Source organism: Nocardia araoensis NBRC 100135 (assembly GCF_000308435.1).
Lineage (GTDB): Bacteria > Actinomycetota > Actinomycetes > Mycobacteriales > Mycobacteriaceae > Nocardia > Nocardia araoensis.
This window is the reverse complement of sequence record NZ_BAFR01000212.1, coordinates 1-56482: the sequence shown is the minus strand read 5'-3', so window position 1 is coordinate 56482 and position 56482 is coordinate 1. Positions and strand designations below refer to the sequence as shown.

The window sequence follows — 56482 nt, the reverse complement described above, 5'->3', positions numbered from 1 at the left end:
CGCGGCCGCGTACCGGGTGATCGTCTTCTGATCCACCCGCAGGGTGCGCAGCGGCGGCGGCGGAACCTCCTCCGGCTTCGGCTCGGGCTTCGGCCCGCCCGACAGCGAGGTGCGCTGCTGGTGCAGGAACGTGGTGACCTGGTGCCACACCTGCTCCCGTCCCACCTTCACCTCGCTGATCGCGTCCACGAGCAGACCCTTCGGGTGCTCGCGCAGGTTCTCGATGTGCGTGTGGATGTCCAGCGGCTCGCTCACCGAGATCTCCCGGGTGCGCTCGATGACGTTCTGCGCGTGCACCGCGCCCACCGCGACGAACGGGAAGTCCCGCGCCACCACCAGCTGCATGGCCAGCGGGAAGGTGAGGATGAACGGATAGGTCAACGGCAACGCGTCGCCGAACCGCAAACCGGTCGCACGGCAGTAGGCGGCCAAGTGATCCGGGTCGACGCGCAGCCCCTCGAGCCGCACGGCGCGGTCGGGCAGCGTCGGCTTGCGCGCCGACAGCAGCGGCACCGCGCCGAGCGCCGCCTTGACGAACAGGCGGCTGTTCTTCGGCGGCTCGGTGAGGGTGAGCACCTGGGTCTTCTCCCTGCCTGCCGGAGCCTGGGTCATCATGCTCCGATCAGGCTCTGCCCGCAGACCCGCACGACGTTGCCGGTGACCGCGTTCGACGCCGGGCTCGCGAAGTAGGCGATGGTCTCGGCGACGTCGACGGTCTGGCCGCCCTGCAAGAGCGAGCTCATCAGCCGGCCCGCCTCCCGGGTGGCCAGCGGGATGGCGGCGGTCATCGCGGTCTCGATGAAACCGGGCGCGACGGCGTTGATGGTGATGTTCTTCTCCGCCAGCTTCGGGGCCTCGGCGTTCACCATGCCGATGACGCCCGCCTTGGAGGCGCCGTAGTTGGTCTGCCCGCGGTTGCCCGCGATGCCCGCGATCGAGGACACGTCGATCACGCGGCCGCCCTCCTTCAGCGCGCCCCTGGCCACCAAGCCCTCGGTGATCCGGTGCGGCGCGGCCAGGTTGACGTTGATGACCGCGTTCCAGCGGCCCTCGTCCATGTTCGCCAGCAGCTTGTCCCTGGTGATGCCCGCGTTGTGCACGACGATGTCGATGCCGCCGAAACGTTCGGTGGCGAACTCGGCCAGCTTCTCCGCCGCGTCGGGCGCGGTCACGTCCAGCGCGAGCGCGGTGCCGCCCACCTTGTTCGCGGTCTGCGACAGCGCCTCGCCCGCCGCCGGGATGTCGGCCACGATCACCTGGGCGCCGTCACGGGCGAACACCTCGGCGATGGTCGCGCCGATGCCGCGGGCCGCGCCGGTCACCACGGCGACCTTGCCGTCGAGCGGGCGGTCCCAGTCGGCGGGAGCGCTCGCGTCGTCCTTGCCGACGCGGATGACCTGGCCGTCGACGAACGCCGACTTGGCCGAGAGCAGGAAGCGCAGGGTCGACTCCAGGCCGGTCGCCGCGGCGGACGCCTCCGGGTGCAGGTAGACCAGCTGAGCGGTGGAGCCGCGCAGCAGTTCCTTGGCCACCGAGCGGGTGAAGCCCTCCAGCGCGCGCTGCGCGATCTGCTCGTCCACGCTCGAAGCCAGCTCGGGGGTGGTGCCGATCACCACGATGCGCCCCGACGGGGTGAGGCTGCGCATGGCGGGCTGGAAGAACTCGAACAGCTGCGAGAGGTCCTCGATGGTGCCGATGCCGGTGGCGTCGAAAACCAGGGCGCCGTACTTGGTGTCCTGGCTCGGCGCGTCGGCGAAGGTGTAGTCCGACAGCAGGGCGCGCACCGGCTCGGCGACCCGGCCCTTACCGCCGATCAGCACGGGGCCGGACAGCGGCGGCTCGCCCTTGACGTAGCGGCGCAGCTTCTCCGGCTTCGGGAGGCCGAGTTTGCCGGCCAGGAACGCGCCAGGCGCGGAGTGTACGAACGATCCGTAGAGGTTGGGAGCACCCTTGCTCTTGCTGGCTGCCACTATTCCTACCTTTTCTGAGTTCTGTCTCTCGGGTCTGGGGTATCGCCCCGGCGTGGTCTGCGTGCGCACTTTTGCGGGGGTACGTGTCGACATTAAACTTACTCCAGAGTAAGTTTAATGTAAACAACCGCGACGGGGCGCCGAGCAGCGCGGAATGTCCGTGCTCCACCGGGCCGCCGGGACACCCATCCACGAGACCTTGGAGACTCGAGTGACTAGCAAAGCCCGTTCGGCGAAGAGCGCCGCCAAGACCGGCAAGACCTTCCGCCCGGTCGCGATCGTCGGTGGCAACCGGATTCCGTTCGCTCGCTCCGACAAGGCGTACGCGCACGCCTCCAACCAGGACATGTTCACCGCCGCGCTGGACGGACTGGTCAGCCGTTTCGGCCTGCAGGGCGAGCGCCTGGGCATGGTCGCGGGCGGCGCCGTGCTCAAGCGGGTCGGCGAGCACGGCCTGATCCGGGAAAGCGTGCTAGGCAGCAAACTCAGCCCCTACACCCCGGCGCACGATCTGCAGCTGGCCTGCGGCACCGGCCTCCAGGCGATCGTCACCGTCGGCGACGCGATCGCCGCGGGCCGGATCGAAGCCGGTGTCGGCGGCGGCACCGACACCACCTCCGACGCCCCGATCGGCGTGAGCGAGGGCATGCGCGAGTGGATGCTCGACGCCAACCGCGCCAAGACCAACAAGGACCGCCTCAAGCTGGTCGGCCAGCTGCGCCCGAGCATGCTCGGCATCGAGATCCCGCGCAACGCCGAGCCGCGCACCGGGCTGTCCATGGGCGAGCACGCCGCCATCACCGCCAAGGAATTCGGCATCCCGCGCGAGGCGCAGGACGAGCTGGCCTACCTGTCGCACAAGAACATGGCCGCCGCCTACGACCGCGGTTTCTTCGACGACCTGATCACGCCGTTCCTCGGCCTGACCCGCGACGACAACCTGCGGCCGAACTCCTCGATCGAGAAGCTGGCGACGCTGAAGCCGGTCTTCGGGGTCAAAGCGGGCGACGCGACCATGACCGCGGGCAACTCCACCCCGCTGACCGACGGCGCTTCCGCGGTGCTGCTGTCCAGCGAGGAGTGGGCCGCCGAGCGCAAGCTGCCCGTGCTGGCGCACCTGGTGGACAGCGAGGTCGCCGCGGTCGACTACATCCACGGCCCCGACGGCCTGCTGATGGCGCCGACCTACGCGGTGCCGCGCCTGCTCGCTCGCAACGGCCTGACCCTGCAGGACTTCGACTACTACGAGATCCACGAGGCGTTCGCCTCGGTGGTGCTGGCCACCCTGGCCGCGTGGGAGTCCGACGCCTACTGCAAGGAGCGCCTCGGCCTCGACGGCGCGCTCGGCTCGATCGATCGCGGCAAGCTGAACGTCAACGGTTCGTCGCTGGCCGCGGGCCACCCGTTCGCGGCAACCGGCGGCCGCATCGTCGCCTCCACCGCGAAACTGCTGGCCGAGAAGGGTTCCGGCCGCGCGCTGATCTCCATCTGCGCCGCGGGCGGCCAGGGCGTCGTCGCGATTCTCGAGCGCTGACATAGTCGCATCTCACGACGGTGGTCCGATCGGGATTCCGGTCGGACCACCTTCGCGCTACTCGCCGGGCAGCTCGAGGTGCCCGCCGAAGGCTTTGCGCATCGCCGAGAGCACTTTGTCCGCGTACACCGATTCGCCCCGCGAGGAGAATCGCGCGAACAAGGCGGAAGCCAGCACGGGGACGGGCACGCCGGTGTCGATCGCGGCATCGATCGTCCAGCGGCCCTCGCCCGAGTCGGACACCCGGCCGCTGTAGGAATCCAGGTTCGGGTCCGCGTGCAGCGCGGCCGCGGTCAGGTCGAGCAGCCAGGACGCGACCACCGACCCGCGGCGCCACACCTCGGTGATCTCGGGGATGTCCAGGTCGTACTGGTAGTACTCGGGATGCTCCAGCGGTGTCTCCTCCGCGGAGAACTCACCCGTGTGCTCGGCGCCGTAGTTGGCTCGTCGCAGGACGTTCAGCCCTTCGGCGTAGGCGGCCATCGCCCCGTACTCGATGCCGTTGTGCACCATCTTCACGAAGTGGCCCGCCCCTGCCGGCCCGCAGTGCAGGTAACCCATCTCGGCCGTGGACGGCTCGCCTGCGCGCCCCGGCGTCCGCTCCGCCGCGCCAAGGCCCGGCGCGATGGATTTCAGGAGCGGGTCCAGGTGCTTCACCGGCTCGGACTCGCCGCCGATCATCAGGCAGAAGCCGCGGGTGCGGCCGAACACTCCGCCCGAGGTGCCGATGTCGACGTAGTGGATCCCCTTGGGCCGCAACCGCTCGGCGCGCGCGAGGTCCTCGTGGTACCGGCTGTTGCCGCCGTCGATGACGATGTCACCGGGTTCGAGCAGCTCGGCGACCTGCTCGATCACCGCCCCCGTGGCCCCGGCGGGGATCATCACCCACACCACGCGCGGCGTGTCGAGCATGCCGACGAATTCGGTGAGATCGGTGGTGCCGCGGAAGCCGTCCCCAAGTTCCGCTCGCAGGTCATCGATGTTCGAGGAGTGACGTTCGTATCCGACGGCGGTGTGTCCGCCCTCGACGATGCGGCGGACGATGTTCGCGCCCATCCGGCCGAGGCCGATCATTCCGAGCTGCATGCCATCCATCTCCCTCGTGTAGCGAAGTCTTGCGGCGGGGGTTCGTCTCGATTCTCCCGCGTGGGATCGATCACGGTTCGGCTCGCGGGTGTAACGCCGCCCGCGACAGCCCGATAAACCAATCGGCTCCGCGCAGTTGCCTGACCCCCGACCCGGCAACTGCGCGGGCCGCTTTGTGTGGTGTACCCGGTTCTTCGCGCGGGATGTGCGTTATGCCCGAGCTGCGCCGACCGCTGTCGGTGAGGACCACTATCGTTGGTGAGGACGCGCAGCGGTGCGGGTCCACAATTCAATCGAACGGGGAGGACGGTTCGTGACGAGCCAGCCGAGCACCGGAGGACGCGGCCCACAGGCTGGTGGCGAAGTCGGATTGCGCCAGTTGCTCGGGGCGGAGCGCCCCCAGGCACCGGACCGGTCGGTCGCCTGGGTCGGCGACGAACAGCTCACCCAGCCCCTGCAAACTACGCCGCGGCGGCGCGTGCCGCCCCCACCCCCCCGTACGCCCGCGCGTCGCCCGATCTCGACCCCGCCACCGAAACGCCTGGACAGCGCCGTTGTGCGTCGGGTGGGCATCGCGGTGGGCGCCGTGCTGGCAGTCGCCGGTCTCGGCTACGTGGTGGACTTGGTGATGTCCTCGGGGGAGGTCGCGCGCGGCACCGTCGTGGCCGGTGTCGATGTCGGAGGCATGGACAAATCGGCCGCCGATGCCGAGCTGCGCGCCGAGCTGGACCCGCGGGCGGCCCGCGAGCTGCCGCTGCGCATCGGCGACGTGCAGACCCGTGTCGTGCCGAGCGCCGCCGGGCTCGCCGTGGACTGGGACGCCACCTGGTCGCGGATCGGCTCCCAGCCGCTCAACCCCTTCACCCGGCTCGCCTCCTTCTTCACCACCCGTGAAGTGCCGATCGTCAGCGCGATCGACGAACCGGCGCTGGATCGTCAGCTCAGCGAGCTGCGGGTGCACGACCGGCCCTCGGTCGAGGGCACCATCACTTTCGACAAAGCCCAACCCGTCGCGGTGCCGCCGGCTCCTGGACGGGTGCTCGACGTCGCCGCCGCGCGCACGGAACTGGCCGAGCGGTGGTTCACCGGCGCCACCGTGGACCTTCCCGTCGTCCCAGCACCGTTGCAGGTGCGTCCGGAGGCCGTGGACAAGGCCCTGCGCGAGATCGCCCAGCCCGCGGTGCGGGCGCCGATCTCGTTCGCTGGCAAAGGCGGCTCGGGCAGGCTCGATCCGGAGCAGATCGCGTCCGTGCTGGCCTTCGCCCCGGACGGGCAGGGCGGTCTCGCCGCGTCGGTGAATCAGGACGCCGCGATCGGTCTGCTCGGGCCGCAACTGGCCACCACCGAGGTCGAGCCGAAGGACGCGACGTTCGCGGTGGCGGGCGGCAAGGCGTCGGTCGTCCCGGCCGTGGTCGGTGACAAGATCAACTGGCCCAAGACCTTCGAACAGTTCACCGCGTTGCTGACCGCGCCGGGCGAGCGGACCGCGCAGGTGGTCTACGAGCGGGTCGAACCGAAACTGACCACCGAGGCTGCGCAGGGGCTCGGCGTGATCGAACCCGTCGGATCGTTCACCACCGGCGGTTTCAGCGGCCCCTCCGGAATCAATATCCGCACCGTGGCGAAGAAGGTCGACGGCGCGATCGTGAAGCCGGGAGAAACGTTCTCGCTCAACGACTTCACCGGCCCGCGCGGTACCGCGGAGGGATACGTCGAGTCCGGCATCATCGACCACGGCCGTCCGAGCACCGCGGTCGGCGGCGGCATCAGCCAGTTCGCCACCACGCTCTACAACGCGGCGTACTTCGCGGGCCTCGAGGACGCGGGCCACACCGAGCACAGCTACTACATCTCCCGCTACCCCGCCGCCCGCGAGGCCACCGTCTTCGACGGCGTGATCGACCTGAAGTTCCGCAACAACACCCAGACCGGCATCTACATCGAAACCTCCGCGACCGCCTCCGAGATCACCGTGCGTCTGTGGGGCACGAAGACGGTCGACGTCGAATCCATCACCGGCGAAAAGACCAAACCGACCGAGCCAACCACCGTCACCTTGCCCAAGGGCAAGGACTGCATCGCCTCCGAGGGCGGCCCCGGCTTCACCATCTCCGACACCCGCGTCATCACCGACCACAAAACCGGCCGCGAAGTGTCCCGCAAGACCCGCACGGTGAAGTACGACCCGATCCCGATCGTCAAGTGCGAGTGAGGGTATAGACCCGAGCGCACGGTTTTCGAATCCGCCCCGCCGCACACCGGAGGGGCGGATTCGCCTTTCTCACAGAGGCGTTCGCATCAGCAGCACGTTGTACTGGGTGTGCTGGGTGACCAGGAAGTAGAGATCGCGACCGGTTTGGTACGGATAGATCATGGGCGCGTACGCGGTGGGCAGGGCGCGGGCGTCGATGAGGACGCGGGGCTCGCTCCACGGCCCTTCGGGAGCCGGTGCCGTGCGCAGCACGACGCTGTTGGCTGGATCCGTGGTCAGCATGACGTACTGGCCCAGATAGTCGTTCCACATCACCGAGAGCTCGGCGACGCCGCCGACGATCGGAGCCGCCGTCTTGGCATCGGTGGGCTTCCACTCCCTGCCGTCCCAGTATTCGTAGGCGTCGATATTCGCGATATCGGATTCCTTGGCGCGGGAGACGAATCCGGGATTGTTGCGCCCCGCTGGGGTGCCGTAGCGGTAGACGTAGCCATTGGCCTTCAAGAACGCGTTCTGCTGGAAGTTCTCGTGGCCGTCGACATTGGCGCGGCGCGTGTGGGTGAGCTGGGCCCAGGTGGTGCCGCCGTCACCGGAGGCGGCGAGGGTGGAGAAGTTGGTGTGCCACTTCCCGTGATCGCCCCATTCGCGTACCGACATCAAGCTCATGTACTGCACGCCGCCCACCGAGATGCCCGCGGTGGGAATCAGGCTGATCTCGATGCCGGGAATCTTGGGGCTCGGCAACGGGTTCGGCACCACGTCGTCGAAGCGGATGCCGTCGGCCGGATCGTGCCCGGAGCTGCGGAACAGCACATTGCTGGTCCAGGCCCAGATGCTGCCCGCGAGGAGATTCGGGATGCCGATGCCCGCGCTGTCGCCGAAGGCGGTGATCATGCGGCCGTTGCCGTCGTCCCACATGATGCCGAGATCGGTGCCGAGCACGTTGACGTTCTGGGTGCGATTCGGGCTGTCCATGCCGGTCACCTGGAACACCGCTCTGGCCGGGCCGGGCAGGTCCGGCAGGCCGTGGATGCCGTTGATCGCCGGTATCGGAATGACGTTGTTCGGGTCGGCCCCGGCGGGCGTGGCGGCGGCCAGCGCCAGGACCGCGGCTAGCGCGCCAGCGCCTGCGAGTGCGGACAGCGATCGAGTCATCCGGCAATTCCCTTCCTCTGGGACGCAGTCTGCTCGGGTCATTCTGCCCGCTCGCCGCGGCGATGTCGCCTACATCGAGGGGTGGACTCAGCGCGTTCGGCCGATCGTCACCAGCCGGTAGAGCCACCACGGGCGTTCCGGGAGTTCGGGGCTGTAGACCCGCATGCTCATCGATCGGATCCGTCTTGTCGTCGGGTCGCGCACCTGCAAGTGGCGGCGAGGGAGATCCGCCGGGCGCACTTCGGTGGTCCACATGCGATCCCAGTCGGGGGAGCGGCGGCAGCGTTCGGCGATCTCCTCGACGCGCTCGCGCGGCGCGAGCGGAGACAGGATGCGGAAGGCGTCGACGAGCAGGTGCGCTTCCACGGGCCAGTCCACCATCACCCGCCGGGCCGCGGCGTCGAGAAACATCCACTCCAGCACGTTCCCTCGGGCGACCGCACCCGGAAACGCGCGTTCGTACGCGGAGTTGACGTCCACCAGATCCTGGGTGGGCATCCGCTGGTAGCAGGCCGGGTCCGGGAGGCTGTGCAGGTCGGCCAGGTCGTCCGGAGTCGGCACATCGGGGCCGGGTCCGTAGGCGGCCGCGAAGAAATCGGGCAGGCTCAGCACGACGATGTGTTTGCGGTACCAGATCGGCACCTCGAGCGCGTCGAACAATCGCTCCAACAGTGCGTGATCGGGCGCCACGGCACCTGTCTCGATCTGCTCGAGCACCGCTTCCGTGAGGCAGGCGCGCTCGGCGAGGTGGGCGGGCGTCAGCCCCGCGGCGAGGCGTCGTTCGCGCAGATAAGCGCCGATGCCAGTTGCGTTGCGCGTCACCTCGGGCACCTCTGCCGACAATTCTCGTGCCGAACTGTGAGAAGCGGGAGGCTCTTGTCGCTCCCCGGGAGCACGCAATCTACCGGAGAGGATCGGCGTCGAGCGGTGATCGAACGTCACGAATCGACAAATGTAGACGACAACGGCCCGGAGAAGATCTCCGGGCCGTTGTGCCGTTGCGGTGGGGCGAGCGTCAGAACGCGGCTTCGTCCAGCTCCATGATGTCGTTGTCCAAGTTGGACAGCACCGCGCGGGTGGCGGTCAGCTCCGGCAGGATGTTGCGGGCGAAGAACTGCGCGACCGCGATCTTGCCGTTGTAGAACGCCTCGTCGGCGCCGGTCGCGCCGTTGTCGAGGGCCGCGATGGCGACCTCGGCCTGACGCAGCAGCTGCCAGCCGATGAGCAGGTCACCGACCGAGAGCAGGAAGCGCACCGAACCCAGGCCGACCTTGTACAGCTCGCTCGGCTGCTCCTGGGCGCCCATCAGGTGGCCGGTGAGCGTGGCGGCCATGGCCTGCACGTCCTCCAGCGCGGTGGCCAGCAGCTTGCGCTCGCCCTTCAGCCGGCCGTTGCCTGCCTCGGCGTCGATGAACTTCTGCACCTGACCGGCCACGTGCGCCAGCGCGACACCGCGGTCACGGGCGATCTTGCGGAAGAAGAAGTCCTGCGCCTGGATGGCGGTGGTGCCCTCGTACAGCGAGTCGATCTTCGCGTCCCGGATGTACTGCTCGATCGGGTAGTCCTGCAGGAAGCCCGAACCACCCAGCGTCTGCAGCGACTCGGTCAGGTACTGGTAGGCCCGCTCCGAACCCACGCCCTTGACGATCGGCAGCAGCAGGTCGTTGACCCGCGCGGCCAGGTCGGCGTCCGCACCCGAAACCAGCTGGGCCACATCGGCGTTCTGGTGAGCGGCGGTGTACAGGTACACCGCGCGCAGGCCCTCGGCGTACGCCTTCTGGGTGGCCAGCGAGCGACGCACGTCCGGGTGGTGGGTGATGGTCACGCGCGGCGCGGCCTTGTCGGTCATCTTGGTCAGGTCGGCGCCCTGGACCCGCTCCTTGGCGTAGTCCCGCGCGTTCAGGTAACCGGTCGACAGGGTCGCGATGGCCTTGGTGCCCACCATCATGCGGGCGTGCTCGATGACATCGAACATCTGGGCGATGCCGTTGTGCACCTCGCCGACCAGCCAGCCCTTGGCCGGGATGCCGTGGCCGCCGAAGGTGACCTCACAGGTGGCCGAAACCTTCAAGCCCATCTTGTGCTCGACATTGGTGACGAACACACCGTTGCGCTCGCCCAGCTCACCGGTCTCGTGATCGAAGTGGAACTTCGGTACGAAGAACAGCGACAGGCCCTTGGTGCCCGGTCCGGCGCCCTCGGGACGGGCCAGCACCAGGTGCATGATGTTCGGGAACAGGTCGTCGGAGTCGGCCGAGGTGATGAACCGCTTGACGCCCTCGATGTGCCAGGAGCCGTCCTCCTGCTTGATCGCCTTGGTGCGACCCGCGCCGACGTCGGAACCGGCGTCCGGCTCGGTCAGCACCATGGTGGCGCCCCAGCCCTGGTCGGCGGCGATCTGCGCCCACTTCTTCTGCTCGTCGGTGGCGTTGTTGTAGAAGATGTTCGCGAAGCCGGGGCCAGCGGCGTACATGAAGGCGGCGGGCTGCGCGCCCAGGATCAGCTCGGCGATGGCCCAGTAGGCAGCGCGCGGGATCGGCAGGCCGCCGAGCTCCTCGGCGATGCCCAGCTTGTCCCAGCCGCCGTCCTGCAGGGTGCGGTAGCTCTTCTTGAACGACTCCGGCAGCGTGACCGTGTGGTTCTGGGGGTCGAAGACCGGCGGGTTGCGGTCGGCGTCGGCGAACGACTCACCGAGCGGACCTTCGGCCAGGCGACGCACCTCGTTGAGCATCTCCTTCACCGTGTCGGTGTCGAGATCGCCGTAGGCGCCGCTGTCCAGGATCGACCCGAGGCCGAGAACCTCGAAGAGGTTGAACTCCAGGTCGCGGACGTTGCTCTTGTAGTGACCCATTGTCAGTACTCACTCTCCGTTGAGTTGGTGCGGTCGGTATGGTTGCCGTTCCCGCCCGTTGTTCGCTCCACCGGGTAGTCGTGCCGGTTTTCCGCATGCTACTCGCGGGTAACTTATGAAACATATTACCGGCCGGTAATGACTGCGCAAAGAGATGAGCAGGCAATGTGACGCGTTTTACAGTGTTTGATGGTTGCGCTCCGTCGAGCAAGCTGCCGGTGCGGCTCACACATCAGAGAGCAGACGCAGAGGTAGGGCGGCCGTGGGTACGCACGGCCGATCGAATTCCGCTAGCTGATGGTGGAGTGTGGCGGCGCCGTCAGGGCGCATCCAACACACTCGCGGGAACCCCGTAGGGCAGGAATCGCACTCGACGGCGATCGTCGGTGTTGTCGCGATGCGCGCGCAAGGCCTCGAGCTCGCTCGGGAAGACCTGGTCGACCCTGGCCTCGCCGCTGTCATCGATGCTGTAGATCACCCACACCCCGCTGCCGGTCTCGCCGGTGATCTCGCCCTCGGTTTTCGGTGGACGTGGCCGTTCCGGTTGGACGAACTGGCCGAGCAGCGACGCCAGTGAACCGAAGCTCGCGTGATCGAGGCGATCCAGGTAGACGCCTGCTTTCCCGAGCAGGTCGCGCAGTTCGGTTCCCGCCCCGCGCAGTGCGCGTTCGAAATCTTCCGGATCGATTCCGAAAGGCCCGTTGTCTGGCATCGCATGCTCCTGAGGACGAGTTGGGCGCTACGTCCTCAGTGTCCTCGCGAAACGCGGGCTTCGCCACGCCGATCTCCCCGTCCGCGACGCAGGCACGCTTCCGGGCGATCGCACCGGTGGTTGGCAAAGGTCGCCGACCGTAAGAGGGTCGCGAACGCGCGGCGGGTGAAGTCGCTGCACAATGAACACGATGCTCATCGAGACCAGTGCCGGCCCCGCTGAGGTCGAACTCGAACAGCCGCGCAGGCCCGCGTTCCTGCTGCTGCTCACGCATGGCGCGGGCGGCGGGATCGAGGCCGAGGACCTGCTCGCGGTGCGTGACGCCGCATTGCGACTGGGCGGTGGAGTCGCGCGGGTGGTGCAGCCGTATCGGGTTGCCGGGCGGCGGGCGCCGGGATCGGCGGTCAAGCAGGACGAGGCTTGGCTGGAGATCGTCGCGCGATTGCGCGGGCGTAAGCGCATCCCGCTGATCCAGGGTGGGCGCAGCAACGGGGCGCGGGTGGCTTGCCGTACCGCCGTCGCGGCACGGGTCCGTGGCGTTCTCGCCCTCTCGTTCCCGCTGCATCCGCCGGGGAAGCCGGAGAACTCGCGCCGGGACGAGCTGCTCGCGCCCGGTGACATCGAAGTGGTGGTCGTCAACGGGGCCAACGACCCGTTCGGCATTCCCGATCCCGCCGACGCCGCCGAAGTCCGCGTCGTTCCGGGACAGCCGCACGCCTTCCGCGCCGGGTTCGACGTGATCGCCGAGACCGTGACCCCGTGGCTGGAGCGCTGGTCCTGAACCCCTATTCGGCCGGTCGGGTGGCGATGACCAGCGCGTCGATGGCGTCGCCCATTTCAGTGGGCCGATAGACACGGTCGGCGATGCGCACGCGCACCTCGCTCGCCGCCGCCAAGGGGCCGAGGTCGGCGACGATGTCGTCAGGGGTGAACAGGATGGCCGGATCCTGCGGCCCGCCGCAGCCGTCGGTGATGTTGGTGGTGTCGTGGCCGAGCACGAGCAGGGTGCCTTCCGGAGCCAGCAGCCCGGCCGCCTTGCGGACCAGCGCGCGGCGCTGTTCGGCGGGCAGGTGCACAAAGACCATCAAGACCAGCTCGAACGGGCCGGTGATCCCCGCCTCGTCCAGATGGGTGACATCGGCGCATTGCCAGGTGATGCGACCGCGGACCGAACGGGACAGCCGCGATGCGACGGTGCGGCCTTTGTCGATACCGACTTGGGAATAGTCGACGGCATGCACCTGCCACCCGTGCGTCGCGAGCCACAGGGTGTTGCGACCCTCACCGCACGCCAAGTCGAGTGCGCGCGGGAACTCCGGTGCATCGCCCTCGGGTGTGGCGGCTTGGAGGGGCGCACGGCGTTCCAACCCGTAGACGTGCTCCACCACGGTGTTGTTCGGCGGTGCGCCCCAGACCAATTCCGTTTGCGCGTAGCGCTCGTCCCAGTCGGCCGCATCCATATTTCGAGTCTATTGATCGCGCGGCGCGTGACCGGTCGGGTTGCCCGAGTCAGTCCGATACCTGCGGGAGCCAATGCACCGGCGTGGTCTCGCGGAAGTGGATCAGCACGTCGAACGCCTCGGTGAGCGACGACAACCGGATGTTCGCCGTGGCGTCGGCGGCCGGGTCGTAGACGCCGCTGATCGTGCGCAGTTTCGCCGGGCCGGTCAGCCGATCGCGTACCGGTTCCGGTGCCGCGCTGTGCAGGTCCACGTAGTAGGCGGGCAAGTCGACCGCGCCGAGCGCGGCATCGACCAGGTCCGGCTGCGGGTCGGGCGCCACGGCCGCGCCCAAGTCGCCGTGATGGAAGCCGATGGCGATGGATACGTATCCTTCCCCCAGTTCAGCGCGCAAATGGCTTCCGGCGCCACGGAATTCGGCCGTCCCGAAAACGATCGGAAGGCTGGTGGTGTGCGCGAGGCCGTCCCAATAGACGATCTTGGCGCCGGTCGAGCGCTGCCATTCCAGCACCCTTTCGGCGGCCGGCCGTTCGTCACGGGCGAACCCTTGGCTCGCGACGCTCTGCCAGTGGAAGTCGAGGATCAGGCGGGCGTGGGCGAGCGCCGCCGCGCGCTCGCCGGTGTCCGGCAAATCCGCGAGCAGCGCGAGGGCGTCTTCGGCGTGCTCCGCGAACGGGCGGCCGGGGTGGGTGCCCTGATGACGTTGGACGTGCTCGTCGACCTGGTGCGCGGTGCGGATCGGCGCCAGGTGCGCCTCGATCGCGGCGAACCGATCGGGAGCCGCGTCGCGCACGTAGGCGAGCACCGCGTCGTAGTCGCTCGGCTCGGCCCGGGGCGGTTCGACGCCGAAGATCCGCACCGGGTCGTTCGGATGCGCCACGTTGTACGCGCGGATCCACCGCAGCGTGGCCGCCGATTCCTCGGTGCGCCAAGGGCGCCAGGCGCCGGCGAGCACCGTCTCGGGGTCGCTCGCGCCCGCGGTGACGAACCGGTCCCAGCGTTCGCCGGAACGCGCGCTGTCCTGGATGGCCAGTGCCCGGAAGCCGTGCCGTTCGACCAGCCCGCGCAGCAGCCGCTCGCGCACACCGAAGGTCTGCCGGGAGAACCGCGTCGACTCACCGAGCCCGACCACCGTGGCGGCGGCGAGCCGCGCGATCAAGGCGTCGAGTTCCGTGCCGGGCGAGTCCGGATCGGAGCTTTCGATCGCGACGGCGTTGTCGCGCAACCAGGCGCGAACGTCGACGGTGGTGCTGAGCATGGTGCCTCCCGGAAACGTGAACGATCCAACGCGGTGCAGCCTCATACATGAACCATTGTTGAGGTCAAGTGCCGCGTCGGATCGCCGCGTTCCCGGTCACAGCGTCGTGCGCATCAAAAGGACGTTGTACTGGCTGTGCACGGTCGTGAGGAAGTACAGGTCGCGCCCGGTCTGATACGGGAAGATCGAGGGTGCGTAGGCGGTGGGCAGTTCGCGGGTGTCGATCAGCACCTCGGGCTCGCTCCACGGGCCGGCCGGGGCGGGTGCGCGCCGCATCACCACGGAATTGAATCGGTCGGTGGTCAGCGAAATGTATTGCCCCAGATACTCGTTGTACATCACCGAAAGCTCGCCGACGCCGAACATGATGGGGGCGGCGGCATCCACGTCGTTCTTCCGCCACGCTCGGCCGTCCCAGTATTCGTATTCGGCGAGATTCCCGATGTCGTGCGCGCGCACGCGGGCGACGTGCGCGGTGTGATTGCGCCCGGATCGCGTGCCGTATTCGTAGATGTATCCGCCGTCGGCGAGAAAGGCGTTCATCTGGAAGTTGGCGTTCCCGCCCTCGTTGTTCCGCCGTGTTTCCGGCAGTTCGGCCCACGTCTCGCCGTTGTCCCCCGAGACGGCGAGGCCGGAGAAGTTGGTGCTCCACTGGCCGACGTCGTCCCAGGTCTTCACCGACATCAGGCTCATGTACTGCACGCCGTCGACGGCGATGCCCGCGGTGGGAATCCGGCTGATCTCGAGGAAGGGAATCTTCGGGCTGGCGATCAGATCGCGCGCCTGACCGAACACGTCGCGCACCACGCTGTCGAAATAGATGCCCTCGGCCGGATCGGTGGTGTGGCTGCGTACCAGGATATTGCTGCGCCAGGCCCACATGCTGCCCGCGAGCAGATTCGGGAAACCGACGCCCGCGGTGTCGCCGAACGCCGTGAGCATTTCGCCGTGCCCGTTGTCCCACATGATGCCGAGATCGGTGCCGAGGACGTTGTAGCTCTGAGTGTTGTTCGGGCTGGCCATACCGGTGACCTGGAAGACCGCCTTGGTGCGGCCGAGCAGATTCGGCAGTCCGGTCGAGCCGTTGAGCACCGGGATCGGATTGATGGCGTTCGGGTTCGCGATGGCGGGGGTGGTCGCCGTGAAGAGCAGGGCCGAGGCGCCCGCAAGCGCCGAGAGTAGGAAGGATACGGTTTTGATCACTGCCTGTGAGCCCTCCGGTTTCTTCCCGAGAGCGGTGCGAAACACGGTCGTCCCGCGATACACAGACCCTTCGCAGTGTGCCGCGCACCACTAGTCGACTGGCTGGCAAATCGTGCAAATGGTAGCAGCGTCAACCGGTCGCGCGGAGAGTTCCGAGCAGAATAGCAAATTTACAGCTATCTTCCGGCAGGCCCGCTGAGTGCCTTGCGGAGGATCAGGGGAAGTTGGGTCGCGCGCTCGATGGCGAGGGTTCGCCGGGTGGATGCTGACCACGACTTCTCGAAGAGTCGTTTGGCGGAGGTGACCGCATGCGGCGATCGCGTCGCGAGGCGGTCGGCGAGTTTCTCGGCCTCCGCGACGGGGTCCGGCGTCAGCTCGGTGACCAAGCCGATCCGCGCGGCGTAGTCCGCGTCGACGAGGTCGGCGGTCATCGTGAGCAGAAGGGCTTTGTCGATGCCGATCAGTCTGGACAGCGTTGCCGCGCCGGTCATGTCCGGGACCAGGCCGTGCTTGGCCTCCATGACGGAGAACTCGGCGTCGGGGGCGGCGAAGCGGACGTCCGCGGCGAGCGCGAGCTGAAGTCCGCCGCCGTAGCAGCGCCCGTGCACCGCGGCGATCACCGGCACGGGCAGGCGGCGCCAAGCCCAGCACGCCTCTTGAAAGGCGTTGGTGCCGCGCCAGGGGTGCGGCACGAAGTTCCGAATGATTGCCAGTGGATTGCTGATTGCTGCGGCAATATCCAGCCCGCTGCTGAAGCTGGGTCCGTTGCCGGACAGGATGACCGCTCGAACATCACCGTTTCGGGCCACTAGCTTCGCGCTGGCAACCAGCTCGTGGAGCATGTCGATGGTCAGGCCGTTGTGTTTGTCCGGCCGGTCCAGTGTGACGTACGCGCGGTGGCCGTCGAACCGTACGGCGATGTCGGTGCCCATTCTCGAATCTTACTCACGGGTCAGTTAGGTGGCGCGCGCTATTGCCGCGGTGCGTTGGCTCTGTTCTAATCGGACTCGAGTTACCGTCAATGCTGACGGTTCTGGAGCGGAGGACGCATGCTGCCAGCCGGAATGGACCCGAGGACGCCGGTGCTCGTCGGCGCCGGGCAGGTCGTACACCGACCGGGGGAGCCGGGTCTGCCCGGCCCGGTCGAACTCGCCGCCGAATCGCTGCGCCGCGCCGGCGCCGACAGCGGCGTCGGCGACCGGTTGCTGCGCTCGACCGACCTGATCGCCGCCGTCGCTCCGGTCAGCCGCCCGTACGGCGACCTGGGCGCACTGGTCGCGGCCGATCTGGGCGTCAGCCCGAGAAGGACCGTGCAGTCGGTGCGCTTCGGCGGCGACGCTCCGCAGCGGCTGCTCAACGTCGTCGCGCAGGCGATCGCCGACGGCCGCTCGGATGTCGCCCTGCTCACCGGCGCAGAAGCGGTGTACTCCGGGAACGCGGCCACCCGGTCGGGTACGCCGGTGGACTGGCCGGAGCAGCCGGAGGACGTGACTCCCGACGAGATCGTCGGCTCCGATCGCGGGCCGAACTCCGACATGGAGACAGCCGCCGGCCTGTGGGGCCCGGTGTACTTCTACGCGCTCATGGAGACGGCGTTGCGCCGCAGGCTCGGGGCGAGCGAGGCCGCGCACCGCGAGCGGATCGGCGGACTGTGGTCGCGACTGTCGGAGATCGCGGCGCGCAATCCGTACGCGTGGCAGCCCGCCGCGCAGACCGCCGCCGAACTCGTGACGCCCGCTCCCGCCAACCGGATGGTGTCGACGCCCTATCCGAAGCTGCTGGTCGCGAACCTGACCGTGGATATGGGCGCGGGGCTCATCGTGTGTAGCGCGGCGGCGGCGGACGCCGCCGGTGTGCCGCGGGACCGATGGGTGTTCCCGCATGCGGGCGCCACCGCGACCGACGAGTGGTTCGTCTCCGAGCGAGCGGACATGTCCCGCTCGCCCGCGATCGCCGCGGCGGGGAAGGCGGCGCTCGGCGCGGCGGGGATCGCGATAGACGATGTCGCGCACGTCGACCTGTACTCCTGCTTCCCGGTGGCGGTGCAGATCGCCGCCGAGGAACTCGGCCTTCCGATCGACGATCCGGCCCGGCCGCTGTCGGTCACCGGCGGCCTCACCTTCGCGGGCGGGCCGGGGAACAACTACACGACGCACTCGATCGCGACGTTGTCCGGCATCCTTCGCGCGGACCCCGGCGCGTACGGGCTGGCGACGGCGCTCGGTTGGTACAGCACCAAGCACGGCGTCGGGCTGTACTCGACCGAGCCGCCGCAGCGGCTGTTCCGCGCGATCGAGGCGGAGGTGCCCGCGGCACGGCGGGAACCCGCGCCCGGGTACACCGGTCCGGTCACGGTCGAGGCGTACACCGTCGCCTACCGCAAGGGCTCCGCGCCGGACCGTGCCGACGAGCCGGAAGCCGTTGTGGTGAGCGCACTGACACCGGCGGGCACGCGCATACTGGTCCGGGCGTCGGATGCCGACACCCTCGCGGCGTTCACCGCGGGCGACCCGCTCGGCGCGGACGCCGAGATCGCCGCGGACACGTTCACCCTGCTCACCGAGAGGAGCGCCCGATGAACGACTCGGTCCTGATCGAGCGGCGCGACGCGATCACCGTGCTCACGGTCAACCGTCCCGAGGCGCGCAACGCCGTCAACCTGGCCACCGCGCAGGCCATCGAGGCCGCTGTCGACGAATTCGAAGCCGACGCCGCGGCGCGCGTGCTCGTGCTCACCGGCGCGGGCGGAACCTTCAGCGCCGGAATGGATCTCGTCGCCGCCTCGAAGGGCGAGATGCCGATGACGCAGCGCCGCGGCCCGCTCGGCATCACGGCGAACCCCCCGGCGAAACCGATGATCTCCGCGGTCGAGGGCTTCGCGCTGGCCGGTGGCTTCGAGCTGGCGCTCGCCGGCGACCTCATCGTCGCCGCGCGCGACGCGCAGTTCGGCATTCCCGAGGTCAAGCGCGGTCTGGTGGCCGCGGGCGGCGGCGTGCTGCGCCTGACCCAGCGGCTGCCGCGCAGCACCGCCGCCGAACTCGCCCTCACCGGAGGTCGGATCGGGGCCGAGCGGCTCTACCAGCTCGGCTTGGTCAACCGGGTGACCGATCCGGGTGCGGCGCTGTCGGTGGCGCTCGAACTCGCGGCCGAGATCGTCGCCGCCGCACCGCTCGCCGTGGCCGCCAGCAAGCGCATCATCGACGAGTCGCCGGATTGGCCGGTCGCGGAGGGATTCGCCAAGCAGGGCGAGATCGCACTGCCCGCACTGATTTCCAAGGACGCCGCCGAAGGAGCGCTGGCGTTCGCGCAGAAGCGCGAGCCCCAGTGGCAGGGCCGCTGACGGGCGGGCCGGGACACGTCCGGCAGCCGCAGGCGCAGCGCAGGGAGCGCATGCGCACGCGGTTGCTGGACGCGGCGGTGGAGAGCCTGGTCGAGGTCGGTTACGCGGGCACGACCACGCTCGAGGTGCAGAAGCGGGCGGCGGTGCCGCGCGGGACTTTGCAGCACTATTTCCCCACCAGGGCCGACCTGCTCGCCGGTGCCGTCGAGCACGTGGCCCGCCGCCGATTCGACCAGCTCACAAGCGAGTTCGAGGCGATTCCGGATGATGCGGACCGGCTGGAGACGGCCGTCGAGCTGACCATGCGGATGCTCAGCGGTCCGTCGTTCTGGGCGGCGCTGGAGATGTGGGTGGGCGCGCGGACCGATCCGGAACTGCGGGCGGCGTTCCTGCCGCTGGAGGTTCGACTGTTCGAACTGATGCACACCAGCATTCGCGACAGCTTCCGGCGCGAGTTCCCTGACGATCCCCGGGTGCCGACGATCACCGAGTTCACCATCGAGATCATGACCGGCCTGGCCCTGCGCGTGCTGCTCACCGGAGACTTGTCCCGCAACCGGATCCTTCGGCACCGGTGGGGTAATGCCGTGCGGGTCCTGCTGGGCACGGCACCCGCGGACACATTGCTCGACCCGCCCGCGGAGTGAGACGGACCAGCGCCTATCGCTTGCGGGTGATCGTCTCGAGCAGCACTTGCGCGCACCCGGCCGGGTCGTCGAAGAACGGCGTGTGCCCGCTGCCGTGCAGCGTGACGTGCTCGGCGTCCGGCAGCACGCTGCGCGCCTTGCGGCTCTGGGTCGCGTAGGTGAGCAGGATGTCGCGGCTGCCCCAGGCGATGGTCACCGGAATGTCGGCGAGCGCGCCCATTTCGGGCAGCCGGACGTCGGTGAACGACGCGATCGCCTCGTCGAATCCGGCCGCGTCCGCCGCGCCGATGGCGGTGTCGAGCGCCACCTTCGGGTCCAGCGCCCATGGTTTGCCGAAGACCAGTGAGAGGAAGACGGTCCGGCCCGCGGCCGTACCGAGGACGGACGGCAGGGCGGGGCGCAATCTGCGCGCCAGCGCCCGTGACTTGCCCAGCGACTGCTGGCACCACATGCGACCGGCGGTGTCCCAGAACCCGATCGGGGAGTAGGCGGTCACCGAGCGAGCCAGTCCGCGCGAACCCAACTCCAGCGTGATCAGCCCGCCCATGGAGTTGCCCGCGAGATGCGGTTGTTCGATCCCCTGCGCGGCGAGGAATTCGGCGAGCGCGTCGGTGAGGTTGGGCACCGTGTTGTGCGCAAGCGGCTGCGTGGAACCGCCGAATCCGGGCAGGTCGACGGCGATCACTTCGTACGACGCGGCCAGGGTGTCGATGATCGGCTCCCACACCTGCCAGCGGCTTCCGACCCCGTGTACCAGCACGAGCGGGTCGCCCGCGCCGACGCGGTGATGGTGCAACGTCGTCATGCGCCAACCCTAACAGCAGTCACCTGTCATCAGTTGGTATCACGCGGGCCGTTCGGCCGGTCGCCGCCGAGGGCTGGTGCCGGCCCTCGCGGTGTCGGTAGGATAATTGGTATGGCAACGCGTAAGGTCACCCTTTCGCTGGACGAAGCCGCTTGGTCGTATGCCGAACAAGCGGCCGCCCGAGCGGGAATGTCGCCGTCGGCTTGGATCTCGAAGGCCGCGCGACGGGAGGCCGTGCGCACCGGCGTGGGTCCGGTGCCGGATGTGACCGCCGAGGCCGCCGCGGACGCGGCCGAGCTGGCGGCCGCCGAGGAGGCGATGCGTGCGTCGGGGTGAACTGTGGATCTACAACCCGCATGGTTCGCCCCGTCGTCGAACGGTCGTGCTCATCAGCAGCGACGGCATCAACGAATCGCCGCGCCCCTGGCTGATCGCGGCCGAGGTGATCGAGGACGATCCGCGCGACATCCTCGCGGTTCCGGTGGAGAAATACGGCTGGGTGCATGCCGGGAACATCGGGCGTATCTTCCGCGGTTGGCTGGCCGAGCGGGTGGACGTGGTGGACACCGACACGCTGGAACGGCTCGACACCGCCTTGCGCGCTGCGATGGACCTGTAATGAAGTTGCTGCCCGGTGCCGCGACGTGCTCGCCCGACAGGTGACTTCCTCGTACCGGGTGAGGCGAGTGTGCGGTCCGAGGTGGTTCGGGCACAACGGATCCAGCGGTTCGTCCGACCCTGTTCTCATCGGTGGATCGGCTGTCGAGCACTGGTAATGTGGCACCCCACCTTGTAAGAGCCGCAGATCTCGAGAGGTGCGCCGTGTCGATGGTCCCGCCTGCGGAAACCTTCTGCCGCATCGCCTCTCGGCTCGCGCGAGACATCTGCTCGTCCAGTCGCTCTTATGGCGATCTTCTGCGGGAAGCGGCGTTGCGAGCCCGGGAAAGCGCCAGGGCTCTGGCCGAAGCCGATCGGGCCGGCGGCGAGCGCATCCTGTGGTTTCCCGGTGTCGAGTGGGTACCGGAGGCCGAACGGCGGGCGCGCATCGCGCGCGGCGAAATTCCCAAGCCCAGACTGTGGTTTCGCTCCGATGCCGTGTCCTACGACATACTGCGGGATGTCGAAGGGCTGCCCAGCGGACTGTCGTTCAACTCGAAACCCCCGGATCACGCACAGCACAGCACCTGGGCCAGGGCCCGCGACCTCAGGCTCGAGCGAGAGTACGAGGTGGCGAACGACGACGCCCTTCGAGATTGGGAGGGACAGGGCATGTGGTTCGAGCGCGAGTACACAACGCTCGTGCGTGCGCAGTGGTACCACCCCGATCGACCGAACGATAAGCCGATACATATTCGCGGGCACGGAAACAAGCACAAGTTCACTTGGAACGTCCAGGTGGGTCGAGAGCCCACCGGAGAACCGAAGTACCTGAAGGTGGCCGTCAACGGGCACGTCATGGCGGACTTTCTCGCCACCAACCCCGACTTCTGGTCGCTGTTGCGGTCTCGTGGCGGAGACATCCTGTTCCACAATTGCGGTATCGCCGCCGAGCAAGGCACCGCAGGCAGGCTCGTCGGCGCGCGCCTGCGCGGTCACGGGGTCGATGTGCCGATGTACGGGGGTACCGGCCTAACCGTCACGCATGCCACCGATGAGTCCGGCCTGCCGTTGGCGCGTCCGGACAAGAACGTCCACGGCGGCGTCGCATGGGATCCGGATCCCTCCGGCGCGTCGCTCTATGTGCTGCCGGAAAAGGGCACCGACGGCACTTCCCGGCCCGGCCGATTCGTGGAGTTGTAACCGCGACCGCCGTCCCGGGCCGCTCGTTCTCGGCGCACTCATGTCACTGCGGACTACCGCTGAACGCCGGACGGCATTATGGTGGCCACGCCACCCACAGTGGTCAGTCGAGGAAGAGGAGTCAGGTGCGGATCTGCATGATCGCCGCGGCGCTGATCGCGCTGCCGGTGCTCGCGGCATGCGGCAGCGACAAGGACACGGCGGCGCCAACGGTGACGCAGGCCGATCTCGCCAAGTCACTGCAGGACAAGGGCCTCAAGAACAAGCAATTGGCCGAATGCGCCGCGAAGGTGTTCGTCGACCAGGGCATCTCGCAGGCCGGACTGCGGATCATGATCAGCGACGAGTACGACACCAAGTCTCCCAACCAGGAAACGCTGGGGATGAGCAAGGAGGACGCGGACAAGGCGCGCGCTGCCAGCGGTCGCATCGCGAGCGAGTGCATGTCGGCGGCCCAGACGCGCTGAGTTCCGGCACGCCGGGGCGGTCCACGATTCGCGTAGCGAGGCGATGAGGCAGACCGTACGCTGTCGCTACGTCGACGCGGGTGTCGACCAGAAGCCGAGGATCCGACCGTGTCACAGCCGCCTTTCCCGACATCGCCGAGCCCGGTGGGATCACCCGCGACGCGACCGATCACCCCGTCCGGTCGCTGGTTCGCGCTGGGTGGCGCGCTGATCGGCATCGGCATCCTCGGCGGGATCATCCTCGGCGCGTTCGGCTTCTTGCAGACCTCGGGCCGGATCGACGACTTCCAGCGGGTCAAGGTGCCCGGCTCCGGGGTGGTGAACTTGGCGGAGTCCGGCGGTTACACCGTGTACCTCGAGTACTCCGGGGCGTCGTCCCGGGGCCCCGCCGGCACGGTCAACCTGCGAGTGCTCGATCCGGACGGCAAGCATGCGGAGTTGCGGAAGTACGACGCGACCGTCACCTATTCCTTCGGTAGCCACGAGGGACGGGCCGGGTTCTCGTTCGATGCCGCGAAGCCGGGCGCCTATCGCGTGACCACGGCAGGTAGTTCCGAGGTGACGGTCGCCATCGGACAGGGTCTCGGCTCCTCGTTCGTCGGCACGCTGCTCGGTGCGCTCGCGTTGGGTTTCGGCGGCGTCGTGCTCGGTGTGCTCGTGCTCGTGGTGGTGGCGGTCAAGCGCAGTGCGAGCAGGCGCGGTATTCCGGCGGGATTCGCGGGGCGCCCGGTCGAATACTGAACGTGCGCGGGCGCCGTCACAGCGCGACGGTGAGCTCTATCCGCGCGGCCGATCCGGCTTCGAGCCCCTCGGCGACCCGCACCGCCTTCTTCATCGGCAGGACATAGGTCGCTCGCGACTTGTCCGGAAACAGCGAAGTGGACCATCGGGAGCCGCCGACGACCACATGCACCCGCACCGCGCCGAAGCCGCCGGAACGATGCGCGTACCGTTCCTCGATCTCATCGGCCACGTCCTCGGGTAGCGACACGAAATGCCAAGCGGCATCTCCCTGGTGCTCCCACACTTCCGCCGTGAACGAGTACCGCGAACCAGTCACGCCGCGACTGTAGCGGTGGGCACCGACACCGATACCGCGTCGAGCGCGACGGCGCGGGCGGCAGCGACTATTTCGATCGCGCTGATGGCAAACCGTGAGTGACCGGACGGGTTGCGCGATGGTGGGCTGATGACGACCACCGAGGCGAAATCCACTACCGATTCCGAACTGGATGCGATCTTCGGCCCGATCTTCGACCGGATCGCCCAGGGAGCCGTGACGCGAGAAATCGATCGCACGCTGCCTTACGACGAGGTCGGACTGCTGCGCGCGGCGAAGTTCGGCGCGCTGCGCGTTCCGGTCGAGTTCGGCGGGTACGGCGTCACCGTCCGGCAGCTGTTCCGGCTGCTCATCGAGCTCGCCGCCGCGGAATCGAATCTGCCGCAGGCGTTGCGGGTGCACTTCTCGTTCGTCGAGGATCAACTGCTGGCGGAGCAGGGGCCCGAGCGGGAGCGGTGGCTGCGCGCGGTGGCCGAGGGCACGCTGGTGGGCAACGCGATCACCGAACCCGGTGTCGGCGCGGTGGACCGCTACCGCACCACGCTGACCGAGGACGGCGGGCGGTGGCTGCTCAACGGTGTGAAGTACTACAGCACGGGATCGCTGTACGCAGACTACATCCTGGCCGCCGCCGACCGGAACGGTGAGCGCGTCGGGGTGCTGGTGGACGCGAATGCCGAGGGAGTGCGTCAGCACGACGACTGGGACGGCTTCGGCCAGCGGCTGACGGCCAGCGGAACAACGGAATTCACCGATGTGGTGGTGACCGAGGATCGCATTCTCGGCCCCGGCTACGGCGCGCCTGGCCCGACCTACGCGACCTCCTACCTGCAACTGGTCCAGCTCGCGGTGCTGGCGGGCATCGCCAAGCGCGCCGAGCGCGACGTCCGGGAGTGGGTCGCGGCGCGCACCCGCGGCTACACGCATTCCGCCGCCGACCTGCCGCGGCACGACCCACTGGTGCAGCAGGTGATCGGACGCCTGTCGGCGGCCGCGTTCGCCGCCGAAGCGAGCGTGCTCGCCGTCGCCGACGTGCTCGACGGGGTGCTCGCGGGTGGCGCGAAGGACGAGAGCGCGGTGGTGGCGGCCGAACTCGCGGCGGCTCGGGCCCAGCTCGCCGTCATCGATCTGGTGCTGCCCGCGACCTCGTTGTTGTTCGAAGTGGGCGGCGCTTCGGTCGTTTCCGAACGGCTGCGATTGGATCGGCACTGGCGCAACGCCCGCACCATCTCGGTGCACAACCCGGCGATCCAGAAGGCGCGGGCGATCGGCGACCACCTGCTCAACGGCGCTGATCTGCCGTTCGCGTGGAGCGCGGGCGAACGCACACCGGCTGCCGGAGCCGCACAGTGACCCGCCGGATCCGGTTCAACGCCTTCGACATGAATTGCGTCGCCCATCAGTCCCCGGGCCTGTGGCGACACCCCGAAGACCAGTCGCACCGTTACAAGGAGCTGGGCTACTGGACCGAGCTGGCGAAGCTGCTGGAACGCGGCCGCTTCGACGGCATCTTCATCGCCGACGTCCTGGGTACCTATGACGTCTACGGCGGCAACGACATCGCCGCGCTGCGCCAAGGCGCGCAGATCCCGGTGGCCGACCCGCTGCTGCTGGTCTCCGCCATGGCCGCGGTGACCGAGCATCTCGGGTTCGGCATCACCACCGGCACCGGATTCGAGCACCCGTACCCGTTCGCGCGGCGGCTGTCGACGCTCGACCATCTCACCAACGGCAGGCTCGGCTGGAACGTCGTGACCGGCTATCTGCCTTCCGCCGCGCGCAATTTCGGCGCGGCCGACCAACTCGACCACGACGAGCGCTACAACCAGGCCGACGAGTACCTCGAGGTGCTGTACAAGCTGTGGGAGGGCTCGTGGGAGGACGACGCGGTGGTCCGCGACGCGGCCGCGGGCGTCTACGTGGACCCGGCCAAAGTGCACCACATCGGTCATCACGGCACGCACTACGCCGTGCCGGGCATCCACCTGTCGGAGCCGTCGCCACAACGCACGCCGGTGATCTACCAGGCGGGCGCGTCGCCACGCGGCGTGCGGTTCGCGGCCGAGAACGCCGAGGCCATCTTCATCGCCGGTCCGTCGAAACGCGTGCTCGCGCAGACCGTTTCCCGGATCAGGGACGCGCTGGAGGCGGCAGGCCGCGCCCGTGACGCGGCACGCGTCTACGCACTGGCGACGATCGTCACCGACGCGACCGACGAGGCGGCGCGGCGCAAACACGAGGAGTACCTGTCCTACGCGAGCGTCGAGGGCGGGTTGGTGTTCATGTCCGGCTGGATGGGCATCGACCTGTCCCGCTACGACCTCGACGACCCGATCGGCCAGGTCGAAAGCAACGCGATCCAGTCGGCGGTGGCGGCGTTCCAGGAATTCGATGACGACGGGCGGGAATGGACCGTGCGCGACATCGGCAAGTGGGCGGGCATCGGCGGCATGGGCCCGGTTTTCGTCGGTTCCGGGGAAACGGTCGCCGACCTGCTCCAGGAGTGGGCCGCCGAAACCGATCTGGACGGCTTCAACCTGGCCTACGCGATCACGCCGGGAACGTTCGAAGACATCGTCCGGCACGTGGTCCCGGTATTGACCGCCCGAGGCGCGTACGCCCCGGAGTACACGCCGGGCACGCTGCGCAACGCGTTGTTCGGCGCGGGTGACCGGTTGCCCACCGACCATCGCGGCGCGAGCTACCGGCTGGGCGGCCAGGGATCGACGGCCCTGCCGGATACTGTTTCGCGGCCGGGAGCGACGGTCGAGGCGAACTCGTAATGTGCTCGGACGGCGCCGAAGCCTTCGTGGCCCGGCGCCGTCCGGCTTTCCGGCCGACGAATCAGATCGCCGCGAGAAATATCTCGGCTACCGCTTCCAGCCCCGCGCGATCGATGTCGTCGAAGCGCTCGGGGCGCGGACTGTCGAGATCGAATACTCCGATCAGCGAATCGTCGCGGACCAACGGCACGACTATTTCCGAACGTGTATCGGCATCGCACGCGATGTGTCCCTCGAAGGTGTGCACATCGGGTACGAGTTGGGTGCTTCTGGTCTGTGCAGCCGTGCCGCACACGCCTTTCCCCAACGCGATGCGCACACAGGCGGGTTTGCCCTGAAACGGGCCGACTACGAGTTCTCGCCCGTCGTAGAAATAGAAACCCACCCAATTCACATCCGATAATGCATGGAATACCAGCGCGGACAGATTCGCGGCGTTGGCGATGCGGTCGGTCTCACCCGCGACCAGCGCTTCGGCCTGAGCGGCGAGCTGACGGTACTGTTCCGTGCGGTCTCCGGTGAGTTCGGCGACGACAAACGACATGGGCCGAATGGTACGCGCCGGGAATTCGCTGTCTGCCCATTGATTCTCGGTGATCGCAACACTCGGCGAGCATCGTGCGGCCATCGCATCATTCCTGCATGACTTCGCAGCAATCCGTATCCCGTTCCACTCGTTCGGCCGCGGTTATCGGTGCCGGACAGACCGGCGTCACTGCGGCGCTAGGACTTCTCGACGCCGGTTTCGACGTCAGCCTCTACAGCGAGCGTGATCAGCGCGCTCTGCGTGACGACGTGCCCGCCACCGGCACCGCGCTCGAATTCGGCGAGACCCAGCAGGCCGAGGCCGCGCTCGGCTTGGACAGCTATACCGCGCGTGCGCCCCGGCACACCGGCTTGAGCGTTCGCATCGCGGGCCCCGGTCCCGACCGCCCCGAATTGATCCAATTCGACGGGCATTTCGACGGATACGTCGGCGTCGCGGTGGACACCCGGCTCAAGGCCGACGAGCGGCTCACCGCGTTCCTGGAGCGCGGCGGCCGGTTCGTGGTGGAGCAGGTGACGCCGGAGACGCTCGACGGCATCGCCGCCGCCAACGACCTCACCCTGGTCGCGACCGGTCGCGGCGGTCTGTCGGACCTGTTCCCCGTCGACGCGCAGCGCACCCCCTACGACGCGCCGCAGCGGTCGTTGCTCACCGTCGTAGTCACCGGACTCGGCCACGACGAGAACGTCTTCGCTCATCGCAGCGTGGCGGGCGGCGCGCACAGCGGCTTCTCCATCCTCGCCGATCAGGGCGAGGGGTGGTGGGGCCCGTACCTGCACAAGGATGCGGGGCCGAGCTGGGCATTCCTCGGCTGGGCGCGCCCCGGCAGTGACTGGGAGAAGCGATTCGCCGGCGCCGACTCCGCCGAGTCGGCGCACCGGATCGTGCAGGACCTCTACCGCGACTACATCGAGTGGGATCTGCCGGAGGTGCTGGCCACCAAGACCATTCCCGAGGACCCGCACTCGTGGCTGAAGGGCGCGGTGCGCCCGGTCGTGCGGTCGGGGGTCGGGCGCACCACAGGCGGGCATGTGGTCGCCGCGCTCGGTGACACCGCCATCGCCTACGACCCGATCGCCGGGCAGGGCGCGCAGAGCGGCCTGATCCAGGCCCAGCGGCTGGTCGCGGCGGCCGCCGTGCACGAAGGACCGTTCGACGAGGCGTGGATCGCGCGGCAGTACGCCGCGTTCCTCGCCGCGCGCGCCGACGCGGCGAACAAGGTGACCAGGCTGTTCCTCAGCGATCCCGAGCTGGCCGAGGTCGGCAACGCGTTCTTCGCCGCCGCGGCCGTCGACCCGGCGTTCGCGTCGGCGCTGGTCGGCCTGCTGCACCGCCCGCAGCCGTTCCTGCCCGTCGACTCGCCGGAAGCGGTCAACGAGTTCATCACGCGGGTCACCGGCGAGGACGCCGCCGCGCTACTGGGCCGGTTCGCGCCCGCGGGCAAGTTCGCCAGGTCGGGCTACTCGCCCGCGCTGGCCGACGCCTGATCCGAATCGCGCAGATTCAAAACCTCGTCCCGACCGGGGGCCGGTGCTGGAGTGGAAGGAGCGCCGGACGCATGCGTGGCGTCCGGCCTCCGATCCGACGGCTACCCCCGATAACCATGGAGCAGCTATGACCACGGAGCAGATCGCCGAGCAGATCCGATTCGCCTACTGGGTGCCCAATGTCAGCGGGGGACTGGTCACCAGCGATATCGAACAGCGCACCAGCTGGGATTTCGAATACAACAAGAAGCTCGCGCAGACCGCGGAGAACAACGGCTTCGACTACGCGCTGTCCCAGGTGCGCTACACCGCCTCCTACGGCGCGGAATACCAGCACGAATCGACCTCGTTCAGCCTCGCGCTGCTCGGCGCGACCGAGCGGCTGAAGGTCATCGCGGCCGTGCATCCCGGGCTGTGGCACCCCGCGGTGCTGGCCAAATTCGGCGCCACCGCCGACCACCTTTCCAATGGCCGGTTCGCCATCAACGTCGTGTCCGGCTGGTTCGCGGGCGAGTTCACCGCGCTCGGCGAGCCGTGGCTCGAGCACGACGAGCGCTACCGGCGCAGCGCCGAATTCCTCGAGGTGATCCGCAAGATCTGGACCGAGGACAACGTGAACTACGGCGGCGATTTCTACCGCATCCGGGACTTCACCCTGAAGCCGAAGCCGCTGAACACCCCCGAGCGGCCGAACCCCGAACTGTTCCAAGGCGGCAACTCGACCGCCGCTCGGCGCAACGGCGGCCGCTACGCCGACTGGTACTTCTCCAACGGCAAGGACTTCGACGGCGTCACCGAACAACTCGACGACCTGCGCTCCGTCGCCCGCGCGCACGACCGCGAGGTGAAATTCGGGCTCAACGGCTTCATCATCGCCCGCGACACGGAGGCCGAAGCCCGCGACACCTTGCGCGAGATCATCGAGAAGGCGAACAAGCCCGCGGTGGAGGGCTTCCGCGACGCGGTGCAGCAGGCGGGCGCGTCCACCAAGGACCGCAAGGGCATGTGGGCCGATTCCACGTTCGAGGACCTGGTGCAGTACAACGACGGTTTCCGCACCCAGCTGATCGGCACGCCGGAGCAGGTGGCCGAACGGATCGTCGCCTACAAGCAGCTCGGCGTCGACCTGATCCTCGGCGGCTTCCTGGACTTCCAGGAGGAGATCGAGTACTTCGGCGCGAAGGTGCTCCCGCTGGTGCGCGAGCTGGAAGCCGCGCAGCGGCCCGTCGCGGCGGTGAACTGATGACCGCGGTCGCCGCCGATCGCATCCTGTCGGCGGCACAGGCGTTCGCGGTCGCCCAGCGGCTCGCGGCGGATTTCGCGCCGGGAGCCGCCGAACGCGACCGGGAGCGCGCGCTGCCGTACGCGCAGGTCGATCGGCTGGCGGCCAGCGGTCTGCTCGCGATCACCGTGCCCGCCGCGCACGGCGGCGCGGATCTGCCGCCGAGCGCGGTCGCGGAAGTGACGCGCATTCTCGCCACCGCCGATCCCAATATCGCGCAGATCCCGCACAGCCACTTCGTGTACGTGAACCTGCTCCGGCTCGCGGGTACGGCGCAGCAGCAGGAGCGGTACTTCGGGCGGGTGCTCGACGGCGGGCGCATCGCCAACGCGCAGTCCGAGCGCGGCGGCGCGACCGTCGCCGACATCGCGACCACCTTGCGGCCGGTCGATGATCGGTTCCGGGTGGACGGCGTGAAGTACTACTGCACCGGCTCGCTGTTCGCCGATCTGTTCGCGGTGCTGACCCGGCTGGACGACCCGGAGGGGCGCAGCGGTCTCGAACCCGGTGAGTACATCGTCTACCTGCCCGCCAATACTCCCGGCGTGCGCGTCGTGGACGACTGGAACGGGATCGGGCAGCGCACCACCGGCAGTGGAACGGTGTCGTTCGACGGCGTGCTCGTCGATCGTGACCAGGTGATTCCCCGCTCCGGCGCGGTGCGCGCACCCACCGGCTACGGCGCGTTCGCACAGTTGCTGCACGCCGCCATCGACACCGGTATCGCCAGGGGCGCGCTCAGCGCGGCGACGGAATTCGTGCGCACGAAGAGTCGTCCGTGGTTCGAGGCGGGGGTGGCGAACGCGGTGGACGACCCGCTGTTGATCCAGCGCTTCGGCGAATTGTCCGTCGCGGTGACCGCCGCGGAGGCGACCCTCTCGTCGGCGGGATGGGCGTTGGACGCGGCCATCAGGATCGATCCCAGCGCCGCGAACATCGCCCAGGCGTCGCTGGCCGTGGCGACCGCCAAAGTGCTCGCCGACCGCGCCGCCAACGACGTGTCGGCCGCGCTGTTCGAAGTCGCCGGAACGCGCAGCGCGGCGGCGGATCTCAACCTGCACCACTTCTGGCGCAACGCGCGCACGCACACCCTGCACGATCCGGTGCGCTGGAAGTACCAGCACATCGGCAGGGCACTGCTGCACGACGCCGCGCCACCGCTACACGGTGTGATCTGAAAGGAGACGAAATGACGGTCACTGTCGTCGTCGGAAATCCGAAACCCGCGTCACGCACGCTCACCGCGGCCACCCTGGTCGCGCGGGGATTGCGGCCGGAGGTGGAGCCCACCGTGGTCGACCTGGTCGAGTTCGGCCCCGCCCTGCTCAGCTGGGGTGACGCGGCCGTGGCCGAAGCGGTGCGCACCGTGGCGGGTTCGGAACTCGTCGTCTTCGCCAGCCCTACCTTCAAGGCGACCTACACCGGTCTGCTGAAGCTGTTCCTCGAACAATTCGAGGGCGGGACGGGCCTGGAAGGCGTGCTCGCGGTCCCGGTGATGCTCGGCGCAGGACCGGCCCACGCCCTCGCTCCCGACCTGCTGCTCAAGCCCGTGCTCGTCGAAATCGGGGCCACCGCCGCGTTGCCCGGGCTCTACCTGTCCGATCGCACTTTCGCCGAGGACGGCGTCATCGACCGGTACAGTGGTCGGTGGCGTTCGGTCGCCCAGGCACTGGCCCACAGCTCGAAGGCTGCGAATCATGCATGACCTGTTCGAATTCCCCGCCGACGGAGCCGGTCTGCGTCGCGCGTTCGCCAATTTCCCCAGCGGCGTCGTCGCGGTGTGCGCCGAAATCGACGGAACTCCGCACGGTCTGGCGGTGAGCACGTTCGTTCCCGTCTCCCTCGATCCGCCGCTGGTCTCGTTCTGCGTGCAGAACTCCTCGGCCACCTGGCCCAAGCTCGCCGCCGCCAGCCACCTCGGCCTCAGCCTGCTCGGCACCGACCAGCAGGCCGCTGCCCGCTCGCTGGGCACCCGCGACGGCGATCGCTTCCGTGACATCCAGCTGCACCGCGGTTCCGGTGACGCCGTCTTCATCGACGGCGCGACGGCCTGGATCGAGGGCGTTCAGGAGGCCCACGTCCCGGCAGGCGACCACGCGGTCGTCATCCTGCGCATCCACCGCATCGCCACCCGCACCGACGTGGATCCGCTGGTCTTCCACGGCAGCAAGTTCCGCCGGTTGCACGCCGAACCGGCGAACGGCGCGGCGTGAAGTAGCCGACGCGTTTCCTCCGTAGCTGACGCACGTGCTCGTGGGCCTTCAGAGCCCGGTGTGCGCGTAGCCGCCATATCGGGCGGCGGTCCGGATCCTGAGGCGACTGGCATGCGGTGCTCGTCGCCTCATGGTCCGGAGTTCTCACTGGGGCAGCGCTGTGGGAGACTCTGGTGTCTCTCTACGGAAAGGTCCGGTCATGACGCTCGGCATGGTTCTCGGCGACTTCCCGCGCACTTCGGCGCGGGTCCAGACGAACCTCCGGTGATCCCTGTGCGCTAGCCGCACAGGTCTTTTCGCGACTCCGCGGCGAAGTGCTCGTCGTGCCCATGCACGTTCGATCACGAGGAGTACACGATGTCCGCCGTTTGCTGGACCGAAGACCACAACACCTGCCCGACCGCCCGCTGGTATTCCGAGAACGGCGCGCCGCCGCCCGAATCCCTTGTGGTGGTGGACGACTGGATCACCGCTGACGCGGCTTGCCGAATGGCGCGAGCCGGGACCGGTCTGCTGTGGCGCGGTGATTTCCACAATGCGCGGCAACTGCTGCGTGCGATGGGGCGGCGAATCGATCGGAGGGTTTCGGTCGGCGACGGACCGGCCGAAGCGTTCCAGCGGTATCGCGCGTCGCGTCGTCGGCGCGCGCAGGTGCTCGGCAAGTTGCTCGTGCTCTTGGAAGACGACTATTCGCTGGCGTTGCGGCGCGCTCCCGATGTGCGGCGCGCGTGCACCGAGGCGTACGGCGCGCCGCACGGGCGCATGGTGGTCGCGCTCACCGAGTTGCTCGGCGTGCTCGGTGCGGCGCAGTGGCGGGAGAAGGGCGTTCACGTGCCCGCGCTCGGCGACCGCATCCATCCGCACTACGGCGTGTTCTCCCCGGTCCGCGGCGAGTACGTCGATCTCGTCGCGTCCGCGCCGCTACCCGCGCGGGCCGAGACGGCCTTCGATCTCGGCACGGGCACCGGCGTGCTCGCCGCCATCCTGGACCGTCGTGGCTTCCGTCGAATTACCGCTACGGACAACAGTCTTCGTGCGCTCACCTGCGCCCGCGCCAATCTGGACCGGCTGGGCATGTCATCCGTCGACGTGCGAGGCCCGGCTCTTTTCCCGGATGGCAAGGCCGACCTGGTGGTATGCAATCCGCCCTGGCTCCCCGGCACGCCCACCTCGGCACTGGAAAGCGGCGTCTACGACGAGAACTCGTCCATGCTGCACGCCTTCCTCACCGGCCTCCCCGCCCACCTGAACCCTGGTGGCGAAGGTTGGCTGATCCTCTCCGACCTCCCCGAACACCTCGGCCTGCGCCCCCACGACGAACTCCTCCACCGCATCACAACCGCAGGCCTCCACATCACCGCCCAACTGACCACCCGCCCCACCCACCACCGAGCCCACAACCCGACCTCCCCCCTCCACCACGCCCGCACCCGCGAAACCACCTCTCTCTACCGCCTCGCACCTCGTTGAGTGGCACATGACGGAGAGGTCACTCGCGATTTGCCTCCGTCTTGTGCCACTCAACGGTGTTCTCCTGCCGGGTCGTGGTCAGCGCAGGGTGAGAGGGGTCGCGGAGGCGACGCGGGTCAGTTTTTCCGGGTTGCGGACGAAGTAGAGGCCGGTGATGTGGTCGTCCTCGAGGTGGAAGGCCATGATGCCGTCGAGCACGCCGTCCAGGCTCAGCGCCAGCGCGGGGTGTCCGTTGATCAGGATGGTTTCGCAACTGAGCTCGGCCTGGACCTTGCCGGTGCCGCCGGTGATGTAGCGGGCGACCTTCTCGGCGCCGATGACCGGCTGTAGTGCGGCTCGCTTGATGCCGCCGCCGTCGCTCATCAGGACGACATGCGGGGCGAGCACGTCGAGCAGGCCCTGTGGATCCCCGGATTCGAGCGCGCGCTGGAACGCCTCCACCGACGCGCGGGCCTGGCTGGGCGATACGACCGACCGTGGGCGGCGGGCCTCGACGTGGCGACGGGCGCGGTGCGCGATCTGGCGGACTGTCGGCGGGGTCTTGCCGACCGCGGCCGCGATCTCGTCGTAGCCGAGGTCGAAGACCTCGCGCAACACGAAGACGGCACGTTCGGTGGGCGAGAGCGTCTCGAGGACGAGCATCATCGCCATCGACATGTTCTCGGCGAGCTCGACGTGCTCGGCGACGTCGGGTGTGGTGAGCATCGGCTCGGGCAGCCAGGGGCCGACGTATGACTCTCTGCGGCGCTTCATCGTGCGCAGCCTGTTGAGCGACTGCCGGGTGGTGATCCGGACCAGGTAGGCGCGTTCGTCGCTCACCTGCTCCAGGTCGGCTTTCACCCAGCGCAGCCAGGTCTCCTGTAGAACATCCTCGGCGTCGGCGGCCGAGCCGAGCATCTCGTAGGCGACGGTGAACAACAGGTCGCGGTGGGCGACGAAAGTGTCGGTCGCGTGGTCGCTCATCTTCTCGGCCCTTCTCCTCGGTGGTCGGCTGCGCTCGGTCCGGGCGGTCAGCTCGTGAAAGGCTCGATGGCGAACCGGCCCCACGCGATGAACACCGCCACCGCGAGATACACCGAGTTCAGCACGACGAACTTGTACTCCCCGAGCCGGCCGTGGGTGATCATCGCGCCGACCATGAGCCCGACCCAGCAGACGGCCGTGACCGGCACCATCACCGGGGCGATGTCGAGCACAGCGGGCAGAATCAGACCGGCCGCCGCCAGGATCTGCAAGACGCCCAGGCCCTTGACGAAGCCGTCGCCGGCCGTCGCGGTCCATTCCCCGCCGGGCGACGCGGCAAGCTTCTCCCGCGGAACGAACGCTTTGGTGATGCCGCCGAAGAGGGCGAGCGCGGCCAACAGCGCCGTAGCGATCCACAGTGCGATGTTCATCGGAAACTCCTCCGTTTCTAGCGTGTCGGCATACAGACACCGTGCGAGCGAACACTGTGACAGCCCAGTGAGCTGGATCACTCCACGGATGACGACGTGACAGTCGATCTCGCACCGTCGGAACTGATCTTCCGTAGGACGTGATGGCCCCATCAGAACTGCGGCCAGCGGCATCAGGGGCATGCCGAGGGCAGGCCTGCCGGTTAGCGTGACGGGTGATCCCATCCGCGACGCAGGAGTTGTCAGATGAACCGAATGACGTTAAAAGTAATTGCCGCCGTAGCATTTTCGCTTGCGGCAGGTGCAGGAGCGGCGAACGCCGCGGTTACACCCAGCGGAATACCTTTGGAGCCCATGTCGAGCCCCCAATCGGCTCTCGTCGGCGCCCAGGCGACTCCTGTCGGCGTGGCTCCGGGCTCGAGCGACGAGAAGTCGTTGGTGTGCCTCGTGCACGCCCTGTCCAGCGGCGCCGTCTACTGTCTGTGACACCGCTCGTCGAGTAACGCATCGACGGAGTCCTACTCGCCGATCGCTTCAGTGATGTGCATCGGCTCGGCTCATGGACGGATGAGGGCTTGCTCGAGCAGGCCATGAAGTACGCGCTGCTGAGCGGGCGTCAGGCCGCCCAATGGTGAGTCCTGGGTGAGGAGTTCGAGGAGCCGCTCGCGTAGGGCGGCGCCCTCTGCGGTGAGGACGAGGTGCTTCGCGCGGCGGTCGGTGGGGTGCGGACGTCGCTCGATCAAACCTTGTCGCTGGAGCTTGTCGACGATGAACGTGGCGTTCGAGGGCTCGCAGCTCATGCGTTCGGCGAGCTCTCCCATGGTCATCGGTCCGGTCATCTCCCGCAGGGCGGTCGCTTGGGCAGCCGTGAGGCCCAGCGTGAGAGCGCGTTCGCGCACGTGTTCGGCGATCTGCTGGGCCAATCCGTTCACCAGGCCACAGAGCTCCCGCTCGGCGATGGCCCGCGGTTCCGGTGACGTCGTCATGTCCAGATTCTAGCAACTGCATCAGGTTAGAAAATTTAAAGCTTGAATGTTTCTAGCTTGATGCTTATGGTGGGATGGCCGCCGACGGTTCCGGCGGGAAACCTGATACCGAAGAAGGAACGGGACTATGGCGAACTCCGCGGTTGACTTGGGCGAGCGGCTGCGACGGCCGTCGAGCACCCGATCGTTGCGTCTGGGAGACGTAAAGGTGTCGTTCGTGCCGGACGGGGCTGTGCAGGGCAGGCCGAGTAGCTGGCTGCCGGACTCGACTGATGAGATCTGGGCCGCTCATCCGGAGTATTTGGATGCCTCCGGCTATCTCGTGGCGAGTATCGGTGGATTGCTGGTGGAGCGCGGTGACCGTGCGGTATTGATCGATGCGGGGTTCGGTCCGCAGTCGCTGCCGGCCGAACCGGGAACGCCGAATGGCGCCATTCACGGTGGACTGCTGCTGGAGAGCCTGGCCGAGCTCGGTCGCAGACCGGAGGACATCGAGGCGGTGGCCTTCACGCACTTGCACTCCGACCACCTCGGCTGGGCCTGGCATGCGGTTCCGGGCGGTGACCAGCTTGCGTTCGCCCATGCCGAATATCTGGTGGCCGAACCGGAATGGGCTCGGCGCGACTTGCTGGAGGCGTCCGACCCGACGGGGGAGATGATCGCCGCCCTGGAGCCGCGCGTCCGTACTGTGACGGACGGGCAGGAGATACTCCCTGGCGTGCGGGTCCGGATCGCTGCTGGTCACACGCCGGGGCATGCCGAGTACATCGTCACATCGGGCGGTGAGCGGCTGATCGCCTTCGGTGATGCCCTGCATACACCGTTCCAGGTGGATCATCCCGACTGGTCCTGCGTATACGACCACGACCCTGTCCGGGCCGCCGACCACCGCCGCCGTCTCGTCGCCGAGTTGGAAGAGCCTGACACGATCGGATTCGGTGTCCACTTCGCCGACGTCGTGTTCGGGCGGGTCCGCCGGGACGGTGACGGCCCCGCCTGGCATCCCCTGGATGCCTGATCCGGTGGGGTCGACCGTCGCAACGGCGAGCGCATGCGGCTGTCCGTGCCGTCGTCCGCCGACGATCAAGCTCTTCTCGGAATCGGCTGCGTTTCAAGAAATTTCCTGGCTGTGGCCACCTGTCGGCATCGCTCGACCATCGAGCCGAGCATCGGGACGAGCCTCCGCTTGACGCGCGGTAAGCGATCTTCCTATTCTTTGTCGATCGACAAAGAATAGGAAGGCGGCATGGTATGCGTGCGGCAGTGATCGAAGAGTTGGGTATGCCGTTGACGGTTCGCGAGGTGCCCGATCCCGTATGCCCGCCGGACGGCGCGATCGTGCGGGTCGGGGCCAACGGCGTGTGCAGGACCGATTGGGCACTGTGGGCCGGCAATTTCTGGGTGGGGGGACCGCAGGTGAGTCCGCCGTTCGTGTTGGGGCACGAGTTCGCCGGGACGATCGAGGAAGTGGGAACCGAGGTCACCGGGTGGCGAAAGGGTGACCGCGTGACGTTTCCGATGAACCCCGGGGACGGATCATGCCCGACGTGTCGCAGCGGCTACCAGAACGTGTGCGAGCATTTCGATTCCCTGGTGCCGGGAGTGTCCTACTGGGGAGCTTTCGCGGAGTACGTCGCCGTGCGCCACGCGGAGACGAACTTGGTGGCGTTGCCGGAATCGATCGGCTTCGTCGATGCCGCGAGCCTGGCGTGCCGATACATGACCGCCTTCCACGGGGTTGTCGACCAGGCCCGAGTTCGTGGCGGGGAATGGGTCGCGGTCCACGGTGCCTGCGGCGGAATGGGGTTGTCCGTGGTGGAGATCGCGGCCGCTATCGGCGCGAATGTCATCGCCGTCGACATCGATGACGAGAAGCTGGTACGAGCGCGTGAATTGGGCGCGGTTCACACGGTCAATGCCGCACATGCCGATCCGATCGGAGCCATCCGCGAGTTGACTCGCGGCGGGGCGCACGTATCCGTGGATGCGGTGGGAACCGCCGAAGCTTGTCGCGCATCGGTGCTGTCGTTGGGCATCCGGGGACGCCACCTGCAACTCGGACACACTACGCAGGCCGAACGCGGCGAGGTGGCTTTACCGATCGACATCATGATGATCAAGGAGTTGGAGTTCTCGAGCGCGTTTGGTATGCAGGCCCAGCGGTTCGGCACGATGCTCAACATGATCGAGGCCGGGCGGCTGCAGCCGGGGAAGGTAGTGTCCCGCACCATCGGTCTGCACGAGGTGAGCGACATATTGAAGGCGATGGAAACCTACGACACGACCGGCGTTGTCGTCATCGACAGGTTCTGAACTCGCCCCGGCGAGAGGAGTGACGGCGGATCATGGCAGGACGGCCCAGGGAATTCGATCGCGAGCTGGCGCTGCGGCAGGTGCAAGCGGTCTTCTGGGCCCACGGCTACGAAGGGGCCTCCATGGCGGACCTGGTCGAGGCCACCGGTCTGGCATCAGCGCGTCTCTACGCGGCGTTCGGGTCCAAGGAGAAGCTGTTCCGGGAAGCGATCGAACTGTACGAAGGGGAGGAGGGCGGGTTCGCCGACCGCGCCCTCGCGCAAGAGCCGACGGCGCGTCGAGCGGTCGAGCGGATGCTGCGCGAGGCGGTCGATGTCTACACCCGGCCGGGGAAGCCGCTGGGCTGCATGGTGGTCAGTGCGGCAACCAACTGCTCCACCGACAACCACGCTGTCCGCGAATGGCTGGAACAGCGTCGGCGCGAACGTACCGCCTCGATTGTCGAACGTGTAAGGGTTGCCGTCGCGCAGCGCGAGCTGCCACCCGGCACCGACGCCCGGGCACTGGGTGATGCCGTCGCCGCACTCCTGCACGGCCTGTCTGTTCAGGCGCGTGACGGTATCCCCCGGGAACGACTCCTCGCCCTGATCGCTCCGGCGATGACCATGTTCGACCATCTCGCCGAAGCGAATTCGGCGACGTGAGAACCCAAAGCAAAACCCGCCCTGGTCAGGGCGGGTTTCTGGTGGAGCCGATGACGGGAATCGAACCCGCGCTGTCTGCTTGGGAAGCAGAAGTTCTACCATTGAACTACATCGGCTGGAGGCAGATGTGCCAACCGAGACTGTAGCAGAAGCCGCGCGCGGGGTGGGAAAAGTCCAGCTAGATGCCGGTGAGCTGGGCCGATGGGTCGATTAGGGCCGCTGGTTCCGGTCGAACTCCCCAGCCACTACGCCAGCGGTGAAGGCGTCCCACTCGCTGGGGGTGAACACCAGCGCCGAACCACCTGGATCTTTGGAGTCGCGGATTCCGATCATGCCCCCTCGGAGGAATGCGACCTCGACACAATCGCCGTGGCCCCCGCTGTGGCTGCTTTTGAACCACCGCGCCCCCGATAGATCGGTGCTCACCTTGCAAACTCCTTCATCATCTGCCGCAGCAGATTCCTGCTCGCTGTCGCATCCAACGCGGAGCGGCGGATAATCGTGGACGCGGTCCGGTACGTCGCGACCTCCGTCTCTTCCTCAAGGTACATGTTGCTTGTGAAGGACTCGACGTACACCACGGGGGGATCGGCTTCGAAGGTGAGTATCGAGAACGCGCCTGTAGCTGTCCCCACGGGATATCCGGCAGTGAACGGCAGTATGCGGATGTCGATGTTGTCTCGCGTACTCATGTCGGCGAGATGATGCATCTGAGCGCCCATCGTTCGTTCGTTGCCGACGACCCTCCGCAAGATCGCTTCGTCCATAACCATGGTTGCTACCAGAGGTTTGGTCTTCCTGGTCAAACTTGCCTGACGCTTCAGCTTCAGTTCTATCCGGCGCGCTTGCTGTTCCTCGGATTCATGGGGGAAGAACAAGTGATTCAGCGCCCGTGCGTAGTCGGCGGTCTGGAATAAGCCGGGCACCAACTCGGAGCGGTAGATGTCGACTGTGCGAGCCTCGTACTCCAGCCCTACGTAGACGTCGAACCGTTCCTGCATGACCTCGCCGTACTGCTGCTGCCACCACTTCTTGGGTTGCGCGGTCGCCTCTTCGAGCATGCCGATCAAAGCCGCGACCTCGTCCTCGTCTTCGATCCCGAGAACGGTGCACAGGTCGCGCACGTCCCGATCGTTCAACGTGCCGAGATAGCCACGTTCGATGCGTGATTGAGTCGGCACGCTCCAGCGCATCGCCTTGGCCACATCTGGCTGCTTGAGGTTCGCCGCGTGCCGGGCGTCGCGGATGTGATTGCCGAACCGACGTCTCGGCAGAGACGGGGGTGGGGGTGTGCCTTCGCGGCCCATCGCGCCTCCTATGTTTCAGATTGAAAGATATTAGTACTTCGATTGAGAGTTCTACTGGAAGTTTGAAGGAATAGTCTGAAAATTTCAGAGTGATAGGGCAGTGGTATCTGCCTGGTGGTCTCCTAGTTACGCGCCGGTGGGGATGCCGTTTCGGCTGGCCCACCGAGGCTCTGGCGCCCAACCACCGTCTTCGATACGAGCAGAGGTCTACTGATGGACGAAGGAGCGTTCGGGGACACCCTGCTGTCCCGTTGTCAGTACTACCGGCGGACCTGTGGTCTACCCGTCGTCATCGATCCACCCGAACTGGGCCGTATCGTTCTTCGCGCGGGCAGCGTGTGGGGAGTCACGATGCCGACGCGGCTCGGTCAATCGGTGAAGGCCTACTTGCACAATGGCGGGCACGCGGTCGGGCCGATCGTTGGGCACCCGCGCTCCGGAAGGTGGACTTTCCTGATTCGGCCCGACATCGACGTGAGCGACGTGAAGTTGTTCGCCGAGATGTTTCGCCTGGACGTCAACGTCGCGCGGACCGGGGCGAGTATCGCGCTTCCATCGCCCTCGGCGGAAGCGATCCGTCATTGGATAGTCCCTCCGCGCAATCCGTTTCGGCCCTCCGGGCAAGTAGTGATCGCCGGTGTGCGCGCTTGGGCGGATCGAGCACACGAGAAGCGGACAACTCGGTGGGCAATGCCGGATGGCCGCACGAACAGGAACGACTACTGATGGCCGCGACTGTCGCGGCCGTTGCCGCCGCCGTTTGGACGATGGCGTGCTACTTCGGCGGGATGAGGCTGTTGGCTCATCCAATCGCTGGGGAAGCTCAGGATTCTCGCTGCGCACAGTGCCTGCGCCGGCGGTCTTCCATGACGGCCACGGAGCGTTCGCAGGTAGCGGAGGGCGTGAGCGTGTGGCCGAAGACGAACGGCGAGCGTCCCCGCGCCCCGCATCAGCTGACCGTGATGGCGAGCTGACATGGAGCACTTCGGGTGGTCACGGATTCGCGCGATCGACGCAACTGACGGTTGGGTGCTGAGCGGCCCAGCCGCCGACCACTGGTTGACGAAGCCCTTCGACGGTGGCCGTGCCGTCATCCGGGTCATCGAGGCCGATGGCACGTTACGCGTCACGCTGGGTGACGACCAGGGCAAGCTGATCCGCGCGTATCCCGAGACGACCGACGACATCGGGCGCGCGAAAGAGATCGCGGAGGCCGGGATCGCGCGCTTGTCTCTGGAAATTGCCGAGGCGGAACGATATGGGCGTCGCAGCCGATGACCTCCGGCCGGATGATCGAGCCGTATCCACTCCAGTGTTCCGGCTGGGTTCGGGCTGATCATCGACCGCGTCAAACCTTACGACAGCCGAACGACATGGGATCCGAACTATTTCGTCCGATGGCTGGAAGAGGTCACGGTCTCGTCCGGCTCCCTAAGGGGTGGGTGGTTTCCGGCTTTGTCCCGGTCGGCGGATGCCACGTACCGGTAGCCGGTGAGGCAGAAGATGAGCCAGAGCGCCCCGAAGCACCAGCCCCCGAGGACGTCGGTGGCCCAATGGACGCCGAGGTAGATCCGCGACAGGCCGACCGCGACGACGAACAGCGCGGCGGCGATCGCGGTCCAGGCGCGCAGGGCGGGGCCGTGGATGCCGGGGAGCGCGACGGCGAGGACGATGCCGACCACGACGAACGAGCCCATGCTGTGCCCGGAGGGATACGCCTGGTTGGACACGCTGATCAGGTGTTCCTCGACGGGCGGGCGGTCCCGGTCGGTCAGTCGCTTGCCGCCGCGCACGAGCAGCCCGCCGCCGAGCCCGGTGATCGCGACGAGCGCCGCCGCCGTCCAGCGCCGCCGCCAGGAAAGGACCAGGCAGGTGGCAGTGGCCAGGGCGGTCATGGCGAGCGTGCCGCCCAGCACGCTGACCGTCACCGCGACCGGTGTGAGTGTGCCGTTGCGGTGCGCGACGGCCCAATCGGTGATGCCGCGATCGAACCCGCCGGGACCGTGATTCCCGACCACGCCCGCCGTGAGAGCCGCGGCGCACACCACCAGCAACGCGGTGAGCACCCCGATGATGCCGCGAATGCGAAGGGAGGTCACTCCTCCACGTTGCCATCTCCGACGCTCGAAGGTAACCGGCTCCTTACCAGCTGGAACGACACCGCCGTGGCCGAAGCGCGTCAGAACTTGCTGTAACCGCCGTCGATCAGCAGGGTGTCTCCGGTGTGGTAGGCGCTGGTGGGGCTGGCGAGGTAGACGGCGACGGATTCGAAATCGCTCGGCAACCCCCAGCGGCGAACCGGGATTCTCGGGTGGACGCGCTCGCGGAAACGGTCCCAGGCGAAGGCGTCCTCGGTCATCGGCGTCTCGACCCAGCCCGGCAGCACCGAGTTCGCGCGGATGCCGTGCTTGGCCAGTTCCACCGCGATCGAGTTCACCATGGCGATCAACCCCGCCTTGCTGGCCGCGTAGGACTGCCCGCGCGGAACGCCCTGATGAGCGGCCAGGCTGGCGGTGGCGACCAGACTGCCGCCCTCGCCCTGGGCGAGCATCGCCTTCGCCGCTTCGCGCAGCGTCACGAACGCGGCGTCGAGGTTGAGCGAGGTGACCCGGCGGAATTCCGCGAGATCGGTCTCCACGAACGGGATGAACCCCTGGCTGACACCGGCGTTCACGAAGCAGGAGTCGATGCGTCCGAGTTCGGCGGCCGCCCGGCCGATGGTGTCGATCACCTGCTGTTCCTCGCCGACATCGCAGCTCAGCGCGAGCACCCGCCCGCCGAACGCGCGCAATTCGGCGGCGGCGGCTTCGTTGCGCTCGGTGTTGCGGCCGATGACACACACGTCGGCCCCGGCTCGCGCGAGCCCGCGGGCGAATCCGAGACCGATGCCGGAATTGCCTCCGGTGACGACGGCGACGTGGCCGGTCAGGTCGAACAGCGAGCCCTCGGTCATCGGTTCATCCCTTCGATCGCGGGCGGCGCCGCCCGAATGAATGCGAGGATATCGTTCTCTCCATATCACTGTGCGGCTGAGGAGCCACGGCGAGCAGGCGCTACGCTCGTCGCGTGCTGCTTTCCGATCGTGACATCCGCGCGGAGATCGCCGCTGGGCGTCTCGGCGTCGAGCCGCTGCTGGAGAACCTGATCCAGCCGTCGAGCATCGACGTGCGCCTGGACCGGATGTTCCGGGTGTTCAACAACACCCGCTACACCCACATCGATCCGGCGCAGCGGCAGGACGAGCTCACCAGTCTGGTCGAGCCGGCCGAGGGCGAGCCGTTCGTGCTGCATCCCGGCGAGTTCGTGCTCGGCTCCACTCTCGAAGTGTGTACGCTGCCGGACGATCTGGCCGGCCGCCTCGAGGGCAAGTCCAGCCTGGGCCGCTTGGGCCTGCTGACCCACTCGACCGCTGGCTTCATCGATCCCGGGTTCAGCGGGCACATCACGCTGGAGCTGTCCAACGTGGCCAATCTGCCGATCACGCTGTGGCCAGGCATGAAGATCGGTCAGTTGTGCCTGCTCAGGCTGACCAGCCCGGCCGAGCACCCGTACGGCAGCGCCGTGGCGGGCTCGAAGTACCAGGGCCAGCGCGGACCGACTCCCTCGCGGTCCTACCTCAACTTCCCGATTCCGGCCGCCGCGATCGACGCCGCCGAATCACGCTGACCGGGGCCGGGTCCGCTTCGTCGACTGTGCGGGAGAAGCGGACCCGGCGGACAGCGGTGGGGACCTGACCGCGGAGGTGATCAGTCCCCACCGCCCGCTCCCACCGCCAGCGCCGTTGTGAGGATTACGGACAGCGGTGGAAGCGTGTCACCGCGGCTCGGCGGGCTGACCCAGAAGCACCCTTCCCGGGTCCAGCGGCCGAGGCCGGTCGGCAACATCACGGCGCTGCCGACGGCGGGCAGGCCGATATCCAGCCGATTGAGCGCCTCGAGCACCTGTGGTCCCGGTCGGCTGTCGGGCTCGGCGAGGAAACTCCATCGGATCTGCCTGGCCAACATGGGACCCCTCGTTCCCTGCTGTTCCAGTGCGGCGCGCACCTTCTCGGCACGCGCGGTCGGCAGGTGGACGACGCAAACGCGTCCGGTGATCGGCAGCATGGCGAAACCGCCACGCTCGGTGACCGGCAGTCCGAACTCGTGCCGATAGAACGCCACCCAATCGTCCACGGTCCTGAGTTTCTCGACATTCACGGCGAACTCCTTGCCTTCCGACTCAATGGTCGCGGCCCGCCGCGTGATTCGGCATCGCCCGCTCACCCGCCTTGCGCTGCCCTTCCGCTGCCATTGATACGGGCCGCATTTCAGCTGTGGCCGCGCTCACAAACCGCTCGTACTCTGGAAGGAGTTCGTTCGGAAGGATGACACCGTGGTCACGCATTGGTCAGGCAAAGAGGCCCGTGCCCTTCGCGATGCCAAGCGGATGAGCATCAGGGAATTCGCCGCCCATCTGGGCGTGCACGAACGCTTGGTGTCGAAGTGGGAAGCCGGGGGCGTCCGGGTTCACCCACGACCGATCAACCAAGCCGCTCTGGATACCTCACTGGCCCGGTCCGACGATGTGGTGCGGGCGCGGTTCGCGGCATTGATCGATCAGCCCGCGATCGATCGAGCCGTCCCGCCGGGATTCGATGCTGCCGACGCCTCGGCGCGCATTCATTATTCGAGCGACGCGGATCTTTTGGCTCTCATTGACGCTGGTGCGATGAGAGGTGCTGCGTTGGCGGCGATTTCGGAGAGGGATCTGATCATGGCGGCTGCCCACGAGGCCAGCGAGCACGCCGGCAAGGCCGAGAGCACCAATGTCGGTGCGAGCACTTTGGAACAGCTCGACGCGGATGTCGTGCGCATCGCGAACGACTACGTGCGCATTCCGCCGGTTCCGATGATGGTGGAGATGGTGCGGGTGCGGCGCCGGGTGTATCGGTTGCTGGAAGGCCATCAGCGGCCCGCCGATACCGGTCATCTGTATCTCTTGGCGGGCACGCTCTCGGGCCTGCTCGCCAACGCGAGTACCGACCTCGGCTACTACGACGCCGCGGGCGAGCAGGTCCGCGCCGCCTGGGCCTACGCGGAGCTGTGCGGGCACAACGGGCTTCGAGCCTGGACCCGCGGCATGCACGCGCTGATCGAGTACTGGTCACAGCGGCCCCGCCGGGCGGTCCAGCTCGCCCAGAGCGGGCAGGAATTCGCCGAGTCCGCGACCGCGCAGGTGCGCCTGCTCAATATCGAGGCGCGCATCTGGTCGGCGCTGGGCAGCGCCGCCGACACCGATCGCTGCGTCCGCGCGGCCGACGACGCCCGTGAGATCGCCGCGACCGACACGCTGCACGACGAAGTGGGCGGAGTCTTCGGCTTCAACGACGCGAAGGCCAACTACTACGCGGGCGCCACCTACATCCACCTCGGCCAGGCCGAGCCCGCGCTCGGCGCCACCCAGCGAGCCATCGAGCTGTATTCGAACGGGCCGTCCGAACAGCGCTCCTACGGCGCCGAGGCACTGGCCAGGGTCGACTGCGCGGCCGCCCACCTGATCAACGGCAGCCTGGACGGTGCGGCCGAGGCGCTGCAACCGGTGCTCGGGCTCGACGAGGACAAACGCATCGCGCAGCTCGAGGAGCGGCTGACCGGCGTGCGCAGGCGGATCGCGGCTCCGGCCTTCCGCGACTCGGTCGAAGCGCGCCGGTTGGACGAGCAGATCGAGGAATTCTGCGGCTCGACGGCGGCCAAGGGCATCCCGCCGGGCGGCGCGGCCCACTGAGTGACACGTCACACCCGGCGCGGCAGCCGCCGCCGTCGCGGGCGTAGCGGCATGTGGGGAGCTCGGACAGGCGGTTTATCCGGTTGCGACGGATGGCACCATGGGACGGGTGAGTCCTCAACATCCGCACCGCCCCCCGCGTGTTCTGGAGCAGTCCACGAAGCTGCAGAACGTCGTCTACGAGATCCGTGGACCGGTACACGCGCACGCGGCACGGCTGGAGGCCGAGGGCCACCGCATCCTCAAGCTCAATATCGGCAACCCCGCTCCGTTCGGTTTCGAGGCGCCGGACGTGATCATGCGCGACATCATCGCGGCGCTCCCGCACGCCCAGGGCTACTCCGAATCCAAAGGCATCCTCTCGGCGCGGCGCGCGATCGTGACCCGCTACGAACTCGTGCCCGGCTTCCCCGAGCTGGACGTGGACGGCGTCTATCTCGGCAACGGCGTCTCCGAGCTGATCACCATCACCATGCAGGCCCTGCTGGACAACGGCGACGAGGTGCTGATCCCGGCGCCGGACTACCCGCTGTGGACCGCCATGACCAGCCTGGCGGGCGGCACCCCGGTCCACTATCTGTGTGACGAGGCCAACGGCTGGCAGCCCGACATCGCGGACATCGAATCCAAGATCACCGACAAGACCAAAGCGCTGCTGGTGATCAATCCGAACAACCCCACCGGCGCGGTGTACTCCGCGGAGGTGCTCCAGCAGATCGCCGACCTCGCCCGCAAGCATCAGCTGCTGCTGCTCGCCGACGAGATCTACGACAAGATCCTCTACGACGACGCCAAGCACATCTCGCTGGCCAGCGTGGCCCCCGACCTGCTGTGCCTGACCTTCAACGGGCTGTCCAAGGCCTACCGGGTCGCGGGTTACCGGTCGGGCTGGCTGGCGATCACCGGCCCGAAGGATCACGCGGCCGGGTTCCTGGAGGGCATCGACCTGCTCGCCTCCTCGCGGTTGTGTCCGAATGTGCCCGCGCAGCACGCGATTCAGGTCGCGCTCGGCGGTCATCAGAGCATCGAGGACCTGATCCTGCCCGGCGGACGGCTGCTCGAACAGCGTGACGTCGCCTGGGAGCGGTTGAACATGATCCCCGGCGTGTCGTGTGTGAAGCCGAAGGGCGCGCTCTACGCGTTCCCGAAGCTGGATCCGAACGTGTACGAGATCCACGACGACGCGAAGCTGGTCCTGGATCTGCTTCTGCAGGAGAAGATCCTGATGGTGCAGGGCACCGGCTTCAACTGGCCGCACCACGACCATCTGCGGATCGTCACGTTGCCCTGGGCCCGGGATCTCGCCGTCGCTATCGAACGCTTCGGCAACTTCCTGTCCAGCTACCGCCAATAGTGGGAAGGTCGGCGGCGGACAATAGAATCGCCCCGCTTCCGGCCCGGAAACAAACCCGATGTATGGATACCTGTCGGATTTGGCGACTAGCTAGCGCAAAAGAAGTACTTTTGTGTACAGTGGTCCTCGGCACTCAGAGTGCCCGGTCGGATTGCCTACCCCCCCTGGGCATATCCGGCCTTGGGTTAGGCCGCCTACCCCCCTGGGCCGCCTGCCCTGCGGGCGGCGGAGACATCCCCCTGCTCTCCGCCGCCCCCCTCTAACTCCTTCTTTCTCCTGATCGGTTCGCATCGACCGTGTATCCGCTGTGTTCGGTAACCGCCGCGACAGTCTTGAAAATGAAATCCTTTAGGCTCGCTCCCGGCGGAAACACATCGGACAGGTAGGAGCGCGGTGAGCGACCACCACCATCACCACGATCATTCGGGGCCGATCGCGATCGGCGCGACCGCGGCGCGCGTGGTCGTCGGGCTACTCACCGCGATCGGGATCGTCGTCGTCATCGGCGCGATCGCGCTGTGGCCGAGCAAGCAGCACATCGACATCCCGCTGCCGATGCAGAACGCGGGCGGCGGCGCGGTGCAGACCGAGGCGGGCACCGTGGTGCTCCAGGATGTGGGGCCGTGCGGCAGCCCGTCGCTGGGCAAGGTGTTCGTCGACCAGCCCCAAGCGCCGCGCAACAACGCCTACACCTGCCAGCGCAGCCTGATCGAGATCGAATCCGGACCGCACAAGGGCAACCGCACGCTGCTGGAAATCGCGCCCGGCCCAGGACAACCCGATCTGCACGCCGGTGACGAACTCCGGCTGGTCCGCCAGACCGATCCGAGCGGGACGCCGCTGTACTCGTTCGAGGACTACTCGCGCGGCCTGCCGCTCACCCTGATCGTCGTGGCTTTCGTCGTGGTGATCATCGCGGTGGCGCGCTGGCGCGGCGTCCGTGCGCTGCTGGGCCTGGTGTTCGCCTTCGCGGTCCTGGTGCTGTTCCTGCTGCCCGCCCTGCTGGACGGCAAACCGGCGATCCCGGTCGCCTTGGTGGCGGGCTCCCTGATCCTCTACGCGGTGCTGTATCTGGCGCACGGGGTGAACCTGCGCACCAGTTCGGCGCTGCTCGGCACGCTGACCTCGATGCTGCTCGCCGCCGCGCTGTCCTGGCTCACCATCGAGATGACCCAGCTCACCGGGCTCTCCGAGGAACAGAACACGAACGTCGCGACCTACATCGAGCACGTCAGCATCACCGGATTGTTGCTGGCCGGATTCATCATCGGTTCGCTCGGTGTGCTCAACGACGTCACGATCACCCAGGCGTCGGCCGCCTTCGAGCTGGCCGCCCTCGACCAGTCGGCATCCCGGCGCGAGGTTTTCGCCGCCGCGATGCGCGTGGGGCGCGATCACATCGCCAGTACCGTCTACACGCTGGTGCTCGCCTACGCCGGCGGGGCGCTGCCGTTGTTGCTGCTGTTCAGCGTGGCGGGGCGGTCCATCCGCGACGTGCTGACCGGTGACGCCGTGGCCATCGAGATCGCGCGGTCGGCGGTCGGCGGTATCGCGCTGGCGCTTTCGGTGCCGTTGACCACCGGTATCGCGGTGCTGCTGGCCCGCCCGTTCACGACGAAGGAACCCACCCCCGCGCCGCGGACGCGTCGCGCGCGGCACGCGAGGGTCTGAATTATTCCCGTCAGCGTTGCGGCGGTGGAGGGAAGGGGAAGACCTCCGGCGGGATCGTGGGGACCACGATCGGCGGGAGGCCCGGCACCACGATGGTGTTCGGGCCGGGCGTCGGCGGCGCCTCGCTGGTGGTCTGCCGCCGGTTGGGCGGTGGCGCGGCGACCGATTCGTGCGCGGGCGACTCCGTGGTGCCCGGCGCGACCGCGATCTGCGGATCCAAGGTGGTCGTGCGGGGTGCGGTGGTCGGCGACAGCGACGGTGATCCCTCGCTGGTGTGTGAATCCCGTTCCAGCACCTGCGGTCCGTAACCGAGGCCGAGCCCGATCGCGGCGACGACGGCCAGCGCGCTGACGGTCAGCACCGCGCCGCTGATCTCACGCTTGCCGCGCTGGGCCGGAGCCGACAACCAGGCGGGTGACAGCTCGTCGTCCAGCGCGGCGCTCGCCGTGGAGGTCTCCTTGCGGACCGGTCTGGCCAGCAGCGCGGCGCCGCGAGCCATCACGGTCTCCGGGCTGTCCGGCACGATGACGGGCACGCCCATCCAGCGTTCGAGCACCTTGGCCACCAAGGGGATCCGGGCGCAACCGCCGATGGCGAGCACACCGTGCACCGGGCGGTCCGAGCGCACGATCACGTCGCGCGCCATGCGCGCCGACGACTCGATGGCCAGCATGATCAGCGATTCGAAGTTCTCCTGCGCGAGCAGGACCAAACCCTGTTCGCTCGGCAGCGCCACGGCGGTGTTGCTGGTGAGCTGCTCTTTGGCCTCGCGGCACAGTGCGTCCAAGGCGGCCAGACCGGCGGCGTTCGGCGGGTGGGCGATCCGCCCCGAGGCGATCTGCTGCTCCCGGATCAACGAGTCGAGGTAGTCGCCGCTGATGTCGCTGGTGCGCTCGCTGTGCCGGACCTCGCGAGTCTGCGTATCGACCACGCTCACCGTCAGACCGGAGCTGCCCAGGTCGTAGACGACCAGCGAGGAGATGCCCCGGATATCACCGGTGGCCTGCGCGAACTCGAGCGCGGCCGCGATCTCGGGTACCAGTTCGTAATTGGTCAGCTGCTGGCGCGCCATGGCGGCGCGGATGCCACGGGCGTGCTGCTCACTGCGGTAGGCGATCGCGGTGGCGCCGATACCCGGCGTGGCCTCCAGGGTGACTCCGATGGCCTCTGCCGCCAGCTCTTCCACGCTTTGATCGACGACCGGAACGGTCTGCAGATCGAAGGAATGCGGGGAGACATGCCCGTGGGGGTTCGCGGCGTGTGGTCGCGCCATACGGACAGCGCCGGCCCCCACCGAAACTCCCAGTACCGAACTCATCAGCTGCCCATCTCGTTTCACACTTCACGACATGCGAGCCTGCGCCGTCCGTCGGCGGAGACCCGCTGGACGGACCCTACCGCCGGCGATCAGCTGTGCTTAAGGCAGGACTGGTCGTCTGTCTGGCAGTAGCCCGCCTCGCTCCGCAACTCTACGGTGTGCCGAGTCCCGCGTACACCCATCCGGCTGCTCTCCAGGTGGCACGATTGAGACAGTTCCGGCCGTCGATGATCGAGCGGGCGCGCACCACCCGGTCGAGGTCCTCGGGGCGCAGCGCGGTGAACTCGTTCCACTCGGTGAGCACGAGCACCACGTCGGCGCGTTCGCACGCCTCGGCGACCGAGGTCGCGTAGTTCAGCGTGGGGAACACCCGGCGCGAATTCTCCAGTGCCTTGGGATCGTAGACGGTCACCACGGCCCCGTGTAGCTGGATCATGCCCGCCACGTTCAGCGCGGGGGAGTCGCGGACATCGTCGGACTCCGGTTTGAACGCGGCGCCGAGCACCGCGACGTTGGCCCCGAGCAATGAGCCGCCACAGGCGCGGGCGGCCATGTCGACCACCTTGGTCCGGCGGCGCATATTGATGTTGTCCACCTCGCGCAAGAAGGCGACGGCGTGGTCGGCGCCGAGCTCGCCGGAGCGGGCCATGAACGCCCGGATATCCTTCGGCAGACATCCGCCGCCGAAACCCAGTCCGGCGTTGAGGAATCGACGGCCGATGCGCGCGTCGTAGCCGAGCGCGTCGGCCAGCATGGTCACATCGGCGCCGGTCGCTTCGCACACTTCCGATACCGCGTTGATGAACGAGATCTTCGTCGCCAGAAACGCGTTCGCGGAGACCTTCACCAATTCCGCTGTGGCCAGGTCGGTCAGCAGGAACGGGACCTCGGCGGCGATCAGGTCGGCGTAGATCTCACGTACCAGATCCTCGACCCAACCGGCAGCGGCGCGTTCCCGGTCGACCCCGAGGACCAATCGGTCCGGCCGCAGGGTGTCTTTGACCGCGAAGCCTTCCCGGAGGAATTCCGGGTTCCACGCCACTTCGACGTCGGTGGAACTCAGTGCGCGGGCGCGGGTTCCCAGGGCGGCGGCCGTACCGACCGGAACGGTCGACTTGCCGATGATCACCGAGGGATGTTCCAGCAGCGGGGCGAGCGTATCCACCACCGCGTGCACGTATTTCAAGTCGGCGGCGTACTCGCCCTTCTTCTGCGGCGTGCCCACACCGAGGAAATGCACATCGGCGTGCGCGGCCGCCTCGGCGTAGGAGGTGGTGAACCGCAATCGGCCCGCATCGAGGTTGCGGCGTAGCACATCCTCCAGGCCCGGTTCGTAGAACGGCACCACTCCGTCGGACAGTTTCGCGACCTTGCCCGGGTCCACGTCCACTCCGATGACGTCGTGCCCGAGTTCGGCCATGCACGCCGCGTGCGTGGCCCCGAGATACCCGGTTCCGAAGACTGTGCATCGCATGATCGATTGGTAAGCCCCGCCGGTGGCCACGCCACGTCAGCGAGGCAAGGGTCCGGGCAACAGCAGATGTACATGCGGCGACATCGCCGATCCTGGCCTCGTGACCTGGCGGAACGGTCGCGCCGCGCCCGGCTAGCATCGGCCTGGTGCGACGTCGTCGGTTGGCCTGGATCGCGCTCGGCGCGGGTCTGGCGGTGGTTGTCGCCACGGTGGCGCTGTGGCCGGTCTACGTGCGTCCGCGGACCGATCCGCCCGCGCGGGCGGACGCCGTTCTCGTTCTCGGCGGGGCGCACGACGGCCGCGAACAACTGGGCCTGCGCCTGGCGCGCGAGGGGTACGCGCCGCGGGTGGTGTTCTCCAACCCCTATGAGAACAGCGCCATGCTCAACCGCATCTGTCACGGCGGCTACAGCTTCGAGGTGTTGTGCTTCGACCCGTCCCCCCGCACCACCCGCGGCGAAGGCCGCGAACTCGCCCGCCTCGCCCGCGCCCACGATTGGCGCCGGGTCATCGTCGTCACCTTCACCCCCCACATCTCCCGATCCCGCTACGTCCTGCACAAGTGCTGGGACGGAGAACTCCTCTTCACCGACCCAGAACCCGCCCTCTCCATCCCCCGCTGGGCCTACGACTACGTCTACCAATCGGTGGGCTACCTGAAGGCCTTCGTCGAGGACTGCTGAACGGTTCCGGTTATCGGCGAACCCAACACCTGCGGCTGAGGTCGGCGGCGACCGATCGAGGCGGATGGACCGGTTGCCGGGCCGGTGCTGTGGGTCCGGCGACCGGAGGGATCGGTCGTCGCCGGCCGGGTATGTGCGGGCATATGACGTCAGTTTGACGGCGTGAGAGAGACAGCCGTACATTCTGTCGCGTGGTGGCGGGATGGTCGCCATGGAAGCAACGGTGCACACCCTCTGGGAGGGCGGATGGATTACGACTGGTCAGCGGAGGATCTGGCGTTTCGGGACGAGGTGCGCGCGTTCCTCGACGCGAAGCTGACGCCGGAGTTGCGGCGGGCCGGGCGCTTGGCGACGAGCGTGTATCCCGACCACGAGGCGAGCATGGAATGGCAGCGCATCCTGCACGAGCGCGGTTGGGCGGCGCCCGCCTGGCCGGTGGAACACGGCGGATGTGACTGGAGCCTGACTCAGCACTACATCTTCCAACGGGAATCGGCACTGGCAGGCGCGCCCGCGCTGTCGCCGATGGGCATCAAGATGGTGGCCCCGGCGATCATCGCGTTCGGCACCCCGGAGCAGAAGGCGTTCTTCCTGTCGCGCATCCTCACCGGCGAGGTCTTCTTCTGCCAGGGCTACTCCGAGCCCGAGGCCGGATCGGACCTGGCCGCGCTGACCATGGCCGCCGTCGACGACGGCGAGGATTTCGTGTGCACCGGCAGCAAGATCTGGACCACCCACGCCACCGAGGCGAACTGGATCTTCTGCCTCGTGCGCACCTCGCGCACGGGTAAGAAGCAGCAGGGCATCACGTTCCTGCTGATCGACATGACCGCGCCCGGCATCGAGATCCGGCCGCTGGTGATGACTTCGGGCGAGCAGGTGCAGAACCAGGTCTTCTTCGACAACGTGCGGGTGCCGAAGACCAACGTGCTCGGCCGGATCGATGACGGGTGGACCGTCGCGAAGTACCTGCTGGTGCACGAGCGGGGCGGAGCGGCGGCGCCGTGGCTGCAGGTCATGGCCCAGGACATCGCCGCGAACGCGGCGCAGCAGCCGGGGCCGGACGGCAATCCGCTGATCGACGATCGTGCGTTCGCTGCGAAGCTGGCGGACCTGCGGATTCGCGCCGAGGTGCTCGAGGTCCTGGAATACCGGACTATCTCGGCGATGGCGCAGGGCAAGAACCCGGGGCCGGCGTCATCCATACTCAAGATCCTCGGCACCGAACTCAGCCAGAAGCTCACCGAACTGGCGCTGGAGGCGGCGGGACCGCGCGGTCGCGTCTACCAGCCGCATGCCACCGAGCCGGGCGGCCCGATCGCCCAGTTCACACCGCCCGCCGACGGCTACCACAGCGGCGCGGACTGGCAGGCCGTCGCGCCGCTGAAGTACTTCAACGACCGAGCGGGCTCGATCTACGCGGGCAGCAACGAGATTCAGCGAAACATCCTCGCCAAAGCAGCATTGGGACTCTGATGGACTTCACGCTTACCGACGAGCAGGAAATGCTCCGCTCCGCGATCGCCGGCTACCTCGGGGCGCGTTACGACTTGGAGAAGAGCCGCGCGGCGGCGAAATCGGAGTCGGGCTGGCAGCCCGCCATCTGGCGCGGCTTCGCCGATGAACTGGGGATTCTCGGCGCGACCTTGCCCGAGCGGGTGGACGGCACCGGTGGCGGCCCGGTCGAACTCATGGTGATCGCCGAAGAACTCGGCCGTGCGCTGGTGGTCGAGCCGTTCGTGGACACGGTCGTGCTCGGCGCCGGTCTGCTCGAGCGTTCCGGTGGCGAACAGGCCGACGCCGTGCTGCGCCGGATCGTCTCCGGCGACGCGCGCATCGCGTTCGCCGCGCTGGAACCGGCCTCCGGGCACACGCTGCACGACGTCTCGACCACCGCCCGCCGCGACGGCGACGCCTGGGTGCTCGACGGCGCCAAGACCGTGGTGACCGGCGCGCCACTGGCCACCGATCTGCTGATCACCGCCCGCACGTCGGGCGAGCGGCGCGACAAGGCGGGGATCTCCCTGTTCCGGCTGGAATTCGACGCGAGCGCTCCGCCCGCCGGAGTCGAGGTGCACGCCTACCGCACCATCGACGACCGGACCGCCGCCGATCTCGTGTTCACCGGCTTGCGTCTGCCCGCCGACGCTCTGCTGGGCACGGAGTCCGACGGCTGGACCGTCATCGAGCCGACCATCGCGGAGGCCACCGCGGCGATCTGCGCCGAGGCGGTCGGCTGCATGCGCAAGGTGCTCGCCGACACCATCGACTACGCCAAGCAGCGCGAGCAGTTCGGTCAGCCGATCGGCAGTTTCCAAGTGCTGCAACACCGCATGGTCGACATGTACATCGAGCTCGAGCAGGCCATCGCGGCCGTCCACCTGGCTGTCCATTCGCTGCGCGCCTCCGCCGACGACCGTGCCCGCGCCATCTCGGCGGCGAAGGTCACCGTCGCCAGGGCGGCGCGGTTCATCGGCCAGAACGCGGTGCAACTGCACGGCGCGATGGGCATGACCGAGGAACTGGCCATCGGCCACTACTTCAAGCGGCTCACCGTGATCGAGCACGAATTCGGCTCCACCGACGAGCACCTCGCTCGTTTTGCGGCACTGACCAGGCCGTGATTCGAGTCCTTGACCGGGGCCCGCAACCCTGGTCAGACCGGGTCCGGGTGCCACGCATCCTTCATCGCCTCCGCTGAGAGATCCGTCTCGCTGAGTCGAAGCTGTCGCAACCTTCTCGGGAATTGCCAGGTTCGACGAGGCGACCTTTCTCCGGCACTACTGTCGTTGCCCAAGGCGCCACCACCTGCGCGGACGGGGAGTACCGGACGGCTGCTCGCGGGGGCGGCGTGTACGGGGGAGTACCCTCGCAATCCTCGGCGTGGAAATACTCGGACACGGTGGTGAATCCGTGCGGTAAGTAGTGCCGATGCGGGGCAAAATTTCGAGTGGGCTGGGAGGCCGGGGTGAGTGGGACGGAATGGGAGATGTTCTGCTCGGAGGTGTTTGCCATCGCCGAGCGTTACGCCATCCAGACGTTTTCGAATCCCGGCACCCTGGTGCTCTCCAGCGGGTCCTCGTCCACGGAAGCCGAAGCGCGCGGGGTCAATCCACACATCAAACTGGTGGATATGGGCGACGCCGCGGTGCGCATCGAAACGGGCTGGTGCGTCCGCGCCATCGCCGACTACGAAATCCAATTCGAGGACAAGCCGTCCCAGGCGGCCGCGGCGGTCGAGGCGATCATTCTCGGGGGCGCCGAAGAGTATGTGATCACCGATGACGACGACCGGTGGGTGGCGTTCGGGTGGTGTATCCGGGGCAAGGATTCCCTGATGTCGCAACCCCCGCACATCACCTCGGGACGGAAGGCGGTTCGTCGGCTCCTGCCGTGGCGTTCGGCGTGACCGAGCGGCCATGTCCATACGCCGACCGACACCGCCGTGGTGCCCGCGACTGTCGCGCCCGCGCAGCCGACTGCCCCGCCGAAGCCGTGCTTCCCATTCAACTGCTGACCGCGAACGAGTGCGGCTGTGTCCGTTGTTCAATTCTCGGATCACCGTGTCGGGCAATGACATCGAGCAGCGCAAGCGGGCGGTCAAGGTCCGGGAGATCATCGACCTCCTTCGACTCCTGCGGAGACCAGTGCGAGTTCGAAGCGTATACCTGCCCCGGATATGACTCGGCCGGGTCCGTCCACGGACCCGGCCGATGTCGGTATGGAGTTGTTGTGGGCTCAGCTTCTGCGGCCCGGCGCCTTCGCACCGGCCTTGAAGCCGAGACCGCCGGGCTTGGCGGTGGGCGGCGCGACTTCGCTCGCGCCGTTGCCGCTCACGCCATTCGACTGCTCCGGTTCGGCAGCGGGTTCGGGCTTTGCCGCAGGGGCTTCCGCAGCGGGAGACTGCTCCGCCGACGCCGGCTCGGCGGGAGCCGCATCCTTCGGGGCCGGTGCCGGGGTTGCCTTGCCGGGGGCCTTGGGGCCGGGCCGCTTGAAGCCCGACTTCATGGCCAAACCCTTGGCGGGCACCGTGGGCTTGGTCTCGGTCGGCGCGGTTGCGGTCGTTGCTTCGGCCGGTTCCGTAGCCGTCTCGGTGGGCGTTGCCTCGGCTGCCGGAGCGGCCGACGCTTCAGCGGTCGTGGCCTTCGCGCCGGGAGCCTTGGCCGCGCCCTTCATGGCGAGACCACCGCCGGGCGCCTTCGCGCCGCCCTTCATGCCCAACCCCTTGACCGG

The 56482-nt window shown here is 67.9% G+C and carries 57 protein-coding genes, 1 tRNA gene and 1 pseudogene (1 of these 59 cut by a window edge); 33 read left to right on the top strand and 26 right to left on the bottom strand.

Annotation, left to right across the window (positions count from 1 at the left end):
• A protein-coding gene (locus tag ON21_RS28565) for a MaoC family dehydratase (RefSeq protein WP_245562772.1) crosses the window boundary here: on the bottom strand, positions 1-615 show its 5' portion. 276 nt of this gene lie to the left of the window's left edge; only the first 615 of its 891 coding nucleotides appear in the window; it begins with the start codon at positions 613-615; its stop codon lies beyond the left edge, outside the window.
• Positions 612-1970, bottom strand: a complete 1359-nt coding sequence (locus ON21_RS28560; RefSeq protein WP_039802913.1) for a 3-oxoacyl-ACP reductase — start codon at positions 1968-1970, stop codon at positions 612-614. Before ON21_RS28560 ends, ON21_RS28565 begins: the two co-directional genes overlap by 4 nt.
• 211 nt (positions 1971-2181) lie before the next feature.
• Between ON21_RS28560 and ON21_RS28555 the strand changes: the two genes are divergently transcribed.
• Positions 2182-3504 (top strand): acetyl-CoA C-acetyltransferase, encoded by a 1323-nt coding sequence (locus ON21_RS28555; protein WP_039802948.1) that lies wholly within the window; start codon positions 2182-2184, stop codon positions 3502-3504.
• Positions 3505-3561: 57 nt separating this feature from the next.
• On the opposite strand, the gene gnd is transcribed toward ON21_RS28555, so the two are convergent.
• Positions 3562-4590 carry a phosphogluconate dehydrogenase (NAD(+)-dependent, decarboxylating) gene (gene gnd, locus ON21_RS28550; RefSeq protein WP_039802946.1) on the bottom strand — a complete coding sequence of 343 codons (1029 nt, stop codon included), beginning with the start codon at positions 4588-4590 and terminating at the stop codon, positions 3562-3564.
• 313 nt (positions 4591-4903) lie between these two features.
• Here gnd and ON21_RS28545 point away from each other — a divergent pair, with 313 nt between their 5' ends.
• The gene (locus ON21_RS28545) at positions 4904-6802 is read left to right on the top strand and encodes a VanW family protein (protein ID WP_039802911.1); all 1899 of its coding nucleotides are present in this window, start codon (positions 4904-4906) and stop codon (positions 6800-6802) included.
• Positions 6803-6871: 69 nt separating this feature from the next.
• Here ON21_RS28545 and ON21_RS28540 read toward each other — a convergent pair whose 3' ends face one another.
• The 4 genes from ON21_RS28540 to ON21_RS28525 all read right to left on the bottom strand — a co-directional run bounded on the left by ON21_RS28540 (position 6872) and on the right by ON21_RS28525 (position 11520).
• Positions 6872-7957, bottom strand: a complete 1086-nt coding sequence (locus ON21_RS28540) for a glycoside hydrolase family 183 protein (protein WP_039802909.1) — start codon at positions 7955-7957, stop codon at positions 6872-6874.
• A gap of 87 nt (positions 7958-8044) precedes the next feature.
• Positions 8045-8779 (bottom strand): helix-turn-helix domain-containing protein, encoded by a 735-nt coding sequence (locus ON21_RS28535; RefSeq protein ID WP_039802944.1) that lies wholly within the window; start codon positions 8777-8779, stop codon positions 8045-8047.
• Positions 8780-8972: 193 nt separating this feature from the next.
• Complete coding sequence (locus ON21_RS28530) at positions 8973-10808, bottom strand: acyl-CoA dehydrogenase (RefSeq protein WP_039802907.1); 1836 nt, start codon at positions 10806-10808, stop codon at positions 8973-8975.
• Positions 10809-11127: 319 nt separating this feature from the next.
• Positions 11128-11520 (bottom strand): Rv0313 family protein, encoded by a 393-nt coding sequence (locus ON21_RS28525; protein ID WP_039802905.1) that lies wholly within the window; start codon positions 11518-11520, stop codon positions 11128-11130.
• 190 nt (positions 11521-11710) lie between these two features.
• Here ON21_RS28525 and ON21_RS28520 point away from each other — a divergent pair, with 190 nt between their 5' ends.
• Positions 11711-12301 carry an alpha/beta hydrolase family protein gene (locus ON21_RS28520; protein ID WP_039802942.1) on the top strand — a complete coding sequence of 197 codons (591 nt, stop codon included), beginning with the start codon at positions 11711-11713 and terminating at the stop codon, positions 12299-12301.
• 4 nt (positions 12302-12305) lie between these two features.
• Here the strand turns inward: ON21_RS28520 and ON21_RS28515 are convergent, their stop codons facing one another.
• From ON21_RS28515 to ON21_RS28500, 4 genes are all read right to left on the bottom strand, one after another.
• Positions 12306-12980 carry a class I SAM-dependent methyltransferase gene (locus ON21_RS28515; protein WP_039802903.1) on the bottom strand — a complete coding sequence of 225 codons (675 nt, stop codon included), beginning with the start codon at positions 12978-12980 and terminating at the stop codon, positions 12306-12308.
• A 49-nt stretch (positions 12981-13029) separates the two neighbouring features.
• The gene (locus ON21_RS28510) at positions 13030-14238 is read right to left on the bottom strand and encodes an erythromycin esterase family protein (protein WP_039802901.1); all 1209 of its coding nucleotides are present in this window, start codon (positions 14236-14238) and stop codon (positions 13030-13032) included.
• A gap of 96 nt (positions 14239-14334) precedes the next feature.
• Positions 14335-15441 carry a glycoside hydrolase family 183 protein gene (locus ON21_RS28505; RefSeq protein ID WP_039802939.1) on the bottom strand — a complete coding sequence of 369 codons (1107 nt, stop codon included), beginning with the start codon at positions 15439-15441 and terminating at the stop codon, positions 14335-14337.
• A 176-nt stretch (positions 15442-15617) separates the two neighbouring features.
• Entirely contained in the window at positions 15618-16373 is a 756-nt protein-coding gene (locus tag ON21_RS28500) for a crotonase/enoyl-CoA hydratase family protein (RefSeq protein WP_039802899.1), read from the bottom strand.
• 117 nt (positions 16374-16490) lie between these two features.
• Between ON21_RS28500 and ON21_RS28495 the strand changes: the two genes are divergently transcribed.
• From ON21_RS28495 to ON21_RS28485, 3 genes are read left to right on the top strand one after another with little or no spacing between them, the layout of a single operon-like run.
• Positions 16491-18020, top strand: coding sequence for an acetyl-CoA acetyltransferase (locus ON21_RS28495; RefSeq protein ID WP_039802897.1), 1530 nt, complete (start codon positions 16491-16493; stop codon positions 18018-18020).
• Positions 18017-18781, top strand: a complete 765-nt coding sequence (locus ON21_RS28490) for a crotonase/enoyl-CoA hydratase family protein (RefSeq protein ID WP_039802895.1) — start codon at positions 18017-18019, stop codon at positions 18779-18781. The genes ON21_RS28495 and ON21_RS28490 overlap by 4 nt, the downstream gene beginning before the upstream one ends.
• The gene (locus tag ON21_RS28485; protein WP_051021430.1) at positions 18766-19428 is read left to right on the top strand and encodes a TetR/AcrR family transcriptional regulator; all 663 of its coding nucleotides are present in this window, start codon (positions 18766-18768) and stop codon (positions 19426-19428) included. Before ON21_RS28490 ends, ON21_RS28485 begins: the two co-directional genes overlap by 16 nt.
• A 13-nt stretch (positions 19429-19441) precedes the next feature.
• On the opposite strand, the gene ON21_RS28480 is transcribed toward ON21_RS28485, so the two are convergent.
• Positions 19442-20233, bottom strand: a complete 792-nt coding sequence (locus ON21_RS28480) for an alpha/beta fold hydrolase (protein ID WP_039802893.1) — start codon at positions 20231-20233, stop codon at positions 19442-19444.
• A gap of 111 nt (positions 20234-20344) precedes the next feature.
• Between ON21_RS28480 and ON21_RS28475 the strand changes: the two genes are divergently transcribed.
• The 5 genes from ON21_RS28475 (at position 20345) to ON21_RS28455 (ending at position 23241) form a co-directional block, all read left to right on the top strand.
• On the top strand, positions 20345-20569 hold the full coding sequence (locus ON21_RS28475) for a hypothetical protein (protein WP_039802891.1): 225 nt from the start codon (positions 20345-20347) through the stop codon (positions 20567-20569).
• Positions 20556-20852, top strand: a complete 297-nt coding sequence (locus ON21_RS28470) for a hypothetical protein (protein ID WP_039802889.1) — start codon at positions 20556-20558, stop codon at positions 20850-20852. Before ON21_RS28475 ends, ON21_RS28470 begins: the two co-directional genes overlap by 14 nt.
• Positions 20853-21055: 203 nt before the next feature.
• Positions 21056-22033 (top strand): hypothetical protein, encoded by a 978-nt coding sequence (locus ON21_RS28465; RefSeq protein ID WP_157170994.1) that lies wholly within the window; start codon positions 21056-21058, stop codon positions 22031-22033.
• A 137-nt stretch (positions 22034-22170) separates the two neighbouring features.
• Positions 22171-22500 (top strand): hypothetical protein, encoded by a 330-nt coding sequence (locus ON21_RS28460; RefSeq protein ID WP_245562771.1) that lies wholly within the window; start codon positions 22171-22173, stop codon positions 22498-22500.
• Between the two features lie 108 nt (positions 22501-22608).
• On the top strand, positions 22609-23241 hold the full coding sequence (locus ON21_RS28455) for a hypothetical protein (protein ID WP_157170993.1): 633 nt from the start codon (positions 22609-22611) through the stop codon (positions 23239-23241).
• Positions 23242-23257: 16 nt separating this feature from the next.
• Here the strand turns inward: ON21_RS28455 and ON21_RS28450 are convergent, their stop codons facing one another.
• A complete protein-coding gene (locus ON21_RS28450) occupies positions 23258-23560 on the bottom strand; it encodes a DUF1905 domain-containing protein (protein ID WP_039802882.1) in 303 nt (100 codons plus the stop codon).
• 129 nt (positions 23561-23689) lie between these two features.
• Here ON21_RS28450 and ON21_RS28445 point away from each other — a divergent pair, with 129 nt between their 5' ends.
• Both ON21_RS28445 and ON21_RS28440 read left to right on the top strand, forming a co-directional pair.
• The gene (locus ON21_RS28445; protein ID WP_039802880.1) at positions 23690-24913 is read left to right on the top strand and encodes an acyl-CoA dehydrogenase family protein; all 1224 of its coding nucleotides are present in this window, start codon (positions 23690-23692) and stop codon (positions 24911-24913) included.
• Complete coding sequence (locus tag ON21_RS28440; RefSeq protein ID WP_039802878.1) at positions 24910-26343, top strand: LLM class flavin-dependent oxidoreductase; 1434 nt, start codon at positions 24910-24912, stop codon at positions 26341-26343. The genes ON21_RS28445 and ON21_RS28440 overlap by 4 nt, the downstream gene beginning before the upstream one ends.
• A 61-nt stretch (positions 26344-26404) precedes the next feature.
• Here ON21_RS28440 and msrC read toward each other — a convergent pair whose 3' ends face one another.
• Positions 26405-26887 (bottom strand): free L-methionine (R)-S-oxide reductase MsrC, encoded by a 483-nt coding sequence (gene msrC / locus ON21_RS28435; RefSeq protein ID WP_039802877.1) that lies wholly within the window; start codon positions 26885-26887, stop codon positions 26405-26407.
• A gap of 98 nt (positions 26888-26985) precedes the next feature.
• Between msrC and ON21_RS28430 the strand changes: the two genes are divergently transcribed.
• The 6 genes from ON21_RS28430 to ON21_RS28405 all read left to right on the top strand — a co-directional run bounded on the left by ON21_RS28430 (position 26986) and on the right by ON21_RS28405 (position 33342).
• Positions 26986-28377, top strand: a complete 1392-nt coding sequence (locus tag ON21_RS28430; protein WP_039802875.1) for a styrene monooxygenase/indole monooxygenase family protein — start codon at positions 26986-26988, stop codon at positions 28375-28377.
• Between the two features lie 127 nt (positions 28378-28504).
• Complete coding sequence (gene sfnG, locus ON21_RS28425) at positions 28505-29620, top strand: dimethylsulfone monooxygenase SfnG (RefSeq protein WP_039802873.1); 1116 nt, start codon at positions 28505-28507, stop codon at positions 29618-29620.
• Complete coding sequence (locus tag ON21_RS28420; RefSeq protein ID WP_039802871.1) at positions 29620-30837, top strand: SfnB family sulfur acquisition oxidoreductase; 1218 nt, start codon at positions 29620-29622, stop codon at positions 30835-30837. Before sfnG ends, ON21_RS28420 begins: the two co-directional genes overlap by 1 nt.
• 11 nt (positions 30838-30848) lie before the next feature.
• Complete coding sequence (locus tag ON21_RS28415; protein WP_039802870.1) at positions 30849-31364, top strand: NADPH-dependent FMN reductase; 516 nt, start codon at positions 30849-30851, stop codon at positions 31362-31364.
• A complete protein-coding gene (locus tag ON21_RS28410) occupies positions 31357-31872 on the top strand; it encodes a flavin reductase family protein (protein ID WP_039802868.1) in 516 nt (171 codons plus the stop codon). The genes ON21_RS28415 and ON21_RS28410 overlap by 8 nt, the downstream gene beginning before the upstream one ends.
• 357 nt (positions 31873-32229) lie before the next feature.
• A complete protein-coding gene (locus ON21_RS28405) occupies positions 32230-33342 on the top strand; it encodes a methyltransferase (protein ID WP_039802866.1) in 1113 nt (370 codons plus the stop codon).
• Between the two features lie 78 nt (positions 33343-33420).
• Here ON21_RS28405 and ON21_RS28400 read toward each other — a convergent pair whose 3' ends face one another.
• Entirely contained in the window at positions 33421-34305 is an 885-nt protein-coding gene (locus ON21_RS28400) for an RNA polymerase sigma-70 factor (protein ID WP_039802864.1), read from the bottom strand.
• Positions 34306-34352: 47 nt separating this feature from the next.
• Positions 34353-34736, bottom strand: a complete 384-nt coding sequence (locus ON21_RS28395) for a DoxX family protein (RefSeq protein WP_039802862.1) — start codon at positions 34734-34736, stop codon at positions 34353-34355.
• A gap of 354 nt (positions 34737-35090) precedes the next feature.
• Here ON21_RS28395 and ON21_RS40660 point away from each other — a divergent pair, with 354 nt between their 5' ends.
• Positions 35091-35222 (top strand): hypothetical protein, encoded by a 132-nt coding sequence (locus ON21_RS40660; protein WP_281032703.1) that lies wholly within the window; start codon positions 35091-35093, stop codon positions 35220-35222.
• A gap of 71 nt (positions 35223-35293) precedes the next feature.
• Here the strand turns inward: ON21_RS40660 and ON21_RS28385 are convergent, their stop codons facing one another.
• Positions 35294-35722, bottom strand: a complete 429-nt coding sequence (locus ON21_RS28385; RefSeq protein WP_039802859.1) for a MarR family winged helix-turn-helix transcriptional regulator — start codon at positions 35720-35722, stop codon at positions 35294-35296.
• 217 nt (positions 35723-35939) lie between these two features.
• Here ON21_RS28385 and ON21_RS28380 point away from each other — a divergent pair, with 217 nt between their 5' ends.
• The 3 genes from ON21_RS28380 to ON21_RS28370 all read left to right on the top strand — a co-directional run bounded on the left by ON21_RS28380 (position 35940) and on the right by ON21_RS28370 (position 38679).
• Positions 35940-36740, top strand: coding sequence for an MBL fold metallo-hydrolase (locus ON21_RS28380; protein ID WP_245562770.1), 801 nt, complete (start codon positions 35940-35942; stop codon positions 36738-36740).
• A gap of 233 nt (positions 36741-36973) precedes the next feature.
• On the top strand, positions 36974-38035 hold the full coding sequence (locus tag ON21_RS41060) for a zinc-dependent alcohol dehydrogenase family protein (RefSeq protein ID WP_039802857.1): 1062 nt from the start codon (positions 36974-36976) through the stop codon (positions 38033-38035).
• A 32-nt stretch (positions 38036-38067) separates the two neighbouring features.
• Positions 38068-38679 carry a TetR/AcrR family transcriptional regulator gene (locus ON21_RS28370; protein WP_039802854.1) on the top strand — a complete coding sequence of 204 codons (612 nt, stop codon included), beginning with the start codon at positions 38068-38070 and terminating at the stop codon, positions 38677-38679.
• 42 nt (positions 38680-38721) lie between these two features.
• On the opposite strand, the gene ON21_RS28365 is transcribed toward ON21_RS28370, so the two are convergent.
• The 3 genes from ON21_RS28365 to ON21_RS28355 all read right to left on the bottom strand — a co-directional run bounded on the left by ON21_RS28365 (position 38722) and on the right by ON21_RS28355 (position 39986).
• Positions 38722-38795: transfer RNA gene (locus ON21_RS28365), tRNA-Gly, on the bottom strand.
• A 94-nt stretch (positions 38796-38889) separates the two neighbouring features.
• The gene (locus ON21_RS28360) at positions 38890-39105 is read right to left on the bottom strand and encodes a DUF397 domain-containing protein (protein WP_039802852.1); all 216 of its coding nucleotides are present in this window, start codon (positions 39103-39105) and stop codon (positions 38890-38892) included.
• Positions 39102-39986: a helix-turn-helix domain-containing protein gene (locus ON21_RS28355; protein WP_039802847.1), complete on the bottom strand. Its 885-nt coding sequence runs from the start codon at positions 39984-39986 to the stop codon at positions 39102-39104. The genes ON21_RS28360 and ON21_RS28355 overlap by 4 nt, the downstream gene beginning before the upstream one ends.
• 351 nt (positions 39987-40337) lie before the next feature.
• On the opposite strand from ON21_RS28355, the gene ON21_RS39350 reads away from it, so the two are divergent.
• Together ON21_RS39350 and ON21_RS28340 are read left to right on the top strand one after the other, a co-directional pair.
• Positions 40338-40712, top strand: coding sequence for a hypothetical protein (locus ON21_RS39350; RefSeq protein WP_174372216.1), 375 nt, complete (start codon positions 40338-40340; stop codon positions 40710-40712).
• A gap of 249 nt (positions 40713-40961) precedes the next feature.
• Entirely contained in the window at positions 40962-41264 is a 303-nt protein-coding gene (locus ON21_RS28340) for a hypothetical protein (RefSeq protein ID WP_039802844.1), read from the top strand.
• A 107-nt stretch (positions 41265-41371) separates the two neighbouring features.
• Here ON21_RS28340 and ON21_RS28335 read toward each other — a convergent pair whose 3' ends face one another.
• Both ON21_RS28335 and ON21_RS28330 read right to left on the bottom strand, forming a co-directional pair.
• Positions 41372-42085, bottom strand: a complete 714-nt coding sequence (locus tag ON21_RS28335; protein ID WP_051021429.1) for a phosphatase PAP2 family protein — start codon at positions 42083-42085, stop codon at positions 41372-41374.
• 80 nt (positions 42086-42165) lie between these two features.
• On the bottom strand, positions 42166-42939 hold the full coding sequence (locus tag ON21_RS28330; protein WP_039802843.1) for an SDR family NAD(P)-dependent oxidoreductase: 774 nt from the start codon (positions 42937-42939) through the stop codon (positions 42166-42168).
• 113 nt (positions 42940-43052) lie between these two features.
• Here ON21_RS28330 and dcd point away from each other — a divergent pair, with 113 nt between their 5' ends.
• Positions 43053-43652 carry a dCTP deaminase gene (gene dcd / locus ON21_RS28325; protein WP_039802842.1) on the top strand — a complete coding sequence of 200 codons (600 nt, stop codon included), beginning with the start codon at positions 43053-43055 and terminating at the stop codon, positions 43650-43652.
• Between the two features lie 80 nt (positions 43653-43732).
• Here the strand turns inward: dcd and ON21_RS28320 are convergent, their stop codons facing one another.
• The gene (locus ON21_RS28320; RefSeq protein ID WP_039802930.1) at positions 43733-44182 is read right to left on the bottom strand and encodes a hypothetical protein; all 450 of its coding nucleotides are present in this window, start codon (positions 44180-44182) and stop codon (positions 43733-43735) included.
• Positions 44183-44357: 175 nt separating this feature from the next.
• Between ON21_RS28320 and ON21_RS28315 the strand changes: the two genes are divergently transcribed.
• The 3 genes from ON21_RS28315 (at position 44358) to ON21_RS28305 (ending at position 48774) form a co-directional block, all read left to right on the top strand.
• Positions 44358-45749, top strand: a complete 1392-nt coding sequence (locus ON21_RS28315; RefSeq protein ID WP_039802840.1) for a helix-turn-helix domain-containing protein — start codon at positions 44358-44360, stop codon at positions 45747-45749.
• Positions 45750-45849: 100 nt separating this feature from the next.
• Entirely contained in the window at positions 45850-47103 is a 1254-nt protein-coding gene (locus ON21_RS28310; RefSeq protein WP_039802838.1) for a pyridoxal phosphate-dependent aminotransferase, read from the top strand.
• Between the two features lie 393 nt (positions 47104-47496).
• Positions 47497-48774, top strand: coding sequence for a YibE/F family protein (locus ON21_RS28305; RefSeq protein ID WP_039802837.1), 1278 nt, complete (start codon positions 47497-47499; stop codon positions 48772-48774).
• A 10-nt stretch (positions 48775-48784) separates the two neighbouring features.
• Here the strand turns inward: ON21_RS28305 and ON21_RS28300 are convergent, their stop codons facing one another.
• Complete coding sequence (locus ON21_RS28300; RefSeq protein WP_245562768.1) at positions 48785-50092, bottom strand: DUF7159 family protein; 1308 nt, start codon at positions 50090-50092, stop codon at positions 48785-48787.
• A gap of 151 nt (positions 50093-50243) precedes the next feature.
• On the bottom strand, positions 50244-51566 hold the full coding sequence (locus tag ON21_RS28295; protein ID WP_039802833.1) for a UDP-glucose dehydrogenase family protein: 1323 nt from the start codon (positions 51564-51566) through the stop codon (positions 50244-50246).
• A 146-nt stretch (positions 51567-51712) separates the two neighbouring features.
• Here ON21_RS28295 and ON21_RS28290 point away from each other — a divergent pair, with 146 nt between their 5' ends.
• From ON21_RS28290 to ON21_RS28275, 4 genes are all read left to right on the top strand, one after another.
• On the top strand, positions 51713-52249 hold the full coding sequence (locus tag ON21_RS28290; RefSeq protein WP_039802831.1) for a YdcF family protein: 537 nt from the start codon (positions 51713-51715) through the stop codon (positions 52247-52249).
• A 246-nt stretch (positions 52250-52495) separates the two neighbouring features.
• On the top strand, positions 52496-53725 hold the full coding sequence (locus ON21_RS28285) for an acyl-CoA dehydrogenase family protein (RefSeq protein ID WP_039802825.1): 1230 nt from the start codon (positions 52496-52498) through the stop codon (positions 53723-53725).
• Positions 53725-54873, top strand: coding sequence for an acyl-CoA dehydrogenase family protein (locus ON21_RS28280; RefSeq protein ID WP_039802821.1), 1149 nt, complete (start codon positions 53725-53727; stop codon positions 54871-54873). Before ON21_RS28285 ends, ON21_RS28280 begins: the two co-directional genes overlap by 1 nt.
• A 326-nt stretch (positions 54874-55199) precedes the next feature.
• Positions 55200-55658: a hypothetical protein gene (locus ON21_RS28275; protein WP_157170992.1), complete on the top strand. Its 459-nt coding sequence runs from the start codon at positions 55200-55202 to the stop codon at positions 55656-55658.
• Positions 55659-55987: 329 nt separating this feature from the next.
• On the opposite strand, the pseudogene ON21_RS28270 reads toward ON21_RS28275, so the two are convergent.
• Positions 55988-56482: pseudogene (locus tag ON21_RS28270) on the bottom strand (Fe-S oxidoreductase); the annotation flags it as partial.

Bases quoted from the DNA above. Each gene is read 5' to 3' on its own strand.
- ON21_RS28405 (WP_039802866.1), top strand. From the start codon at position 32,230: ATGTCCGCCGTTTGCTGGACCGAAGACCACAACACCTGCCCGACCGCC.
- ON21_RS28500 (WP_039802899.1), bottom strand. From the start codon at position 16,373: ATGGGCACCGACATCGCCGTACGGTTCGACGGCCACCGCGCGTACGTC.
- ON21_RS28340 (WP_039802844.1), top strand. From the start codon at position 40,962: ATGGAGCACTTCGGGTGGTCACGGATTCGCGCGATCGACGCAACTGAC.
- ON21_RS28415 (WP_039802870.1), top strand. From the start codon at position 30,849: ATGACGGTCACTGTCGTCGTCGGAAATCCGAAACCCGCGTCACGCACG.
- ON21_RS28300 (WP_245562768.1), bottom strand. From the start codon at position 50,092: ATGAGTTCGGTACTGGGAGTTTCGGTGGGGGCCGGCGCTGTCCGTATG.
- ON21_RS39350 (WP_174372216.1), top strand. From the start codon at position 40,338: ATGCCGACGCGGCTCGGTCAATCGGTGAAGGCCTACTTGCACAATGGC.
- ON21_RS28310 (WP_039802838.1), top strand. From the start codon at position 45,850: ATGGGACGGGTGAGTCCTCAACATCCGCACCGCCCCCCGCGTGTTCTG.
- ON21_RS28370 (WP_039802854.1), top strand. From the start codon at position 38,068: ATGGCAGGACGGCCCAGGGAATTCGATCGCGAGCTGGCGCTGCGGCAG.
- ON21_RS28430 (WP_039802875.1), top strand. From the start codon at position 26,986: ATGACTTCGCAGCAATCCGTATCCCGTTCCACTCGTTCGGCCGCGGTT.
- ON21_RS28530 (WP_039802907.1), bottom strand. From the start codon at position 10,808: ATGGGTCACTACAAGAGCAACGTCCGCGACCTGGAGTTCAACCTCTTC.
- ON21_RS28475 (WP_039802891.1), top strand. From the start codon at position 20,345: ATGGCAACGCGTAAGGTCACCCTTTCGCTGGACGAAGCCGCTTGGTCG.
- ON21_RS28330 (WP_039802843.1), bottom strand. From the start codon at position 42,939: ATGACCGAGGGCTCGCTGTTCGACCTGACCGGCCACGTCGCCGTCGTC.
- ON21_RS28280 (WP_039802821.1), top strand. From the start codon at position 53,725: ATGGACTTCACGCTTACCGACGAGCAGGAAATGCTCCGCTCCGCGATC.
- ON21_RS28395 (WP_039802862.1), bottom strand. From the start codon at position 34,736: ATGAACATCGCACTGTGGATCGCTACGGCGCTGTTGGCCGCGCTCGCC.
- ON21_RS28285 (WP_039802825.1), top strand. From the start codon at position 52,496: ATGGATTACGACTGGTCAGCGGAGGATCTGGCGTTTCGGGACGAGGTG.
- ON21_RS28490 (WP_039802895.1), top strand. From the start codon at position 18,017: ATGAACGACTCGGTCCTGATCGAGCGGCGCGACGCGATCACCGTGCTC.
- ON21_RS28295 (WP_039802833.1), bottom strand. From the start codon at position 51,566: ATGCGATGCACAGTCTTCGGAACCGGGTATCTCGGGGCCACGCACGCG.
- ON21_RS28410 (WP_039802868.1), top strand. From the start codon at position 31,357: ATGCATGACCTGTTCGAATTCCCCGCCGACGGAGCCGGTCTGCGTCGC.
- ON21_RS28540 (WP_039802909.1), bottom strand. From the start codon at position 7,957: ATGACTCGATCGCTGTCCGCACTCGCAGGCGCTGGCGCGCTAGCCGCG.
- msrC (WP_039802877.1), bottom strand. From the start codon at position 26,887: ATGTCGTTTGTCGTCGCCGAACTCACCGGAGACCGCACGGAACAGTAC.
- ON21_RS28510 (WP_039802901.1), bottom strand. From the start codon at position 14,238: ATGCTCAGCACCACCGTCGACGTTCGCGCCTGGTTGCGCGACAACGCC.
- sfnG (WP_039802873.1), top strand. From the start codon at position 28,505: ATGACCACGGAGCAGATCGCCGAGCAGATCCGATTCGCCTACTGGGTG.
- ON21_RS28445 (WP_039802880.1), top strand. From the start codon at position 23,690: ATGACGACCACCGAGGCGAAATCCACTACCGATTCCGAACTGGATGCG.
- ON21_RS28525 (WP_039802905.1), bottom strand. From the start codon at position 11,520: ATGCCAGACAACGGGCCTTTCGGAATCGATCCGGAAGATTTCGAACGC.
- ON21_RS28495 (WP_039802897.1), top strand. From the start codon at position 16,491: ATGCTGCCAGCCGGAATGGACCCGAGGACGCCGGTGCTCGTCGGCGCC.
- ON21_RS28480 (WP_039802893.1), bottom strand. From the start codon at position 20,233: ATGACGACGTTGCACCATCACCGCGTCGGCGCGGGCGACCCGCTCGTG.
- ON21_RS28515 (WP_039802903.1), bottom strand. From the start codon at position 12,980: ATGGATGCGGCCGACTGGGACGAGCGCTACGCGCAAACGGAATTGGTC.
- gnd (WP_039802946.1), bottom strand. From the start codon at position 4,590: ATGCAGCTCGGAATGATCGGCCTCGGCCGGATGGGCGCGAACATCGTC.
- ON21_RS28385 (WP_039802859.1), bottom strand. From the start codon at position 35,722: ATGACGACGTCACCGGAACCGCGGGCCATCGCCGAGCGGGAGCTCTGT.
- ON21_RS40660 (WP_281032703.1), top strand. From the start codon at position 35,091: ATGTCGAGCCCCCAATCGGCTCTCGTCGGCGCCCAGGCGACTCCTGTC.
- ON21_RS28520 (WP_039802942.1), top strand. From the start codon at position 11,711: ATGCTCATCGAGACCAGTGCCGGCCCCGCTGAGGTCGAACTCGAACAG.
- ON21_RS41060 (WP_039802857.1), top strand. From the start codon at position 36,974: ATGCGTGCGGCAGTGATCGAAGAGTTGGGTATGCCGTTGACGGTTCGC.
- ON21_RS28400 (WP_039802864.1), bottom strand. From the start codon at position 34,305: ATGAGCGACCACGCGACCGACACTTTCGTCGCCCACCGCGACCTGTTG.
- ON21_RS28355 (WP_039802847.1), bottom strand. From the start codon at position 39,986: ATGGGCCGCGAAGGCACACCCCCACCCCCGTCTCTGCCGAGACGTCGG.
- ON21_RS28420 (WP_039802871.1), top strand. From the start codon at position 29,620: ATGACCGCGGTCGCCGCCGATCGCATCCTGTCGGCGGCACAGGCGTTC.
- ON21_RS28460 (WP_245562771.1), top strand. From the start codon at position 22,171: ATGATCGCCGCGGCGCTGATCGCGCTGCCGGTGCTCGCGGCATGCGGC.